Below are 57,671 nucleotides of genomic sequence, written 5' to 3' on the forward strand. Positions count from 1 at the left end.
CCGCAGAGGCGGTGGCGTGGCGGCCCGTGCCGGCCGTGTGCTGATCCTCCGTCACGCTCTCGTCGGCGCTGCCGCCGCGGTGCCGGCCGCCGCCGAGGTCGCCGGTGTCGACGAGGCTCCAGGAGCCGCCGTCCTCCCACGACTCGTCGTCCTCCGCCGCGGGGGCGCTGGAGGGCGAACCGCCGTCCTTGTACCCGTGGTCGGTGGCCGGGGGCGCGGACGCGTCCGAACGGTCGGCGCCGGTGTCCTTCTTGGCGTCGCCTGCGGTGTCCTTCTCGCTCGCGCTCGGGGACGGCTTTCCGGTCTCCTTGGCGGAGTCGGACGACTCGGACGAGTCGGACGAGGGGGAGGAATTACCCAGTCCGGACGAGCCGGAACCATCGGACGAAGCGTCCGCGTCGGGAGCCTCGCTCGACGTGCCGTCACCCTTGTCCGAGCCGCTGTCACCGGTGGAGGGGGACTCGCTCACGCCCGTGTCGACGTCCACCGAGCCGGAGTTGGAGGTGAGTCCGGCGAGCAGGGCGCAGGTGGCCCAGTGGGTGGTGCCCTGGTCGGCCAGGATCTTCTCGGCCACCGAGATCTGCTGCGAACGGCTGGCCTGGTCGGCGCTGGCCGCGTACTGCGTGCCGCCGTACTTGTCCCAGTCGTCCTGGGATATCTGGAGGCCGCCGTAGTAACCGTTGCCGGTGTCGGCGCTCCAGGAGCCTCCGCTCTCGCACTCGGCGACCTTGTCCCAGGTGGTGCCGTCTGCCGCGTGGGCGCTCGCCGCCCCGAGGAGCGGGATGGCGATGGCCGACGTGGTCACGCCGGCCGCGACGAGGAGCGCCGGAGCCTGGCGGGGGCGACGGTGCCTACCGTTCCCGGAGAGCATGCGGTTGCCTTTCGTGCGACAGCGGTACGGCGTGGCGAGTGGTGCTCGGCGCCACACTGATGGGTGAACGTAGCGTCAGACGAACACTTGTCACAAGTTCATGCCGCAGAGATCACGTGAAGATCACATAGTTGAACGTCCGTCATGTGTGCTTTCACGACTGGGGCCGACCGGTGTGAACTCCACCGGCAGTGTGCGCAGTCCACGCATGATCAGGCCGCCGCGCCAGCGGAGTTCGGCCGGGTCGGCCGCGAGGGCGAGGTCCGGGAGCCGGGTGAGCAGGGTGGCCAGCGCGGTCTGTCCCTCCAGCCGGGCGAGCGGGGCGCCCACGCAGTAGTGGATGCCGTGTCCGTACCCCAGGTGCTGGTTGTCGCGGCGGCCGAGGTCCAGCAGGTCCGGGTCGGCGAACCGCTCGGGGTCGCGGTCCGCCGCCGCGAGGACCACCAGCACCGGGTCCCCGGCCGCGATGTCCTGGCCGCCGATGGTGAGCGGCTCGGTGGCATAACGCCAGGTCGCCAGCTCCACCGGCCCGTCGTAGCGCAGCAGTTCCTCCACCCCGGTCTGGAGCAGGCCGGTCTCCCCCGCCGCCAGCGAGAGCTCCAGCCTGCGGCGCTCCCCGGGGTGGGTGAGCAGCGCGTAGGTGCCGTTGCCGATGAGGTTGACGGTGGTCTCGAAGCCCGCGAACAGCAGGATGAAGGCCATGGCGGCGGCCTCGTTCTCGGTGAGGTGCTCGCCGTGGTCGGAGGCCCGGATGAGCGCCGAGATGAGGTCCTCGCCGGGCGCGGGCTCGGCGGGGAGTGCCTGGCGCTTGCGGTGGATGAGGTCCGCGAGATAGCCCCGCATCTTCTTCACCGAACGCGCCACCCCGCCCCTGGGCCCGCCGCCGTGCCGGATCATCATCCCCGCCCAGTCCCGGAAGTCGTCCTGGTCCTCGCGCGGGACGCCGAGCAGGTCGCAGATGGCGTAGATGGGGAGCGGGAAGGCGAACTCGTGGATCAGGTCGGCCGAACCCTTCTCGGCGAACCGGTCGATGAGGTCGTCCGTCAGCTCCTGCACCCGGCCCGCGAACTCGGCGACCCGGCGCGGGGTGAACGCCTTGCTGACCAGCCGCCGCAGCCGGGTGTGGTCCGGCGGGTCGATGTTCAGCAGGTGGGTCATCAGGTCGGCCTTGCGCTCACCGGGGATACCGGTCTTGCCCTTGGCCTGCGCGGTCTCGGCGTGGTGCGCCGGGTTCTTGCTGAGCCGCTGGTCGGCCAGGGCCTGCTTGGCATCGGCGTACCGGGTGACCAGCCACGCGTCCACCCCGCTGGGCAGCTTGGTCCAGCGCACCGGGGCGTGCTCCCGCAGCCAGGCGTAGGCGGGGTAGGGGTCGGCGGCGAACTCCCAGGTGAAGAGGTCCGGGGCGGGGTCCCCGGCCGGGGGCTCGGCGGGGGGTCCGGAGGGTGCTCCGGCGGGGGCGTCGGCAGTTGCTCCGGGGGTTCCGGGGGTGGGGTCGTCGGGGGTGGGCTGGTGCGGCTGGGTCACTCCCCGACGGTATCCGGCGGGGCTACTCGGTGTCGGTGTCGGTACTGGTGTCCGGGGCGGCGACGCCCTCGGCCGTACGTATCGCGTCCCGGTAGGCGCGGGCGGCTGCTCTCAGGGCCGCTTCCGGGTCGACGCCCGCCTGCTCGGCGCGGGCGGCCAGGTCCAGCAGTTCGTATCCGATGCCGTCGCCCTGGGGCAGGGGTACGTCCAGGCCGGCGGTGCGGACGCGGGAGGCGAGCTTGGCGGCGAGGGCGAGGCCGGGCTGGCCGAGGGGGACGCCGTCGGTGACCGAGCTGCGCTGCTTCTCCTCGGCCTTGGTGCGCAGCCAGTGCGCCTTGACGTCCTCGGGGGTCTCGGCCTCCTCCTCGCCGAAGACATGCGGGTGACGGTGGATCAGCTTGGCGACGATGCCCCCGGCGACGTCGTCGATGGAGAAGGGAGCCTCCCCGTCCTCCTCGGCGATGCGGGAGTGGAAGACGACCTGGAGCAGCACGTCTCCCAGCTCCTCCCGCAGCTCCTCGCGGTCGCCCGCCTCGATGGCCTCGACCAGTTCGTACGCCTCCTCGATGCCGTACTTGGCCAGGCCCTCGTGGGTCTGCCGGGATGACCAGGGGCATTCGGCGCGGATGCGGTCCATGACCTGGACGAGGTCGAGGAGGCGGGCGCCGGGCAGGTCGTAGGAGGCGGGGAGCAGTTCGAGCTCGGGCATCCGCACCCGGCCGGACCCGGCGAGCCGGGCGAGGCCGTCGGTGAGGGCGGGCTCCCCCTCACCGGTGGCGACGACGACCACCGTGCGGTCGCCCGCGCAGGCGTCGACCAGTTCCTCGGCGGTCGGGGACGCCTCCGTCACCGCTATCCCGGCCTCCCGCAGATACGGAACCTGCGGATGCGCGCCGTCCGCGCACAGCACGGCGTCGGCGGAGCGCAGCGCCTGCCAGGCCGGCCAGGACAGCAGGCCGGGGGCGACGCGGTGGCTGGTGGTGAGCAGGACGATGCGGCCAGGGGCGGATGCGGAGCTGATTGCGTTCACGATCCGAACGTAACCCAGGACGCGGAATGACGGGCCGGGTTATCCACAGGGGTGGAGGAGTCCTGTGATCGTACGACCGACGCGCCGTGCGGGGCCGGGAACCAGCAGGTCACCCGGCCCGCGCCGGACGTAACGCGCTCAGGCGCTCAGTGCCGCCGAGGCGTCCCGCAGCCAGGGCGTACGGGCGTCGACCCGGCTGCTCTTGGCCACGTCCCAGGCGCCGTAGCGGGGGTTCAGGTCGATGTGGAGTTCCTTGGACGCCTTGGACAGGGCGTCCCAGAACGGGGGCTGGCTGGTGTCGGTGCCGAGCTTGGCGGCGAGCTTCTGCGCCTCGATCTGGAGGCCGAGGTTGTCGTCGAGCCGTTCGGGGGCGATGCCGTACTTCTGGAGCCAGGCGGACTGGAGCTGCTTGGCCCCGCCGGCCTGCTTCTCCAGGTCGGCGTGCATCCGCTGGATCTCCTTGCGGGTGACCGTGACGCCCTGGTCGCGCGCGGCGCGGTGCAGCACCTGGTCCAGGACCATGTTGTGCAGGGTGTCGCGGGTGAGGCTGCCGGTGGAGGCGAGGACCTGCTGGTACTGGGCCTGGTCGGTCACCTCGGCCCGCTGGGCCGCCCGTACCTCGTTCACCCGGCTCTCCAGCTGCGACACGGTGATCCGCTGCCCGCCGACGACGGCCGCGGCGCCGGGATGCGCGTCGTTGCCGCAGGCGGTCAGGAGCGGGGCCGCGGCGGCGATCGCGGCGGTGAGGACCAGCGTGGTGCGACGGCGGCGGAGCAAGGGGAACCTCCTGAGGAGATTGTGCGACGGTGCACAAAGTCTTGCGGTGATCGATGTTAGGCAGCCGCACTGCTCCGGCCAACCCATTGGACCAACGATTCACTGCGAGTTCGGGCACCGCCGCCGGTGATTCCCGCGTCGCACCGGCGTAACCGCCGGGACGCCCCTAGCTCTTCGCGTCGACCGCCCGCTCGATCGCGCTGGCCACGTCGGCCCGCAGCCCGGCGCCGGTGCGGACCACCGAGACGTTGTCCCCGGAGTGCCCGCCGCCGACCAGTACGAAGTCGGTCTTGCCGTACTTCGGCGCCGCCTCCGCCGCGACGGAGACCTCAGGGCCGCCGACCGCCACGACGACCTCGCAGGCACCCTGGAGCATGCCGTTGAGGTACGGCCGCGCGTTGCCCGCGCTCTGCTCCCCCATCACCTGCTGGTAGTTCACCCGCGCGTGCGTCTTGAGGGAGGCGTCCTGCATGCCCTGCCAGACGGCCGCGGCGGGGGTGCCGGCCGTGATGCCGTCCTTGCCGGTGAGCAGGCAGGCGTCGATCTCGGTGTAGTGCCGCGCACGGGTGTCGGGTACGGGCGGCCGCTCGTCACCGCCGAAGAGGAACGCGCACACCACGACGACCGCGGCGACGACGGCCAGGGCACCCGCGGCGAGCATGATCGTGCGCCTGCTGAGGGAGCGCAGCCAGGAGACGAGAGCCCGGCCGAAGCGGGCGATCCCTCCCTCCGGCCGCCGCGCCGCCGCCGGACGCGACTGCGTCACCTGCCGGACCTGCTTGGTCACGAACTACCTGCTCTCCTGCTGCGGGCCGACACGGGTCTACGGCTGCCGACACGTATCCACGATGTCGAAATCGGATGGCACCGTAGCCCACGCCGGTCTGATGGCCATAAAAGATCCCGCCATGAAAATCACAAGACTCGCTTAAGCACCAGGAGAACTGGGCGAATCGGCACCTTCACGTTCGGCCGGTGCGGCGCGCGATCCGTGCGGCGGGCCACACCAGCAGGACGGTGACCCCCCACAGGAACCCCGAGATGGCGAGCCACTCGCCGGTGCTGGTGTCCGGGTCGTCCGCGCCGAAGACGGTGAGCATGAGGGCGAGCAGGGCGAAGCAGCCGCCCAGGACCCCGAGCAGGACCATCGCCACCGTCTGGCCCGCGGTGCGCCGGGGCCGGTCGGCCGTGGCGGTGCCGGCGGTGGGTGGGATCGCCTTGGCGCGTGCGGCTGTGGTGGTGCCGGACGCCGGTGCCCTGTCCAGGCGCGGTGGATTGGACCGGGGTGGCAGCAGCACCACCGCGTCCGGCGGTACCGCGGCGTCGATGACCGCCACGGTGCCCGCCTCGACGCCGTACACCGCGGGCTCCACGTCGACGGTCAGGCCGTCGGTACCGATGAGCCGACGGCCTCCGTCGGGCCAGCTCAGCATGGCGGCACAGGAGCGGTAGCGGACGGTCGCCACCCGCGTCCCGTCGGGTCCGGGGGCCGACCGTTCCGTCAGGCTGACGCCGTCGTCGCCCACGGTCAGCTCGGCGTCGCCCGCGCGTCCCGTGATGAAGCGCCGGCCGGTGACCGCGTCGTCGGAGGAGGTCGGGGCCGCCGTGTACCCGGCCCAGTCCGCCGAGTGCCCGGCGGGCACCTGCATGAGGGCCGTTCCCGCGGCCTCCAGGGCCACCTCGTGCAGCTGTCCGGGCGTCACCGTCCACAGTTCGGCCCGCAGTTCACCGGCATCGCGCGGCGTCCGCCCCGCGAGCAGGTCCTCCGCCATGCCGGGCAGCCGTCGCGCCGCCGCGTCGGGCGCCGTCAGGGCGGCGTCGGCGCGGCCGCGCACCGCGTCCAGGTCGGCCTGGGCGATCCGGCCCGCCCGGAACCCGGCGAGCACGTCCACGAAGCCGCCGAGCACCGCGTCCTGCTTGGCGGGCAGCGCGTCCGCGAACGCCGTCATGACGGCGAAACCGTCCCGCCGGGACGTGAGGTCGCTCGCGGTCGTGTACGAGTGGCCGCCCTCCTGGCGCAGGGCTCGGGTCAGTTCGCGCTCCAGGACCGCCGAGTACAGCCGGGCGGCGGCCGTGTCGGCGACCACGGAATCCAGCAGGACGCCGCCGCTGCCGTTCGAGAAGTACGCCGGGGGGACCGGCAGGGCCGAGGTCACCGTGGGCATCGGTCGCCGGTCGCCCGCGGACAGCTTGAGCAAGAGGCCGGCCGGGATGCGCTCACCGGCGATCCAGAGCACCGCGTTGTCCGACGTGAACCAGCTCTGCGCCCACTGCCACACATCCTGCGCGCTCGCGTCGCGCACACCCCACTCCGGGTAGCTGACCAGGCCGTACCCCTGGGCGCCGTACCGCCACAGCGGGAGCGAACTCGTGTCGCGGCGGGACTCCTCGGTGCGCAGGATCTCCTTCTCCGTCTCCAGCCGGTCCATGGGCAGGTCGGTGAGGGAGGCGCAGACACCGGTGAGGTAGGCGACGACCTCGTGCTCGGTGCCCTCCACGTGGAAGTGGGTGAACGCGGCCTTGGTCGCGCCGTTGTAGTGGTAGTCCGCCACGCCCTGCCGGTACAGCGCGAGATGCTCGGTCAGATGGGTGAGCCCGGCCCGGCCGAGGGTCTCGTCGGCGACCCCGACCCGGAAGACGAGCCCGGCGCGCATCGGCCCGGCGGCGTACGTGAAGAGGGTGGGTATGCCGTCGACCTCGGTGTGGTGGACGGCGGACTGCGGGTTCATCTACGGCCTCGGTTCGGCGCGGTGCGCGGCGGGCGGGAAGGTGGGGGACGCCGGTGCGAGGGCCGCGTCCCGGTGCCGTACGTACGCCTCGGCGGGATCGCCGAGGTAGCTCCACGGGAGCTTCGACGCCAGGTTGCCCAGCGCGCGGAAGTGGGCGGCGGCGCGGGCGGTGTCGCCGATCAGGGAGAACAGGGCGGCGAAACAGCCCGCGACGGTGACCCAGCCGGGATCGCGCCGGAACTCCGGATGGAGCACCGACCGTCCGGCGGCCTCGACCAGTTCCGCGTGGACGTGGGACTGCCGCAGGTACGCGTGCCGTTCCTCGCCCGCGTCCAGGTCCAGCCAGTGCTCGAGGTGCGCCTCCGCCACCAGGCCCGCGCTCAGGGAGCCGTCGGGGGCGCCGAGCATGCGGTCACGGGCGAAGGAGTGGGCGGCCTCCCAGCTTCCGCCCCATTTGGGACACAGTTGCTGGAGCAGCCGGGTCTGGGCCGTGAAGTGGTGCGGGTGGGACTTCGCCAGCCGGTCATAGCGGCGGCGCGCCTCGTTCTGGCCGAGCCCGAGCCCTCGGGCGGTGTTGAGCCGCTCGGCCCAGGCGGGGACGTAGGACGGGTCGAGGGCGGTGGCGCGTATGAGCAGTTGTTCGGCGGTGCGCAGATGCGCGTGGAAGGTGGCGAACTGCTCTCGGGTCACACTCTCGGCGCGGGCCGCCGTACGGATCTCCCAGCCGATCGCGATCTCGCGGGCGCCGAGGAGGGTCAGCGCGAACACGTCGTCGGGGGCGGCCGCCACCAGGTCGCGCAGGGCCCGCTCGACGCCCTCCGTCCCGGCCACCGTTCCGAAGACCTGGGAGGTGTCGCTCCCCTGCGGCAGTCCGGCGAGGTGCTGGCGCACCCCCGCCCAGTCCCACGCGGCCACCGCCTGCCGCAGCCAGGCGACTTCGGGATAGGCGGACGTGATCTCGAAGTCCGGGGGAGGGAGCGGGGAGGCGAGCGACATGCGCGGATCCTGGGCGAGGGGTCGGACAACCGGGTTCACGTCAGCGGGCGGCACGGGCCGGGGGTGCCGGGCGGCCCGCCTTGTCCCACCCGATGAAGGTGTTGGTGCGGGCATGGACGAACGACTTGACCGAGTTGCCGGAGTAGCTCCACGGCACGCCGCCGATGTAGGCGCCGACGGCCCGGAACTGCTCGACGCCCTCCGCGAACCGCTCGGTGCGGAACAGCGCGTTGGCCAGCAGGTGGCGGACGGTCGGGAGACGGTGGTGGTCGGCAGGTACCTGGTCGACCGCGTCCAGGGTGGCGTCGATGGCCGTGGTCATGAACGGCTTCTGGTAGACGGACAGGTCGTTCACCCGGTACTGGTGCTCGAACGCGGCGTACAGGCGCAGTACGGGGAGCAGGCTCCCTCGGGGCGCGGAGGCGACGGCCTCTTCGGCGAAGGTGAACATCAGCTCGTCGGAGCCGCGCCACTTGGCGCACCAGTACTGGAGGGCCGACACATGGGCGCCGAAGTGGTGCGGGTCGCGTGCGGTGATCTCGGCCCACAGCGCCCGGAAGTGGTCGTGCGACCAGCCCAGGCCGAGGGCGATGGTGATCTGGGCGACCCAGGGGCTCGGGTCGTCGGGGGCCATCCGGGCCGCTTCCTCGCACGCGGGGAGCGCCTGCGCGAGCAACTCGTGGAAGTTGTCGAACTGTTCGGCGGTGGTGTGCTTCGCGCCCTTGGCGCCGCGGGCCTCACCGGCGAACGCGATCAGCGCGTCGGCGTGGACGAGAGCGGCGGCGGGGTCGTGCGGGTACTCCCTGCGCCACTCCAGCAGCCAACCGTCGTCCTCCACGGCCGCGTGCACGAGGATGCCGAGCCGGTACCACCGCAGATCCCAGTCCCGCCCGGCCCCCGCCAGATAGCCGGCCGCGACCCGCCAGTCCCCGGCGACAGCCGCCGCGGCAACGGCATCCGCCTCCGGATCGGGCCCGGCATACCGCTCATCGAGCTGATCCCCCGGCACGAGCCCGAACTCGACGGGATCAATGACGACCCGCTTCGCCCTGGCCCCCTGCTCGGCCCGCTGGGCCCGAGCCTTGCGCGCGTTACGGGGGATGGTGACGGCGGCGTAACCGAGGGCGCTTACGCCGGCTATGGCTATGAAAGGGTTCATAGGAGCTTTCCTTGGAGGCGCCAGGAAGGCCCGCGGAAATAACTCCACGAGCCTTCCTGGAATTCAATCCATGCGTCGGACACTGAGCCCGCAACTACCTGGAAGACCGGTAGCTACACCTTCGACACCAGCAGCGAACCACGCGACATCGAAGCGAGGGACGGCTCGGGTCAGTACGGCTCTTCTTGCCACTCAATGCACGTAGGCCTGAGGCCGCCGGAATGTACGAACTCTTTCGTTGCCCGGCGAACAAGATCGATGGGTATCTCTGGCGATTCCAGGAAATCCCTGGGATAGGTGAGCAGCATGTAGGTCACCTCTTCTCTGACAGCCACCCCTTTGGGAACGAAGCTGGCCTCCGCATCCGCGAAGCAGACGATGCCGACTTTGCCGTCCGGATCGACACCGACCAAGAACTCGTGGTCCGGCTCCCCTGACGGGAGGGTCTCTCGATCCAGAGACGTCAATTTGGCCATCTCGCCGTGGGGATGTCCACCCATTAGCGCATCGATCATCCGATCAACCGCTTCCCTCGAGGCAAGCAACAAGGGCGACCCGCTGTGCTCCTTCGCGAAGACCGCTTCAGCACCTTTCAACATCCCCCGCCACCCTTCACGATTCCGTACATTCTGCACTTCATTTCACCTGCGGCGTCACGCCAATGCACCCTCATTGTCTTGCCGCTTCCGTGGAGGACATCATCCAGGACCTTGTTGCAGCCAAGATCCTCAGGGCAGGGCCCACCCGTGTGGTTAATGACAACATCCACTTCATCGAGCGGGTCGGCCTCGTCGAACATCCTGGAAACCAGTTTCTGCTCAACGTGGCTGTAATTTCCCGGGACGCCGCCTCTCAGCATTCCAGACTGCTGCAGCCTATCCTTGAGGAAGTCGCGGGCATTCCTGGCCATAGTACTGCTCTTCTCGCCACTTTTGATGCCTTCCGATGCGCGACCAGGCGCCGCCCACCTGCCCTCGATTTGACCGCTTTCCCACTTGGGCAGCTGCGCATGCTCGGCTGCAGCATTAAAGCAATTGTGAACCAGGACCGGTATGTCGCCAGCGTCCACATAGTACGTGTGGAGCGCGCCGATGGTCAGGTCGTAAGTCGTGGTGTTCGCGCGGTACAGGCGGACACCGGTGACCTGGGCCGTGCCGGTCGGCGTCTGCAGGACGTCGCCGGGCTTGAGGTCCTTGGCATCGACGAAGGCGGACTGCGTCTCGTCGTAGAAGGGGTGGTGGAAGGTCGTTGTCAGGTGCGCTGTCGAGGACGCCTTGGTGGCCGCCGCCACCGGTGCCGTCGCCGAGTGGGTGTCACCGTGGCTGTGGCCGGCAGACAGTGCTCCCAGGACCGCAGCGGACGCTGCCAGGCCGAAGGCCGCCTTGCGGGCCGCCTTCTTGGCCAGGGACTTGGCGCCGGACTTCACCGAACGCTTGCCGCCTGTCTTCTTAATCGCCAGATCCACGAAGTCGTGGTCCGTACGCGTCACGATCACCGCGGTGACCTTGTGCGCCTCTGTGCCCTTCGCTCCGGGCACCGAGTTGGCAATCGTGTCGCCGACCTTGATGTGGTCGATGGCCTTGGTCGTGCCGTCGGCCATCAGGACCTGAGTGGAACCGGTGAAGCTGTGGGTCTCGCAGGTGGTAGGTCCCTCCTCCGCCGGTGCCTCGTCCGAGTGGGACTGGGACCTGGTGCCGGATGCCTCGGACTTCGCCGCTGCCGCGGCCTCGTCCGTCGCGTCGGCGGTGGCTGACTCGCCTGCTTCTGTCGCTCCCTTGCCGAAGAGGCCGCCCGCGACCTCCATGGCCTTGGGGGCCGCCTTGGCGAGGATCTTGCCGCCGAGTGAGCCGAGCGCTCCGCCGAGAGCGCCGGTCACCGCGCCCTCGACCGCCGAGCCCGCGAACGCGCCCATGCTGCAGTCGGAGCCACCGTTGTCGGCGCACTTGAAGCCCTGTTCGACCAGGGCGCCCGCGGCACCGGCGACAGCCGCGCAGCCGATGGAGCCGATGCCGGCCGTGAATGCCTCACAGCCCGCGAAGACCGCGGTGGAGACCACGAGCGACGTGATCGCGGCGGCGTGGTTCTTGACGAACTTCGTCGCCGTCTTCGCCGCCTTGACCGTGGCGTGGTAGGCCGTGCGGGCGGCATGGGCCACCGCGTGCGCGGCCTTCCTCACCGCGTGGGCGACCTTCTTCGCGGCCTTCTTCACCGCGTGGACCACTCGGTGCGCGGCCTTACGTACCGCGTGGTACGCCGAGTGCACCGCATGGACCACTTGGTGATACGCGCGTCTGACGTGCCGGGCCGCGTAGTGGTAGACGCGGCGCACGGCGCGGACCGTGGCGTGGTAGACGTCCCGCACGCGGTGCGCGACCTTGTGTGCCACGTGCCTGACGGCGTGGACCACCTTGCGGGCCACGTGCTTGGCCGCGTGGTAGACCTTGTGCGCCACGTGCCTGACCGTGTGGGCCACATGGTGCGCGGCCTTCTTCGCCCCGCAGACCACGTCGTACCAGGAGCAGTTGCCCGACTCGTCGGTACCGGCCAGCGGGTTGTCGTCGACGTAGGCGAACGGGTTCGCCGCCACCGAGTTCGGCACCGCGTCCAAGGACATGCTGTCCTTGTTGAGGAACTGCCCGGTGTCCGGGTTGTACCAGCGCGAGGCCGTGCCCACGTCACCCGTGCCGGGCTCCGTCCAGCCGGACTGGAAGCCCAGGTGACCGGTGACCGTGTCGGTCGGCGAGACCACCTTGCCCAGCGGGTCGTAGGAGGCCGAGCCGGCCAGCGCGGTCGCGCCGGAGGCGAAGGTGCCGACCACGTCGTCGTGCTGGTCGGTGAGGGCCAGCACTCCGGCGCCGCCGCCGACCGGCTTCACGCCGACCAGACCGCCGCCCGTGTCGTGGGTGTAGGTGAAGTCGCCGTCCGAGGCGATGGTGTTGTCCCCGCCCGAGTAGGCGAAGGTCCGCGTGAGTCCGCCCGCCGAGGTGTCCCGGTCGGTGATGTTGCGGCCCAGCGCGTCCAGGTTGTACGCCTGGTCACCCGCGACGATCTGGTCGCCGAACGCGTCCGTCTTGTACGCCATCGTGCCGGACGACGACGACTCCTGGGTCATCGCGCCGCGCGCCGAGTAGTCGTAGGTGTGGACACCGTCCGACGTCAGCTGGTCGCGCTGGTCGTACGTGTAGACGTCCGAGCCCTTGCGGATGCGGTTGCCCGAGGCGTCGTACGCGTACGTCGTGTTGGTGGAGCCGTTGTTCCACGACGTGAGGCGGTTGGCCCAGTCGTAGCCGTAGGTGTTGCTGGACGCGCCCGACACGCCTGTCGTCGTCTTCGACGTCAGGTTGCCGTTCTTGTCGTAGCCGTAGGCGAAGCTCGCCAGGGTCGACGCGCCCTGCACCAGGGTGTCGGTGGTGAGTTCGTGCGCGGTGTTGTAGCCGAAGGTGCGGGTCTGGCCGGTCGCACCGTACTTGACGGACTTGACCTGGTTGAGCTGGTCGTAGGAGTAGGTGAGCTGGGTGCCGGTCGCCGCGTCGTTGAGCGAGGACAGGCGGCCCGCGGTGTCGTAGCCGTAGGACGTGGTGCCCGCGGCGTCCGTGCGCGAGGTCATCGCGCCGTCGTTGTCGTAGGCGAAGCTGGACGAACCGGCCGAGCCCGACGTGGTGAGGGTGTCACCGCGGTCGTCGTAGGTGAACGCGTCGTGTGTCGCGCTCTGGTGGTCGACCGCTCCGGCCGTGCCCGCTTCCGCCGTGTCCGCCGACAGCACGCGGCCGTCGTTGTCGTAGGAGAAGCTGCGGGTGGCCGTGACCGCGTCCGCGCCGGAGCCGGACATCGTCTTCAGCTGGCCGTTGCCGTCGTACGTCATCGACGTCGTGGTGCCGCCCGGCAGAGTGGCGTTCGTCGCCTGGCCGTCCGCGTCGTAGGCGAAGGTCGTGGTCGAGTCGGCCGCCGAGGTGAACTTCGACGTGGTCGGCTCGATCACCTTCTCCTGCTGGCCCCAAGGGGTGTACGTGTAGCGCCAGGAGTTGCCGCGGCCGTCGGTGAACCGGGTGCGGTTGCCCGCCTGGTCGTAGCCGAAGGTCGTGGTGATCGACGTCGTCGCGTCGACCGGCTGCGTCTCCTGGGTGATCGTCCCGGCCGCGTCATAGGTGAACTGGCTGGTGTGACCGTTGGCATCGGTGGCGGCGGTCAGGTTGCCGACACCGTCGTACTGCTGCGACGTGCTCCAGAGCTGGGTGCCTCCGGCGTCGTAGGAGTGCGTGGCCGTCGGGTCGCCGGACGCGTTGTAGTCGGTCGTCGTGTAGGTGCCGTCCGCCAGGGTCGTCTTCGACGGGTTGCCCTCGAAGTCGTAGGCGTACTTGGTGGCGTTGCCGGCCGCGTCGGTGACCGAGGTGATGTCGCCCGCGCGGTTGTAGGCGTACGTCGACGACACACCGCCGGGGCTGGTGGACGAGGAGACGTGCGCGCCGTAGGGGTTGCCGGTGGTGACCGCGTAGGAGCTGGTCGAGGTCAGCGTCCGGGTCGACGGGTAGCGCTCCAGGGTCGTCTGCGTCAGCGGACGGCCCATGAAGTCGTACGTCGCCTGGAACTGGGCACCGGTCGGGTCGGTCGTCGAGAGCTGGTCACCGGCCGTGTCGTAGACGGCGTGGGTCTTGGTGCCGTCGGGCGCGGTGGTCTGGACGACGTCGCCGAGCTGGTCGAACAGGTTCGACGTGGTCTTGCCGCCCGGCGTGGTGACGGAGGTCTGGTTCCCTTCGCTGTCGTAGGTCCACACGGTCGTGCCCGCGTTGGGCTGCGACGCGCCCGCCGGGGTGTACGACGGCAGGGTCTCGGAGACCTTGTTGCCCTCCGCGTCGTACGCCGTGTCGGTGACCTGGAGGTTGGGGTCCCTCTCCTCGACCGCCTCACCGAAGGTGTTGAACCCGGATGCGGTGACCGGACGGACGCTGCCCAGGTCGGCACCGTCCTTCTCCGCCTGGACCGCCGGGGCGGTGGTGAGCGCGAGGTTGCCGGCCTCGTCGTAGCTGTAGTCGGTGGTGTGGTTCTCCGCGTCCGTCATCGACGACGGGAGGCCACGCTTGTCATAGGCGTACTTGGTGGTCTGTGCGGTGGAGGAGCCGACGGTGCCGCCGGTGCGGCCCTTGCCGTAGAGCGAGGAGATCTCGGTGGCGGACAGGGCGCGCTGGTAGACCTGCACGTTGGAGACACCGCCGGGCAGGGCGTCGCTGTCGGCGCCCGCGTACTTGGCGCGGCCGATGGTCAGCGGCCCGGTCGCGGCCCACGGAGTGGTGTTGGTGCCCGCGGTGCCGGACTGGCTGCCGTTGACGTACAGCTTCATGGAGCCGTTGGAGGCGTCGTAGACACCGACCACATGGGTCCAGGCACCGACGGCGGGAACGGCGGTGGAGTACGCCGCCGGGAACGTCGGCCCGGCCGCGTCCTTGCTCGTGTCGTCCAGGCTCCACAGCGGCGACCCGGCGTGCACGTAGTTGTACTGCAGCATGAACGCGCTGTTGGTGGTGCCGTTCTGCGACACGATGGTCGCGTTGTGAGTCGGCAGCGAGCTCATCTTGACCCACGCCGACACGGTGTACGAGGCGGTCGTGTCCAGCACCGGCCCGCTCGTCGCCACACCCTGCGTGGTGGACGTCCCGGCGAGACCGGCGGACGAGTCGGTCCAGGTGACATTGCTCGCCTGACCGGTGTTGCCGGTACCGGAGGAGTCGGTCACCGAGGTGCCCGAGCCCTGGTCCAGCTTCCACCAGCCCGCCGGATGACCCGAGGCGTCCCCGTAGAGCGTCTCGCTGAGCAGGTTGCCCATGTCGTCGTAGGTGTTGGTGGTGGTGCGGTCGTAGCCGGAGGCGTCACGGTCGGTTTCGCTGGCGACCTGGTCGTCCGGCGTGTAGGAGACGGTGCTCACCCGGTCCACGCCGGTCGGGTCCAGTTCCGTGGCGGTGGTCCGGGACGCGGCGTCGACGGTGTACTTGGTGACCGTCTCGCCGTTCTCCGAGGTGGACTGGAGCAGGTTCCCGGCCGCGTCGTAGGCGTCCGACTCCAGCACGTAGGTGCTCTGGCCGTCTCCGCTCTTCTTCGTCACCGTCGCGGTCAGACCGTCGTCGGTGTACGTGTACGAGGTGACGTTGCCCATCGCGTCGGTGATCGACGCGAGCCGGCCCGAGGGGTCGTACGCCCGCGAGGACTCGGTCAGCAGTGCCGCGGGCTGCGGGTTGGTCGGGTCGCCCGTGTACATCAGGCCCTGCGTGAGCAGGTTGCCCTCCGCGTCGTACGTGTACCGGGTCTCGTTGCCCGCGCTGGTGACCTCCTTGGTCTTGTTGCCCGAGGTGTCGTAGCTGTACGTCGTGGTGTTGCCGTAGCTCGCGCCCGCGGCCACGTTGGCGTCCGCCTCGGTAGCCACGTGGTCGTACGGGTCGTACGTCCACGTCTGGGTGCGCGACTGGTCGCCGCCGCTCGCGTCGGCCACGGTCTGCGAGGTGGTGTTGCCGTCCTCGTCGTAGACCGTGGTGGTCCGGGCCCGGTGCGTGGCACCGCTGACGCGGTCGGTGATCTGCGGGTCGTCCTCCTCGGTCACCTGACCGGCCGTGTCGTACTTGTACGTCGTGGTCAGACCGGCCGGATAGGTGTCGGAGACGACCTTCTGGGTGCTGACCTGGCCGACACCGTCATAGGTGTAGGACGTCGCCAGACCGATGGCGTCCGTGGTGGAGGCCACGTCGCCGTTCTGGTTGTACGAGACCTGGTTGACCGCACCGCCAGGGCTGACGGTCTTCACCGGCAGGCCCGCGGGCACCACACCTCCGTCCGCGGCCGGGTAGGTGGCGGTGCCGTCGCTGTAGACGGTCGAGGTCGTGCGGCCGTTCGGGAAGCCCGGAACGGCGGGACCGGTGATCGCGGTCTGGTTGCCGGCCGAGTCGTAGGTGTACGTCGTCAGGTACGTGTTGTCACCCGCCGACGCGGAACGTCCGTCCCGCTCGGTCAGCAGCTGGTCATTGCGGGGGTCGGCGGTGGTGAGCTGCGCGGTCGTGTCGTCCGGGTAGTACGTGTAGTACTCCGTGTTGCACTTGTTCGCCGCCTGGTCCTGGCAGGACGTGGAGGAGACGATGTTGCCGCGCACGTCATGACCGGTGACGGTCATCGAACCGTTCGGATCGGTCACCGTGTACTCAAAACCGGACGTGTCGTAGCCGAAGCTGGTCGTGTTGCCCAGGGCATCGGTCTCGCTCAGCAGACGGTTGCCGTGCGTGACGTCGTACTTGTAGCTGAGCGTCGCGTTGGTCGGCGTCGTCACCGTCACTGTCTTCACCGGGAGCAGGCCGGTGGAGTTCAGTGCCGCGTCGTACTGTGCGTCGACGTCGTCCGCGGAGAGCTGGGAACGGTAGACCGCGGCCTCGGCGATGGAGCCCTTGAAGTAGCTGGCGTAGCCGGTGTTGTCAGTGGTGCTGTTGTGGGGCTCGTCGGGCCAGTAGCCACCGAGGTAGCCCGCGCCCACGTAGGTGTAGGGCTGGCCGGTCATCGCGGCGGTGCCGGTCTGGGTGCCGACGAGGTTGCCGTCCAGGTAGAGGGACTGGCTGGTCGCCGACGAGGACAGCACCACGTGATGCCACTTGTTGTCGGTCACCGCCGACCCGGACCCCAGGGGCTTGGTCGAGCCGCCGGAGAAGTAGAACTCCCCGTACAGCTTGCCGCTGCCGCCCACGTAAAGAAGGGGCGTGTAGGCGGTCGGGGTGGTGGTGCCCAGCGGGTCCTTGGACGCGCCGACCAGGACACCGCCCGCGGTGGCCGTCTTGAACCACAGGTCCACCGACTCCGGACCCGAACCCGGAATCGTGCCGCTCGGCAGCGTCACCTTCGAGGACGTGCCGTTGAACGCACCCGTGGTGTGGTCACTGAACGGACCGGCCGAACCCAACGTCACCGACGAGTAGGCGCCCGTCCCGCCGCGTACCTCGTCGAGCGCCGTCGTGGCACCCGCCGACTCGCCGAAACGGTAGTACTGGCTGGGGGCGCCGCCGAGGACCGCGCCGCGGTAGGTGTTGCTGGAGCCGGTGATGGTGGCCGGGTTCAGCTTCCACACGCCGCCGTTCTCGTCGGTCAACTGGGTGACGCGAGCGGCGTCGGTGTCGTAGGCGATGCCTGCGAACGCCTTGCCCGAGGGACGGGTGACGGTGGTCAGCAAGGGGGATGCCTTGGTGGCCGCGGTATGGATGCGTGACACCTGGTCGGCGGTCAGCGCGTCCGGGTACAGGGCGACGTCGGCGATGGTGCCGTTGAAGTAGGTCGGGTAGCCCTGGTCGCTCGTGGCCGAGTAGTGGGGCTCGTCCGGCCAGGTACCGCCCAGGAAACCGGCACCGATGTAGGTGTGGTTCTGCAGCGCGCTGTGATAGCCGTTGCTGTAGGAGATCATGCCCGAACGCGTGCCGACCTTGGCACCGTCGAGATACAGCGTCTGCAGCGAACCGGCCCCCGAGAGCACGACCTCGTGCCACGCGCCGTCGTTCACGGCGGAGGAACTCACGATCGGCGAGACACCGCTGCTGTTCCAGAACTCGGCGTTCAGCTTGCCGTCCGAGCCCACATAGATGCCCGGCGTGTACTGCCCCTGCGACATCGCATAGCTCAGCGGCAGCGTCGAGTAGGAGAACAGCACACCCGGCGCCGTCGTGGTCTTGAACCACATCGACATCGTCTGCTGGTTGGAGCTGGAGACCAGGCTCGGCGGCAGCTCCGCGTAGGAGGAGGAGCCGTTGAACTTCGCGGCGGTCGCGGTGGACCCGGCCAGCGGACCGGCCTGGCCGAGCGTGACACCGTTGTACGTGGCGTTGTCCGTGCCCTCGCTGTCACCGGCCGAGCTGGCGGCGGTGGTGCCGCTCGCCTCGTTGAACTGCCACAGCTGCGACGCTCCGGCGTTCTCGACCTCGGTGCGGAACTGCGAGCCGTTGGTGTAGCCGTATGTCGTGCACTTGGTCGTCGACAGCGGCGAACAGACCTTGCTCAGCTGGTCGTTGGTGTAACCGTAGGTCCAGGTCTGGGCACTGCTGGAGTTGCCCGAATCGACCAGGTCGGTGACGACCGTCGCCACATGCGCCGCGGTCGCCCCAGCGGGAGTGGACCAGGTCAGATTCAGCGACCGGCCGGAGACAGCGGACTTCATGTTCGTGACGTGCCCGGAGGCCCAGGTGAAGTCCACCTGACGCTTGTTGGCGTCCGCCACCGCCGCGATGCCGTACACACCCGTGCTCAGCAGCTTGGTGAAGGTATAGACGGTGTCGTCCTTGTCGGTCAGCGTGTAACCGACCGGCGACGCCTGCGAACGCAGCATCGCGAAACGACCCGAGGGCGCCGAGAAGGTGCCGTCCGCGTTCTTGCCGAAACCGACCTCGGAACCGTCCGGGTAGGTGACGGTTACCCCGGTCAGCGTGCCGGACGCGTTCTTCTGCTCGGTGACCTTGGCATCGAAGATGCTCGACCACCCGGCACCGAACGCGCCGGATATCCGGAAGTCGCGGGAGTTGTAGTCACGCTCGACATCGAGACTGGGGCCGACCGTGGAGATCGACGCGTCCGTGTCGGAGGTGGTGTAGTTGCCGATGGTCGCGTCGTAGCCGTGGTCGCTGCTGTTCTGCGACAGCTCCGACGTCAGGAAGGGCTGCGGCACCTCCGTCGTCAGCGCGGACGAGGGTGAGACCGTCGAGTACTTGGTGCCGTCATACGCCTGCGCGGTCCAGGTGTAAGAGGTGTTCCAGGCCAGCTTGCCGCTCGGAACGGTCCAGTTCGGCGTGGTCACCAGACCGGAGTCCACGACCAGGGCGCCCGAAGCGTTGTAGACCTTGAAGTCGTACTTCTGCGCCACCGGATTCTGCTGGAAGTCCGCGAACGCCTGAAGCTCCGGGGTCAGTGTGGACACCGACGAATTGTTCGCCGGGAACGTCGCCTCCACCATCGGCGCCACATCACCGGTGTAGTCGTACACGATGTACGGCTCATCACCCGGGAAAGCCATCGAACCGAACTGCTTCCAGTGCAGCGCGTCCGTCGTCGCCGCGTACACCGCCAGACCGTGGTCCGCGGTGGTGCCGCTGGCCCACTTCTGCATCGCCGCCGTGTCCAGCGGCACGGTCACCCAGTCACCACCCGACTGGTCACCCGTGGTGTTCGCACACGCGTTGGGCACCGACGGCGTCACACTGCCGATCGACGCACCGTGCGCCGGACCGGGGTAGGTCATCGAGTCGGTCGGGTCCCACGCGGCCGACACCTGCGCGACGTTGAACGCCTCCGGCGTACAGGTCGAGGCCCAGATGTCGTACAGGTGCAGGTTGGCCGAGACCAGGGAGACACCCGAGCCGTCGAAGCTGTCCCGCCAGTCCTGCACGAACGAGACCGCCGAATGCGCACCCGAGTCATAGGAGCCGATCTTCAGGGTCTGCTCCTGCGACCGGTCCGCCACCGGATAACCCGACTCCGTGTACGTGCTGTGCACGTAGTCCCAGACCGAGGTGTCCGGGTCCACCGTGACCGGGAACCGCCGCGCCTTCGCGTGCAGCCACGCCGGGTTCAGCGTCATCCGCAACGCCGGCTCACCATGCGAAGTCACCAGCTCGTACGACACCGCGTGCGTCGTCGCCCGCTCACCCGACACCCGGTCGATCTTCGAGTCGAACGCATAAGCCGACGGGATCGAGGCGACACCCCTGCCACTGGCGTCCCGCAGGTCGACCCCGCCGGACTTGTTCAGCTCCGCCGTCAGCCCCTTCAGACGAAGAGGGAAGACCCAGGAGTTCGCCGCGTCCGCTGAGTGCAGCACCAGCGCCTGCCGCAGACCCACCGACGTGGACGTCAACTCCAGGTCCGTGGCCGGAAGAACCCCCGGATACGCGACCGTCGACCCCTTCGCCACACCCGCGACCTTCGCGGCGCCTTCGAGGGCGAACCCGACGCTCTTGCCGTCCTTGCCGAACGACGCCAGATCCTCATCGGCGGCCTTCGGCGCGAAACCGACATCCACCGCGTTGGACTTCTCGACCCACCGGCCGTCAGGACCACGGGCGACAGCGGTGTCGATCTGCTGCCATGTTCCCTTCTCGTCCTTGTAGTTCAGGGGGAAGGGGGACACCTTCCGACTGAACGAGCCGTCCGTGTTGTGGTAATACGTCGACTTCTGCGTCGACCGGTTCGACACCCGCTTGCTGGTGCGGGGGTTGAACCCACGGAACGAGGCACTCATCCCGGCCTTCGCCGAGGACTTGTGCGCCTTGTACGCGCCGAGTTCGCCGCGGCCATGACCCGGCTTGTGGCCCGCACCCCGATGGGCGCGGGTCGCGGCGGCCGACACATGGTGCCGCTTGCCGGCCGCGGTGCCGGACTGCTGGTGGGGCAGCTTGCCCCAGTGGGGGTCGGTGAACCAGGAGGCCCACGAGGACAGGCTCGCGCTCGGCAACTTGACGCGACCGAGTTCAAGGCCCTCGGCAAGGGCCTGATCGGTCGTGAACATCAACGCGAGCGCGGTGAGTACGACAACGGCGACCGAACGCCGCAGACGTTGAGCACGTCGTGCGGGTCTAGGTCGACTGAGTGGCCTTACAGGCACGGGTTCGACTCCAGCGATCAATAAAGGACATATAAGCCCATTGATCTTGCTGTTGTGAACACCCTGTGGACAGCCACGAGAGACGATCTTGCGCAACTCTTGAACGCCGCTTGCTCAACCGGTCATTTTGTCGATAAACACCCCTTTGCAGCTTGTGAACATCTTTGCCGTCCCATGAGCAAGTGCACACCGATGTAGTGCGTGGACGACCGGAAGGTGCCGACGTGCGCGCCGACCGGTCGGGTCAGCGGGCCCGGAAGCGGGACGGGGCGTTGGTGGGGTTGCCGCCGGCGGGGAGTTTCTGGGCGGGACAGGAGGTGAGGATCTTCTTCATCGCGGACTTCTCGGCCGAGGTGACCCAGAGGTCGTACTTCTTCTTCACGGCGACCTGGGCGGCGACGTAGGTGCAGCGGTACTTCGTCGCCGGGGGGACCCAGCTCGCGGTGTCGCCGTCGCCCTTGCCGCGATTGGTGCTCGCGTCGACCGCGATGAGGTTCAGGGGGTCGTTGGCCAGGGCTATGCGCTTGCTGCTGTCCCAGTACTTGGCGCCCTTCTGCCAGGCGTCCGAGAGGGCGACGACATGGTCGATGTCGACCAGGCTGCGGCCGCGCCGGTAGGTGACCGTCTTGCCGGAGTAGGGGTCGGGCTCCAGTACGCCGAAGGTGACCTTGCACTTGCCTCCGCTGAACTTCACCTCCTTCAGGTCGCGCTTGAGGATGTCGTCCCGGGTGTCGCAGGAGTTGGAGTCGGTGTCGGCCCAGGCGCTGCCGAAGCGCTCACGGGAGTAACCGGTCTTCGGCGCACGGCCCTTGACGTCCAGGGAGTCGACGGCGCTCAGGGCTGCACCCTTGGCGCCCGTCGGCTCCGCGCCGGACGAGCCCTTGACCTCCTCGGCCTTGCAGCCCGTCACGGCGGTCATCACGGCCATGGCGGTGACTGCCCCGCCCCACAGACGCTTCACATGCGCCCCCTCGTTCACCCTGGTCCGTCCGCGGACGCGGGCGGAGAGATCCGCCCTCCACCGTAACCGCCGGGCCGCGCCTGGTGGATAGGAACAGAAGGGGCGTAGAGGGGTATTGGGGGCCCTGGACGGCGGCCAGTTCGCGCGTCCCGCTCATGCCTTGCCTATTCCCAGGGTGGATTCGGAGGGCAGCAGACCGGAGGAGAGGACCGCGACCCAGTGGTCGCCGAGGAGGTCGGCCAGGCGGTCGGCGTCCGCCCGGCCGAGGGACTGCCAAGGGGCGGCGGCCAGACGGTCGGTGTGCTCCTCGACGCGGCGGCGCAGGGCGCGGCCCTCCCCGGTGGCCGTACCGTCCGGCTCCACCAGGCCGCGCACCGTCAGGCGTTCACGGGCGGCCGTCCATTCCTCTCGACTCCAGCCTCGGCTTTCGAAGCGTTCCACGGACGCGGCGCCTATCGCCGCGAAGGACACCAGGGACTCCACGGGATCGAGTCCGGCGACGAGCAGGGCGGACAGGTGGCCGTCGCCCCGGTGTTCCCGCAGGATGGTGGCCGCGTGCCACAGCTGGAGGTGCGGGGCGTCGGGCCACGGGAGTTCGGCGTTGGCCGCCGCGAGGGGGCGGCCCTCGGTGCCGGCCGACTCCGCCGCACGGCGGGCGAGGGCGGCGGCCTCGGCCATACCGGGCCCCTCGACACCGTCTCCGAGTATGGCCCGGTAGGCATGGCCGATGCCGCGCAGGCGGGCCGCCAGCACTTCGCGGGGGCCGGCGATGTCCCACACCCCCTTCATGTGCCGGGCGACCATGCGCGGGCTGAAGCTGTAGAAGGCGGAGGTCACCCGCTCGGCGCCGGCCTCTCCCAACGGGGCCGCGCGCAGCGGGAAGTACGCGGGCCAGCGGTCCTCCGTGCCGTACCCGAGCGCGGCCATCTCCTCCTCCACCTCGGGTGCGAAATAGAGCAGAGCGTGGAACGGCTCCAGCAGGTGCCAGAGCTGGCGTACGCGGGCTGTCTCCACCGGTTCCAGCGTCTTCTCGGACATGCCTGTCTCCTCCCCCGGATGCGACCGTCGGCCGGCCGCCTTCGACTTGACACTGACTAGATTGCCGGGGCGGAAAGAACTTGTCAATGACTAGATTCCGCGTATTCTGGTTCCATGAGCCCCTCGAACTCCACGTCCGCGGACCGGCGGACGTACCACCACGGCGATCTGCGCCGGGCCGTGCTGTCCGCCGCGCTCGACGTCATCGCCGCCGACGGCCCCGGCGCGCTGAGTCTGCGTGACCTCGCCCGCCGCGCCGGGGTCTCGCACGCGGCGCCCGCGCACCACTTCAAGGACCGGACCGGACTGCTCACCGCGATAGCCGCCGAGGGGTTCGGCCTGCTCGCGGACGCCCTGCGGGAGGCTCCCGGCCTGCGCGAGGCCGGTGTGCGGTACGTCCGCTTCGCCCGCGAGCACCCCGCGCACTTCCAGGTGATGTTCAGCCCGGAGCTGCTGCGCGCCGAGGACCTGGAGCTGACCACCGCCCGCGCCCTGGCCGGTGACGCCCTGAACCAGGCGGTCGCCGGCGTCGACCCCGGCGACCGGGGCCCCGACGCCCGGCTGGCCGGGATGGCCGCCTGGTCACTGGCCCACGGCTACGCCACGCTGCTCCTCGGCCACAACCTCGACAGCCGGATGGGAGAGGAGGACCCGGAGGACACGTTCCGCGCGCTCACCGCGATGCTGTTCCATTCGGCGGCCGACTGACGGCGGAGCCGGGCAGCAGGACGGGCCGAGAGAACCAACGCACTCCCGGCCCGCTGAATGGCGCTCCTCAGGACCCCAGGATCGACGCCAGGAACTCCCCGACCCAGCCCAGGAGTTCCCGGCCGACCAGCGGCTTGCCGCCGACCTTGGCCGTCTTGGGGCGCGGCACCAGCACCTGGTGCGCGGTCGGCTTGATGACCGAGCCCGGGTACAGCCGCTTCAGCCGCAGCTCCTGCGACTCGCGCAACTCCACCGGTGCGAAGCGGATGTTGGGACCCTGGAGGACGATCTCGCCGACCCCGCAGGCCCGCGCGAGCATGCGCAGACCGGCGACGAGCAGCAGGTTCTCCACCGGCTCGGGCAACTTGCCGTAGCGGTCGGTGAGTTCCTCGCGGACGGCCTTGATGTCCTCCTCCGAGTTGGCGGAGGCGATGGACCGGTACGCCTGGAGGCGCAACCGCTCGCCCGGCGCGTAGTCGTGCGGGACGTGCGCGTCGACCGGCAGCTCGATCTTGACCTCGAGCGGCGCCTCTTCCGCGCCTCCCGCCCCAGGCTCCCCTGTCTCCAACTGGCGCCGGTAGTCGGCCACGGCCTCGCCCACCATGCGCATGTACAGATCGAAGCCGACGCCCGCGATGTGGCCGGACTGCTCGCCACCGAGCAGGTTGCCCGCGCCGCGGATCTCCAGGTCCTTCATGGCGACGTACATGCCGGCGCCCATCTCGGTGTGCTGGGCGATGGTCGCGAGCCGCTCGTGCGCGGTCTCGGTGAGCGGCTTCTCCGGCGGGTACAGGAAGTAGGCGTACCCGCGCTCGCGGCCCCGGCCGACGCGGCCGCGCAGCTGGTGCAGCTGGGAGAGGCCGAAGTTGTCGCCGCGCTCCACGATCAGGGTATTGGCGTTGGAGATGTCGATGCCGGACTCCACGATCGTGGTGGAGACCAGGACGTCGAACTTCTTCTCCCAGAAGTCCACCACGACCTGCTCCAGGGCCTGCTCCGACATCTGGCCGTGGGCCGTGGCGATGCGCGCCTCGGGGACGATCTCGCGGAGCTTGGCGGCCGCGCGGTCGATGGACTCGACCCGGTTGTGGATGTAGAAGACCTGGCCCTCGCGCAGGAGTTCACGGCGGATGGCGGCGCCGATCTGCCGCTCCTCGTAGGGGCCGACGAAGGTGAGGACCGGGTGGCGCTCCTCGGGCGGGGTGGTGATGGTGGACATCTCGCGGATGCCGGTGACCGCCATCTCCAGGGTGCGCGGGATGGGCGTGGCGGACATGGTGAGGACGTCCACGTTGGCGCGCAGCTTCTTGAGCTGTTCCTTGTGCTCGACGCCGAAGCGCTGTTCCTCGTCGACGATGACCAGGCCGAGGTCCTTGAACTTGGTCTCGGAGGAGAACAGGCGGTGGGTGCCGATGACGATGTCCACCGAGCCGTCCTTGAGCCCCTCCAGGACGGCCTTGGCCTCGGTCTCGGTCTGGAAGCGGGACAGGGCGCGCACCGTGACCGGGAACTGCGAGTACCGCTCGGAGAACGTGCCGAAGTGCTGCTGCACCAGCAGGGTGGTGGGCACCAGGACGGCGACCTGCTTGCCGTCCTGGACGGCCTTGAAGGCGGCGCGCACGGCGATCTCGGTCTTGCCGTAGCCGACGTCGCCGCAGATCAGGCGGTCCATGGGGACGGACTTCTCCATGTCCTCCTTGACCTCGGCGATGGTGGTGAGCTGGTCGGGGGTCTCCGCGTACGGGAAGGCGTCCTCCAGCTCGCGCTGCCAGGGGGTGTCGCCGCCGAAGGCGTGGCCGGGGGCGGCCATGCGGGCGCTGTAGAGCCGGATCAGGTCGGCGGCGATCTCCTTGACGGCCTTCTTGGCGCGCGCCTTGGTCTTCGTCCAGTCGGCGCCGCCCAGGCGGTGCAGGGTGGGGGCCTCGCCGCCGACGTACTTGGTGATCTGCTCCAGCTGGTCGGTGGGGATGTACAGCCGGTCGCCGGGCTGGCCTCGCTTGGCGGGGGCGTACTCGACGACGAGGTACTCGCGGGTGGCGCCCTGGACGGTGCGCTGCACCATCTCGATGTAGCGGCCGACGCCGTGCTGCTCGTGGACGATGTAGTCGCCCGATTCGAGGGTGAGCGGGTCGATGGCCTTGCGGCGGCGGGCGGGCATGCGGGCGCCCTCGCGGCCGGCGGCCTTCTGCCCGGTCAGGTCGGTCTCGGTGAGGACGGCGAGCTGGAGCGCCGGGTCCACGAAGCCGTGGTCGATCGAGCCGCAGGAGACGTGGACGACGGACGGGCTCAGCTCGTCCAGGTCGGCGTCGAGGCGGGCCGCGATGCCCTCGCCGCCGAGCACCTCGACGGTGCGGGAGGCGGGGCCGTGGCCCTCGGTGAGGAACACCGTGCGCCAGCCGTCGGAGAGCCAGCCCTTGGTGTCGGCGAGGGCGCGGGCGGTGTCGCCGCGGTAGGTCTCGGGGGCGCGCATGCCCAGCTTGAGGGTGTCGCCGCCCAGCTCCTCGTCGGCGGCGAACGGCGAGACGGACCACCACATCATGTCCAGCTCGCGCGCGCGGTCCCGCACGTCCGCGATGGACCACAGGGAAGCCGCGCCGACGTCGATGGGCGCCTCGCCGCCGCCGGCACTGGCCGCCCAGGACGCCTGGAGGAACTCCTGCGAGGTGGCGACGAGGTCGGAGGCGCGGGTACGGACCCGCTCCGGGTCGCAGACCACGGCCATCGCGTTCTTCGGGAGGACGTCGAGGAGCAGTTCCATGTCGTCGACGAGGACGGGGGCGAGGGACTCCATGCCCTCGACGGCGATGCCCTCGGCGATCTTGCCGAGCAGTTCGCCCAGCTCGGGGTGTTCCTCGGCGAGGACACGCGCGCGCTCGCGCACCTCGTCGGTGAGAAGCAGTTCGCGGCAGGGCGGGGCCCACAGGCCGTGGTCGGCGACCTCCAGGGAGCGCTGGTCGGCGACCTTGAAGTAGCGGATCTCCTCTACGTCGTCGCCCCAGAACTCGATGCGCAGGGGGTGTTCCTCGGTGGGCGGGAACACGTCCAGGATGCCGCCGCGTACGGCGAACTCGCCGCGCTTCTCGACCAGCTCCACGCGCGCGTACGCCGCGGCGGCGAGGGCTTCCACGATCTCGTTCAGGTCGGCGGTCTGGCCGGTGCGCAGGGATACGGGTTCCAGGTCGCCCAGGCCCTTGACCTGCGGCTGGAGTACGGAGCGCACGGGGGCGACGACGACGGATACGGGGCCGGTCTCGGGGTCGTCGGGGCGGGGGTGGGCCAGGCGGCGCAGTACGGCCAGGCGGCGGCCCACGGTGTCGCTGCGCGGGCTGAGGCGTTCGTGCGGGAGGGTCTCCCAGGAGGGGTACTCCACGACGCCCTCGGGGGGCAGCAGGGAGCGGAGCGCTGCCGCCAGGTCCTCGGCCTCCCGCCCGGTCGCGGTCACCGCGAGTACCGGGCGGGTGGTGTCGCGGGCGAGGGCGGCGATCGCGAAGGGGCGGGCCGCCGGGGGGCCTACGAGGTCGATGTGGGGGCGGTTGCCGTCCGTGGCCGCGGTGATCGCTTCCGCGAGGGCGGGGTCCTTGACGACGGCGTCGAGCAGACCGTGCAGGCTCATGGAGGGGCTTTCCGTCCTGGGGGTGGGAACGCGAATCGCCCGACTCGTCGTACGGGCCGGGGGTCTTCCAGCGTACGACGCGGCGGTGCGCCTTGGCGGGGGCTGTGGATAACCCCTGTTTCCCGGGTGCCCTGTGCTGCGGCTCGCGTACCAGGGGGCTCTGCCCCCTGGGCCCCCGGTTTCCCACCCGGGCCACCCGTCTCTGCCGGCTGAAAAGGGCAGCTTGGAAAACACGGGAAAGCAACCGCCCCCACCCCGGACACGCCGGTGCCGGGAGCCCCCGCGCTCCCGGCACCGGCCCCCCGTCAGTCCCCCTACTCCGTAGCGATCGCGCTCAGCACATTCATCCGCCCCGCCCTGAACGCCGGGATCAGCGCCGCGAACAGCCCCACGAAGGCCGAGGCGATGAAGACGGTGATGATCGTCGGCCAGGGGATCTCCAGGACCTTCAGCCCCTGGAGCGCCAGGAGCTTCTGGGCCGTGGCGCCCCAGCCCATGCCCAGGCCGAGGCCGAGGAGGGCGCCGAAGAGGGCGATCACCACCGACTCCAGGCGGATCATGCGGCGGAGCTGGCGGCGGGAGAGGCCGATGGCTCGCATGAGGCCGATCTCGCGGGTGCGTTCCACCACCGAGAGGGCGAGGGTGTTCACCACGCCGAGGACGGCGACGATGATGGCCAGGGCCAGCAGGCCGTAGATCAGGTTGAGGAGCTGGCCGATCTGGTCCTTGAGGGCCTGCTTGTAGTCGGTCTGGTCGCGGACGGTGTACTGCGGGTAGTCGTGCAGGGACGCCTTGAGCGCCTTGTACGCGGCGTCCTGCTGCCCCTCCTTGGCGGTGGCGAAGAACAGCAGGTCGAGCGGCATCTTGTCGGCCGGTACGTACTTCTTCGCGGTGGCGATGGAGACGTACATGGCGCCCTTGTCGACCACGACCTCGTCGCTGGTGATCGCGCGGACCGTCAGCTTCGCGGTGCGGCCGTCCTTGAAGGCGACGCCGACCCGGGAGCCGAGCTTGATGCCGTGGTCCTTGGCGAAGCCGGCGTAGACGGACATGGAGTCGGTGCCGTAGGCGTCGGCGAGGTCGCCCTGGACGGTCTTGGTGCGCAGATCCTCGGCGTAGCTGGGGTCGGCCGCGTTGAGGGACGCGTTCTTGGAGACCTTGCCGTCCGGCGTGGTCAGGGTCACCGGGAGGCTCTTGTACTCGGTGACCCGCTCCAGGCCCGGCGTGCTCTTGAGGGCGTCGACGGCCTGCGGGGTGATGACGGAGCCGTTGTCGCTCTGGACGATGAAGTCCGTGCCGACCGTCTTGTCGAGCTCGTCGGTGGCGGAGGCCACCATGGACGAGCCGACCACGGACAGGCAGGCCACCAGGGCGAGGCCGATCATCAGGGCGGCGCCGGTCGCGCCGGTGCGCCGCGGGTTGCGCAGCGCGTTGCGCTCGGCCATGCGGCCGACGGGCCCGAAGACCCTGAGGACTATCGCGCCGAGGACACGCACCACGCCGGAGGCGAGCAGCGGGCCGATCACCACGAAGCCGATCAGGGAGAGCACGATGCCGAGGCCCAGCCAGGCCGAGCCGGTCGTGGCGTGGTCGCTGCCGGCGGCCATGGCCAGGCTCGCGGCGCCGGCGCCGGTGAGGACCAGGCCGATGACCGCGCGGATCATGCCGGCCCGCGCGTCGGCCGGGGCTCCCGCGTCGCGCAGGGCGGCCATCGGGGAGATCTTGCCCGCGCGGCGGGCCGGCAGATAGGCGGCGAGGACGGTGACGACGACGCCGAGCACCACACCGGCGACCGGGGTGGTCCAGGCGACCGTCAGATCGTCCGTGGACAGGTGCATGCCGATCTGGCCCATGAGCTTCATCAGGCCGACGGCGATCCCGACCCCGGCGCCGACTCCCAGCACGGAGCCGAGGACGCCGAGCAGCAGGGCCTCGATCAGCACCGACCGGTTGACCTGGCGGCGCGAGGAGCCGATGGCCCGCATCAGGCCGATCTCGCGGGTGCGCTGGGCGACCAGCATCGAGAACGTGTTGATGATCAGGAAGATGCCGACCAGGAACGCGATCCCGGCGAAGCCGAGCATCGCGTAGCGCATGACGTCGAGGAAGCTCTTGACGTCCTGCTGGTTGGCGTCGGCGACCTCCTTGGCGGTCTGCACCTTGTAGCCGGTGCCGAGGGCGGCGCTCACGTCCCGCTTGAGGCGGGCGTCGGTGACGCCCTGGGCCGCGGTGACGTTGACGTTGGTGAAGACGCCGGTGCGGCCGACCAGAGCCTGCTGGGCGGTCTTGGTGTCCAGGTAGAAGATCGCCGCGCCGGGGTTGGTGACGGTGAAGGTGGCGATGCCGGACACGCGCGCCCGGTGCGTGCCGACGGCGGTGATGACCCCGATGTCGTCGCCGAGTTCGAGGTGGTGCTTCTTGGCGGTGTCGGCGTCGACCATGATCTGGCCGGACCCCTGGGGCGCGGCACCGGTGGTGATCTTCATGGTGCGGGCGTCGTTGGCGTTCCAGTTGCCGACGATGGTCGGGGCGCCGCTGGTGGGCGACAGCTTCTCCTTGTCGGCGTCGACCACGGTGACCGAGGTGGAGAACACGGTGCCCTCGGCCGACTTCACGCCCGGCGCCCGCTCGATCCTGCCGACCACGGCCGCGGGAAGGACGGGCGGCTTGCCGGTGTCGGAGGTGGTCTCCCCGGTGTCGGAGGCGCCCTTGGCGCTCACCGTGACGTCGGAGGACGTCACCTGGAAGAGCTTGTCGAAGGTGGTGTTCATGGTGTCGGTGAACACCAGGGTGCCGCAGACGAACGCCACCGAGAGCAGGACCGCTATCGCGGAGAGCGCCATCCGGCCCTTGTGCGCCAGGAAGTTGCGCAGGGAGGTCTTCAGGACGGTCATGAGGTGCGCCCCCGCGCGTCGAAGTCCTTCATCCGGTCCAGGACCTGCTCGGCCGTGGGCTTGAGCATCTCGTCCACGATCCTGCCGTCGGCCAGGTAGAGCACGCGGTCCGCGTAGGAGGCGGCGACGGGGTCGTGGGTGACCATGACGATGGTCTGGCCCAGCTCGTCCACCGAGCGGCGCAGGAAGCCGAGGACCTCGGCGCCGGCGCGGGAGTCGAGGTTGCCGGTGGGCTCGTCGCCGAAGATGATCTCCGGCCGGGCGGCGAGCGCGCGGGCCACGGCGACGCGCTGCTGCTGGCCGCCGGAGAGCTGGGTGGGCCGGTGCCGGAGCCGGTCCTTGAGCCCGACGGTCTCCACGACCCGGTCCAGCCACGCCTTGTCGGGCTTGCGGCCGGCGATGTCCATGGGGAGCGTGATGTTCTCCAGCGCGTTCAGCGTCGGCAGCAGGTTGTACGCCTGGAAGATGAAGCCGATCCGGTCGCGGCGCAGCCGGGTGAGCTTCTTGTCCTTCAGGCCGGTGATCTCGGTCTCGTCCAGGTAGATCTGACCGCCGGTCACGGTGTCCAGACCGGCGAGGCAGTGCATCAGGGTGGACTTGCCGGACCCGGAGGGGCCCATGATCGCGGTGAACTGGCCGCGGGCGATGTCCACGTCGACATGGTCGAGGGCGACGACGCGGGTCTCCCCGGCCCCGTAAGCCTTCACGACCTGCCGCGCTCGTGCGGCGACGGCCGTAGGCCCTCCAGTGCCCCCGTGCCTGGGAATGGTCACAGCCGATGTCACGGTATGTCTCCTATGCGGGTCGATCGCGGGCACCCTGGATCGCGGTGCGATGCGGGAGTGGAGTGGTGCGGGCCGGTACGTCCGTGCGCTACGCCTGAAGTCTGGCCGTGGCGGGGGGTGCCGCACGCTGGTGCGGGCCCCCGTTTCCCGGGGGGAAATCCCCACCCCCCGGGCTCTGGCCGGCCGCCCCCCTGGCGGCATAAAGACAGACTAAGGACGGGGCGCGCCCGCCCTCGTCCTCCGCGGGGACGAACCCTCCCCGAGCCCTCGTACGGAGATACCCCTAGGGGTCCTCCACCGACGGGTGGAGCCGTTCTCAGGGTCGTGTCCACCCCCGACCCCGGACAGCCTCCACCCTCACCCCGCGTCAGGGGCGATCCGCCCCCTACGGGCACCCCCACCCGCGCCCCCGGGTCACCGCGCGGCGGCCCGCCCCGTCAGCTCGGTCAGCCGGTCGCGCACACGGCTCGTCTGGTCCTGTACGTCGTCCCAGGTGTCACTGTGCTCACGCAGCACGTGCTCGGTCTCGCGGGCGGTGCGCTCCGCGTGGAGCCGGGCCCCGGCGAGGATCTCTTCGGCACGCGCGCGTGCCTCGTCCTGGCGGTGCCGGGCCCGGACGGCCTCCTCCTCCAGCGCCCGCGTGGCGGCCGCGAGTCCGGCCTCCGCGCGGGCGGTCCGCTCGGTGAGGCGGGCCTCGGCGGCCGACTCCCGCTCCGCGTCCGCGCGTTCGGCCGCCGCCCGGCGCTCCGCCCGCCCGGCCTCCAGTACGGCGGGCAGCGCGGTGGCCTGGGCGCGCGCCTCACGCAGCGCCGCGAGCGCCTGCCCGCGCAGCTCCCGCACCTCGCGCCGGGCGCCCACCCGCACCCGGTCCGCCTCCGTACGCGCCGCCAACAGCAGCCGTACGGCCTCCTTCTCGGCCTCGGCGCACCGCGCCAGCGCGGCCTCCCGCGCGGCCGCCACGACACCGGCCGCGTCCCGCTCGGCCCGTGCCACCTGGTGCCGGGCCTGCTCGTGGGCCGCCTCGCGCACCGCGCGGGCCTCCTCGCGCAGCAGGGCGAATGCGTACCGGGCGCGCTCGCCGAGGGTGCCGTACTCCTGCGGGGCGAGTCCCGCGGCCGTCTCCCGGAGCCGGGCGGACTCGGTCTCCATCCGTCCCGCCAGGACGGTCAGCCGGGCGGCGCGCTCCCAGACGGCGTCCCGGTCGCGGGAGAGTGCCGTCAGGTACGCGTCGACCTGGCCGGGACGGTAGCCGCGCGGTGTCCTCGCTGTGCCGCTCACCCTGGGACCCCTCTCCGCCGGACTTACCCGACAGGACGATTTACCGCATATCATGCCGTTCCGGTCACAGATGGCCATAACGCGACACTCCGTAGACGGCACTTGGTCACAAGCGGGCAGGAAACACCATGGGGCCCTTCACCCGAACCGGTGAAGGGCCCCATGTCTGCGCGGCGATGCCCGCTAAAGCAGGCCGTCCCACATCTGCTCCAGCAGCACCGACCACCAGCTCTCCGGCGACGCCAGCGCGGCCGGGTCCAGCGCGGCCAGCTGGGCCTGGAAGTCGACGGTCCAGCGGGCCGCCTGCTCCTGGTTCAGGCCGTACCGCAGCCGCCACATCCGGCCCAGCAGTGCCAGGCAGCGGGCGAACTCGGGCAGCCCGGAGTTGACGAACTGCGGCGGCACCGGCGCCCCGCCGGGTCCGCTCTCCACCGGCACGGCCACGATGTTCGCGGTGCCGTACTGGACGCAGATCGCCTTGCCGAAGTCCGTGCCCATCACCAGGTAGGACCCCGCGTCCGAGGCCGGGGCCACCCCGCGCTCGGCCGCCAGTTCCGCCAGCGTCGGCACCGGACGGCCCGGCTGGGCCTGCGCCCAGAAGAACGGGCCCATGTCCAGCGGGAGCCCGGCCACCACCAGGGTGTGCGCGACGACCGGCGGCACGCCCTGCCGGGCCACCGCCTGCTGCTCGAACCGGTACACGCCCGGACCGAACACCGCCGCCAGCTCCTGCGCGACCGCCTCCGGCGGGACCGGCGGCACGGGCGGCACCGGCGGCAGCGGCGCCCGCACCGGCGCGGGCCGCGCGGGCCCGTCCGCGACCTGGTGCAGCTCACCCTGATGGGCCAGCAGCTCCTGCATGCCCTCCTGCCGGCTCGCGTGGTCCGTGCCGTACGGCGCGATGGACGCGATCCGCGCCTGCGGCCACTGCTCCCGGATCATCCGCGCGCAGTAGGCGCCCGGCAGTTCGCAGGACTCCAGCTCGGTGTGCAGCTCCAGCACCTGGTCCGGCGGCACGTTCATCGCGCGCAGCTCGTGGAAGATCTGCCACTCCGGGTGCGGGGTGCCCGGCGCGGAACGCCGGATGAGCTGCTGCTCCGAGCCGTCGTGGGCGCGGTAGCGCAGCACCGCCTGGTAGCCGGGACCCACCATGGGCTGCCCCTGCGGGGGATACCCGTACGCGCCCGGCATCGGCGCGGCCGGCGGGGGCATCGCGCCGGGCGGCGGCATGGCACCGGCCGGAGGCGGCATCGCGCCGGGCGGCGGCATGGGCGCGCCCTGCGGCGGCGTACCCGCGTGCGGCATCGGCTGCGGCGCGGGCGGCGGGCCGGGCGGCATACCGGGGACGGGGGGCATTCCGGCCGTGGGCTGGGTGCCGGGCGTGGGAGGGGTGCCGGGGGCGGACGGCGGCGGGGGCACGCCGGGGCCGCCGGGCGGGGGCGGGGACAGCACGGTCTCCGCGTGGTGCACGGCACCGGGCGCTCCGGCGGGCCGGGGCGGCGCGGGGGCGTTCGACGCCTGCGGTGCGCCCTCCGGCCCGGAGGGGCTCTCCAGCGAGGACACCAGCTGCGTCGGTACGTACCCCTCGGCACCGCCGCCGGGCTGCGCGCCCGGCGTGCCGGGGGCGCCCGGCGGGTGCGGCAGGGACCCCGAACCGCCGCGCGGCTTGCGGGGCGGCGGGGCGGCCTTGCTGGTCGCGGCGTCGGCGATGTCACCGGCGTGCGGCGGCAGCGGGCGGGCCGGAGCCGGCGGCGTGGGGGCGCCCGGGGCCGGGGACTTGGCGCCGTCCACGGCGGGCGCGACCGCGGTGGGCGGGAGCTGGCTGCCGCCCGACATCAGCGCCGTCTTGGCGTCCGGCGCGGCGGTGGGCGGGGGCGGGGTGCCGTCGTGCACCGGCGGCGCGAACACCGTCGCGGGCAGCGGCACCGAGCGGTCCTCGCCGTCGGCGTTGGTGTCCGTACCGGCCCACGGGGTGTCCCCGTCGCGGCGTTCCCGCTCCGCCTCGCCCTGGGCGGCGGGCCAGGCGGCCCCGCCGTCCGGGGCGGCGGCGGGGATGCCGGCCTGCGTCCGGGCGAGCCCCGGGGAGGAACCCTGGGCCGGTACCGGGGGCGCACCCTGACCGGCCGCCGTGTCCGTGCCCGGACGCCGGTCGGGGATACCCAGCTTGTCCGCGGCCTCCTGGAGCCACTCCGGCGGACTCAGCAGGAAGGACGTCTGGTTGAGGTCCACCCGCGCGGCGGGCGGCACCGGCCCCGCGTCCTCGACGTCGTCGGGGCGGCCGTACAGCTCCTCGTAGCGGCGGATGACCTCGCCCACCGGCAGCGCGGGCCACAGCGTGGCCTCGCCGCTGTCCCGGGCGATGACCAGGCGCTGGCCGCCCGCGTCCGAACGCGGGCCGTCGGCACGGTCCTCGCCCCACACCACGAACCCGAGGTCGAACTCCCGCACCCGCACCTCCCGGTGCTGGTACGACGGGACGTCCCCGTTGATCCACTCCTCGCCGCGCTCCTGCGCGCGCGCAAACGTCACCATGACCCGGACCTCACTCCCCCGCCGGCGCCGACGCCGCGGACACCGGGACGGCGTGCGCGAAGCCGCCGTCCACCATCAGACTCGCCACCGTGTCCAGCTCCGGCGGATCACCGGCCAGCCGGGACAGGAACGCGTCGAAGTCGTCCCCGCAGGGCAGCAGCAGCCGCTCCACGCGCTCCGCCGCCGACCACGACGGGTCGGTGTCCCGTACGTCGTCGTACGCGCAGAACCACACCGAACCGGCCCGCTCGCCCTTCACCTTCACCGCGACCAGACCGCCCTGGACGAACGCGACACCCAGGTAGTCCTTGGTCAGGTGGTCGCGCAGGCACTTGTTCACATACGCCAGGTCGTTGACCGCCGCCTCGTCCCGGACGGTGAAGAACGGCTGGTCCAGCAGCAGGCCCAGCTCCGCGTCGAGCGCCGCGCCCACCGGGGCGCAGCCGCCGGCCGCCTTCAGGAACGAGCGGTAGGCGCCGGGCAGCCGGTAGCCGAGGTCCTCCTCGACGCCCTGCACCTGCGACTCCGTCACCGCGACACCCGACTTGGGGAGCGCGAAGTGCGCCGGACGCGTCTCGTTCAGCGGGCGGGTGCCGCGCTTGGCGTGGTCCACCACCGCCGTAGCCACCCCGCCGTGGTGGCGCAGCAGCGCCTTCACCTCGACCGGGATCAGCTCCACACGCCGGGAGTTCGCCACGTGGTGCCACGTCCAGCCGTGCGGCGTCGCCACCTCCGGCACCGTGTCCCACAGCTCGTGCCCCGACGCCGCGAGCACCGCGTTCGCCGACACGTAGTCGGTCAGCCGCAGTTCGTCGACGCCGAAGCCCTCCGGGGGCTCCGCGATCTCGGCCGCCGCGCGCGCGTAGGGCGCGAAGTCGGGATGACCGTGCTCGTCTATCCGTACGCCGCGCGGATGGCGGGCCGCCCGCACCGGGTCCGGGAAGTGCACGACCTGCCCGGCATAGGCCGCGTTCGGCGGCGCGGCTTCCTGCCCGAGCCGACCTGTCGTCATGGCGGTTGCCCCCTGCGGCACTCTGTACGAGCCGGGACGCCCCGACCCGTATCCGACTGTCTTCAACGTCACCGACGCCCTTGCCCGCGCCCCGGCGCGGTGCCGACAGCCTATGCGGTACCCGTGTGCCGGTCACCGGCCCACCGGACCCCGGCCCTCCGCACCGCCCCTCGAACACCCCCGCGAGAGCCCGTCACTTGTGTGAGCAACCGTCACCGCACGTGACGACGGAGCCCCGCCCCAGCGTGTCGCACCGCCCCAGCTTCCGCAGCCGCCACGGCATTTGGCACTCTGTGTCCTCCGGGCGCGGGCCCAGGGGAGGGAAGACGACCATGAACACGATGCCGACCGGAGGTACCGACGTGCGGGCCGGCGACCCCCGCATCGGCTGGAGCGACAGCACCGAACCTCCCGCCCCTGCCCTGCTGCACCGCCGCGACGGCATCCTGCCCGCCGTCGCCGCCGCCCTCTCCGTACGCGGCGCCACCCTCACCGGCACCGCCGCCCGCGGCGACCAGCCGGCCCCCCTGCACCACCTCGTGCAGGACTTCCTCGACACCCTCACCAGCGGCCAGCGCGACCGCTTCACCGGACGGTGCGCCGAGACGATCCTCATCTCCCGGCACCTCACCGCCGCCGATGCCACCCGCAGCAGGCGCTCCGCCCGCCGCCCCATGACCAACGGCGAGGCCCGCAAGTCCCTCAAGCACGCCAAGCTCACCGCCCGCCGCATACGCGAGGACGGCGACCCGCTGCACGGCAGCTTCGCCACCCCCTGCCGCGCCTGCGCCGCCCTCACCGCCCACTTCGGCGTCCGCGTCGTCGACCCGGCCACCACCGGCGACTGAACCCGCCGCCGCCGGGCCACGTACTCAGCTCACCAGCACGACGACCGATTTCGATAGGGCAGATGCACCCCGACCGCACCTCCTCCCCCCGGCTCACCGCACCCCACGCGCCGGGCGGCACCGCGCCCCGCTTCCCCGGCGCCGTCGACAACGCGCTGCGCACCGCGGGCTGGCACCCCGGCCGCTGGGACATAAAGCAGGCCGAGATCTGGGCCGACACCCTGCGCGAACACCTCTCCCCGGCCGGCCACCGGCACGCCGTCTTCCCCGCCGCCGTCGAAGCCTGGGCCGAGTTCGGCGGACTCCACGTCACCCCCACCGGAAGCGGCCGCCAGATCGCCCCCGCCAACCTCCACCTCGACCCGCTCCAGGGCCTGCACCTCGCCCGCACCCTCGGCGACCTCGGCCGCGCCCTGGCCACCGAACTCAGCCCGCTGGGCGAGGAGACCGACACCGCCGCCCTCCTCGCCATCGACACCCAGGGCCGCGTCTACACCCTCGACCACACCGGCGACTGGTACCTCGGCCCCGACATCGACCACGCACTGACCGCGCTCATCGCCGGCACCCAGCCCGTCCGCCTCACCACCGGCTGACCCCCGCCGCCCCCTTCACCGCGAACACCCAGCGGTTGGCGGCCAGCGCGTCGTCCGGCTCCGGCCGAGGCCCCCGCCCGTACCGGCGGACATGGTCGTACGGCGTCCCCACCTCGGTCCGCCAGCCCCGGGCCGCCAGCTCCGCCGCCGAGTCCGGACGCGGATCACCGTCGAACAGCGCCAACAGATCCACTCCCAGCCGCTCCCGCGCCTCCGCGTACACCGGGCTGTCCCGCACCGCGCGGGCCTCCTCAAGCAGCTTCACCTCGTAACCGAGCATGCTGCCCGGCGCGCTCAACTCGTCGATGACTCCGATGAGTCGGCGTTCGGCGGCCGCCGGGAGATACAGCAGCAGCCCCTCCGCCAGCCACGCCACCGGCAGACCCGGGTCCAGACCCGCGCCGAGCAGCGCCGCCGCCCAGTCCCCGCGCAGATCCACCGGCACCGGCACCCGCCCGGCCGACGAAACCGCGCCCACCGCCGCCAGCACCCGCTCCTTGAAGCCGAGCACACCGGGGCGGTCCACCTCCCACACCGTGCTGCCCGACGGCCAGTCCAGGCGGAACGCCCGCGTGTCCAGGCCAGCCCCCAGCAGCACGAACTGCCGGGTCCCGGCCCGCGCCGCCGACCGCAGCGCGTCGTCCAGCACCCGCGTCCGCAGCCCGAAGTACCGGGCGAGCCGCCCCCACACCGGATCGGCGTCCCCGCGCGGCACCTCCTCCAGCGACACCGGCCAGAGCGCCGACACCGGCGCCGCCCGCACGAAGCACTCCGCGTACGGATCACGCGCCAGCGCGTCCGCACGGCGCGCCTCGATCGCCCGCCCCGCCGCCACCAGCAGCGCGGTCACCCCGACCCCGGCGTCCACTCCGAAGTCACCGGCACCGGACCGGCCCGCCGAACCGACAGTCGTGATGGCTCCTCCTCGGTCGAGGCCGGCGGACACACGGCCCACAGCTCCGGGTCCGCACGCGTCGTCAGCCGGGCCCCGTACACCCGCGCCATGAACGACAGCACCAGCGGCTCCGGCAGATGCAACGGCGTCGTGCAGTCCGTCAGCACCGACACCTCGAAACCCTTCTGGAACGCCGTCCGCGCCGTCGAATCCACACACACATCGGTGAACACCCCCGCGAACACCAGCCGCACCACCCCCCGCTCCCGCAGATACCGCTCGAACCCCTCCGCCAGGAACGCGTCGAAACACGCGTACTTGGTGAACACCCGCTCCCCCGCGGCCGGCACCACCCCGTGGAACTCCGCGCCCCGGCTCCCCGACACACACTTCGCCCGCTTGCCCAGGACCGCGTCCCGCCGCCGCCAGCTCGGACCCTGATGCCCGACATCCCCCAGGAAGCGGACGAACACCACCTCCACCCCGGCCGCCCGCGCCCGGTCCACCACGTCCGCCGCCGCCCCCGCCGCATCCGCCAGCACCACCGGATCACCGCCGTGCCGGGCGGCGGCCGACGCGTCGCAGAAATCGTTCTGCAGGTCGACCACCACCAGCACAACCCCGCTCACGCCCCCGCCACCAGCGCGCCCGCCCCCGGCCCCGGCACCCCCAGGCCCGCCAGCACCCCCGCCACCACCTCACCCGTCGACGCCGACCCCCCCACATCGGCCGTCGCCACCCCCCGCGCCGCCAGCCCCGCGAGCGCCCCCTCCACCGCGGCCACCGCCCCCGCACACCCCACATGCCGCTCCGCCACGGCCGCCGCCGCCCGGATCGTCGCCACCGGATTCACCAGACCGCGGCCCTCGAGATCGTCCGCCGAGCCGTGCACCGTCTGGAACTCCACCAGCCCCGCCACCTCCGGCAGCAGATGCACGTTCTCCGTGAAGCGGCTCTCCTGCCGCTCACCCCCGAACCGGTCCAGCAGCACCACATGCATGATGTCCGCCCACTCGTTCCCCGCCACCACCACCGTCCCCGGCGGCAGCCCGTGCGCGATCAGATCCCGGTTCACCGTGTCCGGCTGGCACAACCGGATCTCCACCCCGTGCCGCTCCGCCGCCCGCCGCACCCAGTCGTCCAGCGCCCCGTCCAGCAGATGGAACTTGTACGCCATCACCACCCGCGCCGCCCCCACCCCGGGCCACACCAGCCGCGCCCGCGCCAGCGCGCAGTCGATCACCTCGTTCGTGATCCCCTCGGCGAACTCCATCGTCCGCACCACCCGCCCCGGCTCATGCCGGTTCTCCCCCGTGTAGAACCCCTGCGCTTGATCCCGCACCAGCAACAGCTCCGGCGCCACCCCACCCGGCGGACCCCCCAGCCCGTCCACCTTCACCGCACGCAACCGCTGCCGCACCAGATACAACGACTGCGCGTTGACCGCCGTACGGAACACCGCCGAGACCCCCCGGGCCGCCAGCCCCCGGCAGAACCCCTCGTAATGCGCCGCGTCCTCCTCCGTCAGCGCCGCCACCCGCTCCGGCGCCTCACCCCGCAGCGACACATACGAGTGATAGACCCGCTCCGCGCGCTCCACCCGCACCGGCACCTCGGACGCCCCCGCCAGCCGCCCGAGCACCCGCTCGAAGACCCCGGCCACCTCCGCGCCCGTACCCCGCCCCACCGCGAGCCCCACGACCGTCACCCCGGACCGCCCCTCTCCCCGAACCGACCCGACGTCCCTCAGACCACCGCGCTTACCAGGTGATCCCCCGGAATCCCCGCCTTGTCCGGCGCGTAGAAGTCCTCGATCCCCGCCACCCACGTCGCCACCGCGATCCGGTCCTCCGCGTCCGGACCGAACGCGTCGAACAGCGCGTCGATGTTCGGGCCCGCGAAACCGATCGCCCGCATCAACGCCGTGAACAACGGCCGCTCGATCGCCCCGTCCCCGTCCGGATCACCCAGCGCCGCCAGCGCCTCCGCGAACTCCCGCACCGTCCCCGCGAACCGCTCCGGCGCCAGCACACACGCCCGGTACTCCTCCAGCGTGATCCGCCCGTCCCCGTCCGCGTCCAGCTCCGCCTCCAGCGTCTCCCAGTACCGCTGGAACGCCGCCGCCATCCGCGCCCGCGCACCCTCCCCCGAACCCTCCGCAGCCGCCGTCACCCGCGACGCCATCAGCTCGAAGTCCTCCGGGTCCAGATGACCGTTGCCGTTCGCGTCGAACAGCGTGAACACCAGCGTCACCCGGTCGATGGCCTCAGTACGCATGACCGCCAGAACCTTCCGTCGACTCGCCCCGAACCCCTCGGCGCGCACCGACACACTGCGTCCGCGAAGCCCTCCGCATGCCGGACGGCGCACACGTTCATCCGATGGGTGGATTCAGCACCTACCGAGGGTTGAGCGGCGCACATGGCAAGAGCGCGCACCACAGGACACGGCCCTCACACGGCCGGGATCACCGCCGACACCCGGAAACCCCCGGCGTCCGTCGGCCCCGACACGAACACGCCCCCCAGCGCCACGACCCGCTCCCGCATCCCCAGCAGACCGTTGCCCCCCGACGGCAGACCCGCCGACGCCGACCCCGGCTCCGGCGGCGAATCGTTCTCCACCTGCATCGCGATCTCCGCCGACCGATGGGCCAGCCGCACATACGTCTTCGCACCACCCGCGTGCTTGTGCACGTTCGTCAACGCCTCCTGCACCACCCGGTACGCGGTCTGCTCCACCTCCGCCGGATACGAACGCAGCTCACCCTCCACCGACAGCGCCACCACCATCCCGGCCGCCGCCGACTGCCCCACCAGCTCCTCCAGCTCCGACAGCCACGGCCCGTCCACCACGACCACCTCGGCCGCCGCCTTCGACGCCGCCTCCGCGGCGGCAACCCCCACCGCCGCCAACGGCACCGCGGCCGGCTCCGGCTCCACCCGCCGCCGCACCGCACCGCCCGAGTCCCCCGACCGCAGCACCCCGAGCATCTCCCGCAGCTCGGTCAGCGCCTGCCGGCCCATGTCCCCCACCAGCGCCGCGTTCCGCACCGCCTTCTCCGGGTCCTTACGGGCCACCGCCTGCAACGCCGCCGCGTGCACCACCATCAGACTCACCCGGTGCGCCACCACGTCGTGCATCTCCCGCGCGATCCGCGTGCGCTCCTCGTTCCGCGCCCACTCCGCGCGCTCCTCCGCCCGCTCCGCGAGCAGCTGCAGCTCCCGCTCCAGACTGTCCGCCCGCTCCCGCAGGCTCTCCATCAGCCGGCGCCGGGCACCCACGTACATCCCCAGCAGCAGCGGAGGCGCCGTCACACCCAGCGAGGTGGCCACCGCGGCGAACGGCACGAACCAGTCGCCCAGCGTCAGATCGCCGCGCGCCATGTCCTGGCTCACCCGCACGAACGTCACGATCATCGTGCCCACCAGCGACATGCCCGCCAGCGCCACGATCACCCGGCGCGGCAGCTCGCACGCCGCCAGCGTGTACAGGCCGACGACGCCCATCAGCAGGCCCATCTCGGCGGGCGTCACCGCGACCGCCACCAGCACCACCGCGACCGGCCACTTCCGGCGCACCAGCAGCACCGAACCCGCCAGCAGCCCGAACACCACACCGAGCCACAGCGGCACGCCCGCGTCCCGCGCGAACGGCACGCCCTCCGCGCCGCACTCCGCCGCCGACGCCAGCGCCAGACCGACGTCCAGCACCGCACCGCGCCGTCTCTCCCACCACCACGGGCCGGTCGGCGCCCTGGTGTGGTCTTCCCCCGTCGTGGTCATGCCCTCCAGCCTACGGGCGCCCCGGGGGCCGTTTCCGGTGACTTTCCCCTACCCGTCCGGACCACGGCACCCTCCGTCACTCGAACTACTGAACTCCGCCGCACGCGTGCCCGGAGGCCCGCATTCCGCCCGGACGATATGCAAATGGCACATTCACCAGGCAAAACCTCCAAGTACACCGACTTCGAGAACCTCCGCGCCCAGGCCGTCGCCCTCCGCCGTCAGGGCATGAGCCTCCGCCAGATCCGCGACCACCTGAAAATCCACAACAACGACCTCCTCAACCGCCTCGTCCACGGCGAACCGGCCCCGGAATGGACCAAACGCCCGAACGCCAAGGACGACCTCCGGGAAGAGGCGAGGGAACTCCGCCGCCGGGGCCACACCTACGACCAGATCCAGATGAAGCTGGGCTGCTCGAAGAGTTCGATCTCGCTCTGGGTACGGGACCTGCCGAAGCCTGAGCGCCGGGACCCCGCGGAGCAGGCGAAGCTGGCGTCCCGCAAGCGCTGGGAGCACGAACTGGCCGTACGCGACGAGAGTCGCCGCCGGACCAAGGCGGACGCGCGGGCTGAGATCGGCACACTGTCCGACCGCGAGCTCTTCATCGCGGGTGCCGCTCTCTACTGGGCCGAGGGAAGCAAGGACAAGCCACACGCCCGCCGCGAGCGCGTCGTCTTCATCAACAGCGACCCCGGCGTGATCCGCGTCTTCCTGGCCTGGCTCGACCTGCTCCAGGTGCGGCGCGAGGACCTCAGCTTCCGCGTGATGATCCACGAGTCGGCCGACGTGGCGGCCGCCGAAACGTGCTGGGCCGACCTCGTCGGGGCGGACGGCGGCGCGTTCACGAAGACGACCCTGAAGCGGCACAACCCGAAGACGGTCAGGAAGAACACCGGCGAGGCGTACCGGGGGTGCCTGGTCGTCAGCGTGCGCCGAAGCGCGGAGTTGTACCGTCGCATCGAGGGCTGGTGGTGCGGCATAGTAGGGGCTGCCACCACGACCGATCTTCCGAATCGGACATAACGGCAATCCCAGGTCGTCTAAGGGCAAGACGTCAGATTTTGGTTCTGATCATGGGGGTTCGAGTCCTCCCCTGGGAGCAATTGCTCAGTTCGGGTCCCGACCGGTACAAACCCCCGGCGGGACCCGCTCTCATGTCCGCCGAAACACCCCCCGGTATTCTGCCGCCAGTCACCACCTCTTCCCAGAGCCGAAAGGCAACTCCGTGAGCGCCATTCGCCCGGCAGCCGTCGTCGTTCTCGCAGCGGGTGAGGGCACCCGTATGAAGTCGGCCACACCGAAGGTCCTGCACCGGATCTGCGGCCGCTCCCTGGTCGGCCACGTGCTGGCCGCCTCCCGTGAACTGGACCCCGCCGAGCTTGTGGTCGTCGTCGGTCACGCCCGTGAGCAGGTCGCCGCGCACCTCGCCGAGATCGACCCCGGCGTCCGCACGGCCGTGCAGGAGCAGCAGAACGGCACCGGGCACGCGGTGCGGATGGCGCTGGAGGAGCTGGGCGGCCCGGTGGACGGCACCGTCGTGGTGGTCTGCGGCGACACCCCCCTGCTGACCTCGGCCACCCTCGCGGCCCTCACCGGCACGCACCAGGCGGACGGCAACGCCGTGACCGTGCTGACCGCCGAGGTCCCGGACGCGACCGGTTACGGCCGGATCGTGCGGGACGGCGCGAGCGGCGCGGTGACCGCGATCGTGGAGCACAAGGACGCGACCGCCGAGCAGCGGGCGATCGCCGAGATCAACAGCGGTGTGTTCGCGTTCGACGGCCGGCTGCTGGCGGACGCGCTGAAGCAGGTGCGTACCGACAACAGCCAGGGCGAGGAGTACCTGACCGATGTGCTGGGCATCCTGCGGGCGGCCGGGCACCGGGTGGGCGCGTCGGTGGCGGGTGACCACCGGGAGATCGCCGGGATCAACAACCGGGTGCAGCTCTCCGAGGCCCGCCGGACGCTGAACGACCGTCTGCTGACGGCCGCGATGCTGGACGGTGTGACCGTGGTGGACCCGGCGACGACGTGGGTGGACGTGACGGTCGGCTTCGGCCGGGACGCGGTGGTGCACCCGGGTACGCAGCTCACCGGTGCCACGCGGATCGACGAGGGCGCGGAGGTGGGCCCGAACAGCCGCCTGAACGACACGGTGGTGGGCGCGGGCGCCCGCGTGGACAACACGGTGGCGGACGGCGCTGAGGTCGGCGAGGGCGCGACGGTGGGTCCGTACGCGTATCTGCGGCCCGGGACGCGGCTGGGGGTGAAGGCGAAGATCGGTACGTACGTGGAGACGAAGAACGCGTCGATCGGTGAGGGGACGAAGGTTCCGCATCTGTCGTACGTGGGGGACGCGACGATCGGTGACTTCACGAACATCGGCGCGGCGAGTGTGTTCGTGAACTACGACGGTGAGAGCAAGCACCACACCACGGTGGGGTCGCACTGCAAGACCGGTTCGGACAACATGTTTGTGGCTCCTGTCACGGTCGGGGACGGCGCGTACACCGGCGCGGGGTCCGTGATCACCAAGGATGTGCCGCCCGGTGCGCTGGCCGTGGCCCGTGGTCAGCAGCGGAATATCGAGGGCTGGGTGGCTCGTAAGCGCTCCGGGAGCGCGGCCGCGAAGGCGGCGGAGGCGGCGTCCCGGCCGGGCGTGGACGAGGGCTGAGGGAAGGCTCGTCGGAAACGGCTGCGTCAAACACGGCGTACCGTGATAAGTGCACAACCGCACCCCTACCAGCCGATTCGGCCCTCTCGTGCCCCGTCGAGAGGACGCTTGGCCGGCGGCTGGCTGAGAACCTCTGAGGAGACAGTGCTGTGACCGGGATCAAGACGACCGGCGAGAAGAAGATGATGTTCTTCTCCGGCCGCGCCCACCCCGAACTTGCCGAGGAGGTCGCTCACAAGCTCGGTGTGGGGGTCGTCCCGACGAAGGCGTTCGACTTCGCCAACGGTGAGATCTATGTGCGTTATCAGGAGTCGGCGCGAGGCGCGGACTGTTTCCTGATCCAGAGCCACACGGCGCCGATCAACAAGTGGATCATGGAGCAGTTGATCATGATCGACGCGCTGAAGCGGGCGTCGGCGCGCTCCATCACGGTGATCGTGCCGTTCTACGGGTACGCCCGGCAGGACAAGAAGCACCGTGGCCGTGAGCCGATCTCGGCGCGGCTGATCGCGGACCTGATGAAGACGGCGGGTGCGGACCGCATCCTGACCGTGGATCTGCACACCGACCAGATCCAGGGCTTCTTCGACGGTCCGGTGGACCACCTGTTCGCGCTGCCGCTGCTGGCGGACTACGTGGGCACGAAGGTGGACCGCTCCAAGCTGACCGTGGTCTCCCCGGACGCGGGCCGGGTGCGGGTCGCCGACCGCTGGTGCGACCGCCTCGGCGCGCCGCTGGCGATCGTGCACAAGCGCCGGGACAAGGACGTGGCGAACCAGGTCACGGTGCACGAGGTCGTGGGTGACGTCGAGGGCCGGATCTGTGTGCTGGTCGACGACATGATCGACACCGGTGGCACGATCTGCGCGGCCGCGGACGCGCTGTTCGCGCACGGCGCCGAGGACGTCATCGTGACGGCGACGCACGGTGTGCTGTCGGGTCCGGCGGCGGACCGGCTGAAGAACTCGCGGGTGAGCGAGTTCGTGTTCACCGACACGCTGCCGACGCCGGGTGAGCTGGCGGCGGACCTGGACAAGATCACGGTGCTGTCGATCGCCGGGACGATCGCCAGCGCGGTGCGTGAGGTGTTCGAGGACGGCTCGGTGACGAGCCTCTTCGACGAGCAGTGAGGTTTCTTCGGGCCCGCTGAGGCGGCCCTGGAGATCCTTTTGGGCGCGGCCCCCTTGCCGAGTAGACTGCGACAGTTGCTCGGCGAGGGAGGCCGCGCTCGTGTGTTCCACGGGTGCCGGTTGTCCGTTATCGACGCGCTCTTCGTAGCAGGCCGTTCGTGGCCGGGTGACCACGTCCGTCTCTACCTGTACGAGGAGTGATCCGTATGTCCGAGGTCAAGCTCGCCGCCGAGTCCCGCACCGAGTTCGGCAAGGGTGCCGCCCGTCGCATCCGCCGTGACAACAAGGTCCCCGGTGTCCTTTACGGCCACGGTTCCGAGCCGCTGCACCTGACCCTCCCGGGCCACGAGCTGCTGCTGGCGCTGCGTACGCCGAACGTCCTGATCGCCCTGGACATCGACGGCAAGACCAACGAGCTGGCGATCCCGAAGTCCGTGGTGCGCGACCCGCTGAAGGGCTTCCTGGAGCACGTCGACCTGCTGCTGGTCAAGCGTGGCGAGAAGGTCACCGTCGAGATCCCGGTCGTCGCCGAGGGCGAGCTGGCCCCGGGCGGCAACCTGCTCGAGCACGTGCTGAACGCGCTGCCGGTCGAGGCCGAGGCCACCCACATCCCCGAGTCCGTGACGGTCTCCGTCGAGGGCCTGGAGGCCGGTGCCTCCGTCCACGCCAAGGACATCGAGCTTCCCAAGGGTGTCTCCCTGGCCGTCGAGGACGACGCCGTCGTCCTCCAGGTCCTGGCCGCCCAGGTCGAGGAGCCGGCCGAGGACGAGGCCGCCGCCGAGGGCGAAGAGTCCGCCGAGGCCTGAGCCGCACCGGCTTGAATCATCCGTCAGCCGTCGTCCCCGTCCCCGGGGGCGGCGGCTGGCGCATATCGAGGAGAGTGGCTCGTTGAGTACCCCCGCAAACGCCCCTTGGCTGGTGGTCGGGCTCGGTAATCCGGGGCCGGAGTACGCGATGAACCGGCACAACGTCGGTTTCATGGCGGTGGATCTGCTCGCGGAGCGGATCGGCGGGAAGTTCAAGCGGTCGGGCAAGGCGCAGGCGCAGGTGCTGGAGGGCCGGATCGGTCCGGTGGGTCCGGCCAACCGGCGGGTGATCCTGGCCAAGCCGATGTCGTACATGAACCTGTCGGGCGGTCCGGTGAACGCGCTGCGCGACTTCTACAAGGTGCCGCTCTCCCAGGTGGTGGCGGTCCATGACGAGCTGGACGTCGACTACGGCGCGCTGCGGCTGAAGCTGGGCGGCGGCGACAACGGGCACAACGGCCTGAAGTCGATGACGAAGGCGATGGGCCCCGACTACCACCGTGTCCGCTTCGGCATCGGCCGTCCGCCGGGCCGGATGCAGGTCGCGGACTTCGTCCTGAAGGACTTCGCCTCCGCCGAGCGCAAGGAACTGGACTACCTCGTGGACCGTACGGCGGACGCGGTGGAGTGCCTGGTCACGGAGGGCCTGGAGCGGGCGCAGTCGGCGTACAACTCGTAGCGTCCGGGACATTGCGGCGGCCCCGAGTTGACCCGCCGTAGAGGTATGGCCAATGATCCCGGCCATGCCTGCTGCCTCCGCCAGTTCCGCGCGTTCGGGGTCCGTCGTCCGGATGGGCCGGGTCGTGGTCGCGGGGGCGTTCGCCGCGCTGATCGTGTTCGCCGGGGCCTGGGGGTCCTGGGGGACCGCGCAGCACGCGATGCTGCCCAAGGGGCGCGAGCGCGGCACGCTGACCGTGACGGAGTGTCTGCCCCAGCGCTGCGAGGGCACGTTCGAGCCGCTGTCCCCGGGCGCCACCGCGCGGTCCGCCGTCCGCATCGAGCGGTCGGTGGTGGTGCGCGAGGGGCACGGCTACGACGTCGTCCTGGAGCCCGGCACGGATGTCGCGGTGCGCGCGGGCGTCTCCGGTGTGCTGCTGGCCTGGCTGCCGCTCGGGGGCGCGCTGCTGCTGGCCTCGGTGGTGGTCGCGGGCGGCATGCGGATGCCGAAGCTCGCCTGGCCGCTGGGCCTGGCGGGCGCGGGCCTGCTGACGGCGGCCTTCGTGCTGTCCTGAGACACCTGCCCTGAGACACCTGTCCTGATACGACGGTGCCCCCGGAGCGAGTCAGCTCCGGGGGCACCGTCGTACGCGCTTCGGGTCAGCCGGTGTTGCGCAGGCCCGCCGCGACGCCGTTGACGGTGAGCAGGAGGGCGCGGCCCAGGGTCGGGTCGGGCTCCTCGCCGGCGGCGGCCGCGTCGCGCTGGCGCTTGAGCAGGGCGACCTGGAGGTAGGAGATCGGGTCCAGGTAGGCGTCGCGGATGCTCAGGGTCTGCCGCAACTCGGGCTGTGCGTCGAGGAGTTCGGTCCCGCCGGTGATGCGCAGCACCTCGGCGACGGTCAGCTCGTGCTCGGCCTTGATGGTGTCGAAGACGTGCTTCAGCTCGTCGGGGACGAGGGTGTCGACGTAGTGCTGGGCGATGCGCAGGTCGGTCTTGGCGAGGGTCATCTCGACGTTGGAGATGAAGTTCCGGAAGAAGTGCCACTGTTCGTGCATCTCGCCGAGCACGGTGTCCCCTTCCTGCCGCACGCCCGCCTCGCGCAGCGCCTTGAGGCCGGAGCCGACGCCGAACCAGCCGGGGACGATCTGCCGGGACTGGGTCCAGCCGAACACCCACGGGATGGCGCGCAGTCCGTCCAGCGAGACGCCGGAGCCGGGGCGGCGGGAGGGCCGCGAGCCCAGGTGCAGCTCGGCGAGCTGGTCGACGGGGGTGGAGGCGAGGAAGTACGTCGGCAGGTCGGGGTCCTCGACGAGCCGGCGGTAGGCGGCGTGGGCGGCGTCGGAGACGACGTCCATGGCCGCGTCCCAGCGGGCGAGCGCCTCGTCGGACTGGCGGGGCGCGGTGTGCAGGGCGGACGCCTGGAGGGTGGCGGCGACCGTCAGCTCCAGGTTCTCCCGGGCGAGGGAGGGGATCAGGTACTTGTCGGAGATGACCTCGCCCTGCTCGGTCACCTTGATCTCGCCCTCCAGGGTGCCCCAGGGCTGGGCGAGGATCGCGTCGTGCGAGGGGCCGCCGCCGCGGCCGACGGTGCCGCCGCGGCCGTGGAAGAGACGCAGCCGGACGCCGTAGCGGTGGGCGACGTCGCGCAGCCGGCGCTGGGCACGGTGGATCTCCCACTGGCTGGTGGTGATGCCTCCGAACTTGGAGGAGTCGGAGTAGCCGAGCATGACCTCCTGGACGTCCCCGCGCAGCGCGACCAGGCGCCGGTAGGAGGGGTCGGAGAGCATGTCCTCCAGGATGGTGTCGGCGGCCTTCAGCTCGTCGGTGGTCTCCAGCAGCGGCACGATGCCGATCTTGGCCCAGCCGGCGTGCAGGTCGAGCAGTCCGGCCTCGCGGGCCAGCACGGTCGCGGCGAACACGTCGTCGGCGCCCCGGCACATCGAGATGATGTACGACTCGATGACCTCGGGCCCGAAGACCTCCAGGGCCCGCCGGATCGTCTGGAACACGCCGAGGGTCTTCTCGGCGGCCGCGTCGACCGGGGCCGGGGTCGGGGCGAGCGGGCGGCGCGAGCGCAGCTCCTTGGCGAGCAGCTTGGCGCGGTACTCGCGCGGCATGTCGGCGTAGCGCCAGGACTCCTCGCCGAGCCGGTCGAACAGCTGGCCGAGGGCGTGGTGGTGGGCGTCGGCGTGTTCGCGGACGTCCATGGTGGCGAGCTGGAGGCCGAAGGCGGCCAGGGTGCGGATGACGCGGTCGATGCGGCCGTCGGCGAAGAGGGCGCCGCGGTGCTCGCGCAGCGAGGTCTGGATGATGCGCAGGTCGCTGAGGAGTTCGGCGGTGCCGAGGTAGTCGCGGCCGTCCTCGTGCGGGGTGTTGCGGGCCAGGCGCTGCTTGGTGTTCTCCAGCTTCTGCCGGATCGCGGTGGCCTTGAGCCGGTAGGGCTCCTCGGCGTTGAGCCGCTTGTAGCGGGGGCTGATCTCCGGCAGGCGCTCCAGGTCGGCCTCCAGGGACTCGAGGAGTTCCCGGGTGGCGCCGGCGTAGCGGATGGAGTTGGAGAGCAGGCCGCGCAGCTGGTCGATCATCTCCAGCGCGTCGTTGATGCCGTGCTCGTGCTGGAGGATCAGCACGTCCCAGGTGACCTGGGGGGTGACGTTGGGGTTGCCGTCGCGGTCGCCGCCGATCCAGGTGCCGAAGGTCAGCGGACGGGTGTCGGGCGGCAGGGTGACGCCGACCCGCTCCAGTTCGGCGGTGAGGTCCTCCAGGACGTCGCCGACGGCGTCGGCGTGCAGTTCGTCCAGGTAGTAGATGGCGTTGCGGGCCTCGTCGGTGGGCTCGGGGCGGACCACGCGCAGTTCGTCGGTCTGCCAGACGAGGTCGATGTTCTCGGCGAGCCGTACGTCGTGGCGGCGGCGGTCGGAGTCGAGGACGGGGGTGTCCAGGAGTTCCGCGACCCGGCGCAGCTTGTTGAGGACCGAGCGGCGGGCGGCCTCGGTGGGGTGGGCGGTGAAGACCGGGCGCACGTTGAGGTTGCGGACGGTGTCCCGCAGGTGCTCGGGGTCGGCGTCCTTCAGCCGGTCGGCGGTACGGGAGAGCAGGCCGCCCTCGGCGGCGCGGCGGGCGCGCAGTTCGCGGCCGCGGTGCACCTGCTCGGTGACGTTGGCGAGGTGGAAGTAGGTGGAGAAGGCGCGCACCAGCTTGGCGGCGGTCTCCAGCTCGGTGCCGCGCAGCAGCTCGGCCGCGGCCTCGCCGTCCTCACGGGTGAGGCTGCGGACCTTCTCGACCAGTTCCAGCAGCTCGGGGCCCTCCTGGCGGACGAGGGTCTCGCCCAGGAGATCGCCCAGGCGCCGGATGTCGGCGCGCAGCGCCTGGCCGTTCGTGGTGGTCTGGTCGTCGACACTGCTCACAGGTGCGGCTCCTTGCGGTGTTGAAGCTCATCCGGCGGGAACCCGGACACCCATCCATCACACGGCAAATCGCCGCATACCGGCCGGAACGTCCGGGAAGTAAACAGAGCGGACCGCGCTGTCCGACCGCCTCCAAGGATAGGTGTCCCGGCGGACGCGCAGGATCTCGGGCTCTTGCCGCGGACCGAACCGCTGACATACTTACGACGCCGTAGGTTACGGAACCGTAGGGACGTACCGTCCGTTCCACAGGTGTCCGGCACCCTTTCGACCCCCGCCCTCGACCCCACAGGGGACGCGCATGACCTCGAGTAGTTCCGATGTGATCGACAAAGCCCCGAGCGATGGCGCCACCGCCACGCTGGGCGGCGAACAGAAGCGCTCGATCGAGCAGATCGCGCTCCTGGTGTTCATCGTCGTACCCTTCCTGGCCCTGCTGGCCACCGTGCCGCTGGTGTGGGGCTGGGGGGTGAGCTGGCTCGATCTGGGCCTGCTGGTGTTCTTCTACTTCCTGGGGTGCCACGGCATCACGATCGGTTTCCACCGGTACTTCACCCATGGCTCCTTCAAGGCGAAGCGGCCGCTCAGGATCGCGCTGGCGATCATGGGGTCGATGGCGGTGGAGGGGCCGCTGGTGCGCTGGGTGGCGGACCACCGCAGGCACCACAAGTTCTCCGACGCCGAGGGCGACCCCCACTCGCCGTGGCGGTTCGGGGAGACGCTGCCCGCGCTGATGAAGGGCCTGTGGTGGGCCCACATCGCCTGGATGTTCGACGAGGAGCAGACCCCGCAGGAGAAGTACGCGCCGGACCTGGTCCGGGACCCGGCCATGCGGGCGATCTCCCGGCAGTTCGCGCTGTGGACGGCCGTCTCGCTGCTGCTGCCGCCGCTGATCGGCGGGCTGGCGACGATGTCCTGGTGGGGCGCCTTCACCGGGTTCTTCTGGGGTTCGCTCGTCCGGGTGGCCCTGCTGCATCACGTGACGTGGTCGATCAACTCGATCTGCCACGCGGTGGGCAAGCGCCCGTTCAAGTCCCGCGACCGCTCGGGCAACGTGTGGTGGCTGGCCGTGCTGTCCTGCGGCGAGTCCTGGCACAACCTGCACCACGCCGACCCGACCTCGGCGCGGCACGGGGTGGAGCGCGGGCAGATCGACTCCTCGGCGCGGTTCATCCGCTGGTTCGAGAGGCTCGGCTGGGCCTATGACGTGCGCTGGCCGTCGCGCTCGCGCATCGACGCGCGCCGCGCGGACGGTGACGGCTCCTCCCGGCGCGGGAAGGCCGCCGCGAAGGCGGCATGATTGACGGCGTGGCCACCGACTCCAGCAGCACCTCGAGCAACGACAAGACGCGGCGGACCCGCCGGACCCGGATGACCGGTGCGGAGCGCCGCCAGCAGTTGCTGGAGATCGGCCGGACCCTCTTCGCGGCGAAGGGCTTCGAGGGCACCTCGGTGGAGGAGATCGCGGCCAAGGCCGGGGTCTCCAAGCCGGTGGTGTACGAGCACTTCGGCGGCAAGGAGGGCCTGTACGCGGTCGTGGTGGACCGGGAGATGCGGTGCCTGCTGGACATGGTCACCGGCTCGCTGACCGCCGGCCACCCGCGTGAGCTGTGCGAGCAGGCCGCGTTCGCGCTGCTGGACTACATCGAGGAGTACACGGACGGTTTCCGCATCCTCGTCCGCGACTCCCCCATCCCGCAGTCCACGGGGTCCTTCGCCTCGCTGATCTCCGACATCGCCACCCAGGTGGAGGACATCCTGGGCCGCGAGTTCAAGAGCCGGGGCTTCGACTCCAAGCTGGCCCCGCTCTACGCCCAGGCCCTGGTAGGCATGGTCGCCCTCACCGGCCAGTGGTGGCTGGACGTCCGCCGCCCCAAGAAGGCCGAGGTGGCCGCCCACCTGGTCAACCTCGCCTGGCACGGCCTGGACGGCCTGGAGCAGAAACCCCGCCTGATAGGCCACCGCAAGAGCTAGCCCGTCGGCCGCAGGAACTCCAGGCGGTTGCCCACCGGGTCGGTGGAGTGGAAGCGGCGGTGGCCGGGCAGTCCGGCGTCCCACTCCACCGGCGCTCCGTGGGCGGCCAGCCGGGCGGCGCAGGCGTCGAGGTCCGCGACCAGCAGGCCGGGGTGCGCCTTGCGGGCGGGGCGGAAGTCGTCGTCGACACCCAGATGGAGCTGGACCCCGCCCGCCCGGAACCAGCAGCCGCCGCGCGCCGCCAGTGCCGGGGGCTTGGGCACCTCCGTCATGCCGAGCACCCCGCCGTAGAAGTCGCGCAGCGCGTCCTCCGTACCGGGTGGCATCGCGAGCTGCACGTGGTCGATCGCACGCAGCACGGCTCAGGCCCCCTTCACCGCCACCGCGAACAGGCGGCGGAAGGGGAGGATCGTGCCGTAGGGGGCCGGTGGGTACGCCTCGCGCAGGAGGTCGCGGTACTCGCCGACGAAGGCGTCCCGCGCCTCGGGATCGTCGGCCAGCGCGGTCAGGGCGGGGCGGAGGCCGGTGCCCTTGACCCAGTCCAGGACCGGGTCGTCGCCGGTAAGGACGTGCTGGTACGTGGTCTGCCAGACGTCGGTGGCGCAGCCCAGACGGGCGAGGCGGTCCAGGTAGACGCCTGGGGCGTGGACGGAGTCGGGGGCGCGCAGGACGCCGGCCAGCCGGGGTGCCCAGCGGGGCGTGGCGGCGAGTTCGCGCATGAGGGCGTGTAGGGGGGCGTCGGTGTTGTCCGGCACCTGGAAGGCGAGGACCCCGCCCGGCTTCAGTGCCTCGGTCCAGTCCGCGAACCGGTCGAGGTGGCCCGGCACCCACTGGAGGGTGGCGTTGGAGAACACCAGGTCGTGCGGGCCCTCGGGGGTCCAGGTGCGGGCGTCGGCGGGGGCGAGATCCAGCGCGGGCTGCTCGGCGCGGGCGCGCTGGAGCATCTCGGGCGAGTTGTCGTAGCCGGTGACGTGGGCGCCGGGCCAGCGTTCGGCGAGCAGCGCGGTGGCGTTGCCGGGGCCGCAGCCGAGGTCGGCGATCCGGGGCCGCTCGGCGGGCAGGGCCGGGACGCGGGCCAGGAGGTCCACGAAGGGGCGCAGCCGGTGGCCGGAGTGACGGAGGTACTGGGCGGGGTCCCAGGAAGGCGTCGCGGGCGTCGGGGGCGTCGTCATGGCAGCCACCTTCCCGGAGACTTTCTCTTGATGTCAAGATACTCAGCTTCAAGAGACTTCACGTCGACACAACCACTACACTGATCTCCATGGAGGACGAGGTCGATCGGCTGGTCGCAGCGTGGCGCCGGGAGCGCCCTGACCTCGACGTGGAACCACTGGAAGTGCTGAGCCGGGTGAGCAGGCTGGCCCGGCACCTGGACCGCGCCCGGCGGCTCGCCTTCTCCGAGCACCAGCTGGAGCCCTGGGAGTTCGACGTGCTGACCGCGCTGCGCCGCGCCGGCACCCCGTACCAGCTCTCCCCCGGCCAGCTGCTCACCCAGACGCTGGTCACCTCGGGGACGATGACCAACCGCATCGACCGGCTGGCCAAGAAGGGCCTCGTGGAGCGGCTGCCCGACCCCAGCGACCGGCGCGGGGTGCTGGTGCGGCTGACCGACACCGGCCGGGACCGCGCCGACGAGGCGCTGGCGGGCCTGCTGGCCCAGGAGCGGGCCATCCTCGGTGAGCTGTCCCGCGCCCAGCGCGGCGAACTCGCCGGGCTGCTACGCCAGTTGACCGCCCCGTTCGACAACGTCCCCGGATAGGTCGGCCGGCCCCACCCCGGCTCGCCGGGCCAGTGCCACGGCGGCCAGCGTGGAGTGCACGCCCAGCTTGCCCAGCACGTTCTGCATATGGGTGCGGACGGTGTGCGGGGAGAGGAACAGCCGCTCCGCGACCGCCTTGCGGCCGAGCCCGGCGACCATGCAGCGCAGCACCTCCCGCTCGCGCGGGGTCAGCGACTGCACCAGCCGCTCGCTCTCGCTGCGGTGCTTGCGCGCCGCCGTCAGCTCCTTGAGCACGCCGGTGAGCAGCGCGGCCGGCAGATGCGTCTCGTCCCGCAGCACGCCCCGTATCACGGTGAGCAGCCGGGACAGCGAGCAGTCCTTGGCGACCCAGCCCGAGGCGCCCGCCTGGAGCGCGAGCGCGGCCCGGTGCGGGTCGTCCTTCTCGGCGAGCACCACCGTGCGCACCCCGGACTGCGCCGAGCGCACCCCGGCGACCAGCGAGATCCCGTCCACCAGGCCGTCCGCGTCGCCCGCCTGCACCGGCACCGCCGTCCGGCCGCCGGGCAGCACCCGGCCGAGGTCGGCGTCGACCAGCAGCACGTCGTAGCGGCGGCCCTCGGAGGCGGCGCGCTCCAGGCAGCGCAGCGCGGCCGGGCCGCTGCCCGCGGCGGACACGTCCACGTCGGGCTCGGCGGCCAGCGCCGCCGCGAGGGACTCGGCGAAGATGCGATGGTCGTCCACGACCAGCACTCGGATGCGAACCACGAAACCCCCTTCCCCAGGCTCCACTTGGAGCAGGGGTCACCCACGGCCCGGCGACGGCGCGGCGGCCGCCGTCGCGGAGACTGCTACCCCCGGCGCGGTCGCCGTACCCGCCCGTCCCGCCCCCTGATCCGGCCGCCCGCCCCCACGGGGACCGCTCATGAGGGCCCTCAGCGTACGGTCGGCCCCGGGCCGTGGGGAGCCGATTGACGGAACTGACCGGCCGTCGCGTTTATGGTGTGCCGCATGTTTCGGATCGAGACGGAAGTGGACAAGGACCGACGGGATCTGCTGCACGCGCGGCTGCGGGACACCAACACGGCGGCCTCCCCGGTGCTGGCCGCGCTGCGCGGCTCGCCGGGCGACCGGCACACCCCGCTGCACGTGTGGGTGCTGGACGAGGCGGGCGGTCTCGCCGGGGGGCTGGTCGGGCACACCTGGGCGGGCTGGCTGCACGTCACGTACCTGTGGGTGGACGCCCGGTACCGGGGCGCGGGACTCGGCTCCCGGCTGCTCGACGAGGCCGAGCGCGTCGCGCACACCGGCCGGGGCTGCGCGCGCTCCCGGGTGGAGACCTGGGACTTCCAGGCCCCGGCGTTCTACCAGGGCCGCGGCTACGACGTGGTGTCCGTGATCCCCGACTACCCGCCGGGGATCACGGAGTACACGCTGACCAAGCGGCTCGGCCGGGCGGTGTAGCTCAGCCGAGGCGGCGGGCACCCGGCGAGGGCACCGCCTCGAAGACGCGCGGGGCGGTGTACCCGGCCGCCGCGAACGCCTCCTCGACCGCCTTGGTGAGGGTGTCCACCGCGGACGCCTCGGCCAGCGCGATCGCGGAGCCGCCGAAGCCGCCGCCGGTCATCCGGGCGCCCAGCGCGCCGGATGCCAGCGCGGTGTCGACCGCGAGGTCCAGCTCCGGGCAGGAGATGCGGAAGTCGTCGCGCAGCGAGGCGTGGCCCTCGGTGAGGACCGGCCCGATGGCCCGGACGTCGCCCGAGGTCAGCAGCTCCACCACCCGCTCGACGCGCCGGTTCTCGGTGACGATGTGCCGCACCAGCCGGCGCACCTCACTCTCGTCCCCGAGCTGCTCCAGCGCGGCCTCCAGCCCGTCGTACGCCACGTCGCGCAGCGCGTCGACGCCGAGCAGGGCGGCGCCCTTCTCGCAGCCGGCCCGGCGCTTGCCGTACTCGCCGCCGCTGTGGGCGTGCTTGACCTGGGTGTCGATCACCAGCAGGCGCAGGTCCTCGGCGGCCAGGTCGAACGGGATCTGCCGCTGGGACAGGTCGCGGGTGTCCAGGAAGAGCGCGTGGCCCTCCTCGCAGCAGGCCGACGCGGTCTGGTCCATGATGCCGGTGGGCGCGCCGACGTAGACGTTCTCCGCGCGCTGGCACAGCCGGGCCAGCTTCCAGCGCGGCAGCTCAAGGCCGAACAGGTCGTCCAGCGCGAGCGCGACGACGACCTCCAGCGCGGCCGAGGACGACAGCCCGGCGCCGGTCGGCACGGTGGAGGCGAGGTGCACGTCGGCGCCGGTGACCGGGTGCCCGGCCTCGCGCAGCGCCCACACCACGCCCGCCGGGTACGCGGTCCAGTCGTCGTCGGTGCCCGGCGCGAGGCCGTCCAGGGCGAGTTCGACGACCTCGCCCCCGATGTCGGCCGAGTGCAGCCGCAGCAGGCCGTCGGTGCGGCGGGAGACGGCCGCGGTGACCTGGTGCGGCAGGGCGAACGGCATGACGAAGCCGTCGTTGTAGTCGGTGTGTTCGCCGATCAGGTTGACCCGGCCCGGCGCCGCCCACACCCCTTCCGGTGCCGCCCCGTACAGCTCGGTGAAGCGTTCCCGGACCTGCTGTGCCCCCACTAGTGCTCCCTCTGCGTGTCGCGCGCGAACTCCCAGGCGTCCGCGATGATCCCGGCGAGGTCCGCGCGGGACGGGTTCCACCCCAGTGTGGCGCGTGCGGTCTGAGCCGACGCCACCAGGACCGCCGGGTCGCCGGCCCGGCGCGGGGCGGTGACCTCGGGGATGGGGTGGCCGGTGACCTCGCGGGCGGTCTCGACGACCTCGCGGACGGAGAAGCCGTTGCCGTTGCCGAGGTTGCAGATCAGGTGCTCGCCGGAGCGGGCGGCGCCGAGGGCGAGGAGGTGGGCGTCGGCGAGGTCGGCAACGTGGATGTAGTCGCGGACGCAGGTGCCGTCGGGGGTCGGGTAGTCGTCGCCGTAGACCGAGATGGCCTCGCGGCGGCCCTGGGCGACCTGGAGGACGAGGGGGATGAGGTGCGACTCGGGGTCGTGGCGCTCGCCGTAGGGGCCGTAGGCGCCGGCCACGTTGAAGTAGCGCAGGGAGACGGCGGCCAGGCCGTGGGCGTGCGCCTCGCTGGTGATCATGTGGTCGACGGCCAGCTTGGAGGCGCCGTAGGGGTTGGTGGGCCGGGTCGGGGCGGACTCCGGGATCGGCACCTCCTCGGGCTCGCCGTAGGTGGCGGCGGTGGAGGAGAAGACCAGCCGGTTCACGCCCGCCTCGCGCATGGCGGCGAGCAGGGCCATGGTCCCGCCGACGTTGTTCTCCCAGTACTTCTCCGGCTTCACCACCGACTCGCCGACCTGGGAGAAGGCGGCGAAGTGCAGCACCCCGTCGTAGGACGGGTCGAGCCACTTGGCGGCGTCGCGGATGTCGCCCTCGACGAAGGCGGCACCGGCGGGCACGCCCGCGCGGAAGCCGGTGGAGAGATTGTCGAGGACGGTGACCTCGTGCCCCGCCTCCAGCAGATGCTGGGCGACGACACTGCCCACATAGCCCGCGCCACCCGTCACCAGGTACTTCATGAACTCGCTACCTCTCGCAGTCGCTCGGCCGCGCGCTCCGGCGGCACGTCGTTGATGAAGACGTTCATGCCGGACTCGGAACCCGCGAGG

General features: G+C 71.4%; 43 protein-coding genes and 1 tRNA gene (2 of these 44 running past the window's edge). 14 read left to right on the forward strand and 30 right to left on the reverse strand.

The features are described 5' to 3' along the window. The 12 genes from D0Z67_RS11565 to D0Z67_RS11620 all read right to left on the reverse strand — a co-directional run. A protein-coding gene (locus D0Z67_RS11565; protein ID WP_031184290.1) for a LysM peptidoglycan-binding domain-containing protein crosses the window boundary here: on the reverse strand, positions 1-871 show its 5' portion. 164 nt of this gene lie to the left of the window's left edge; the window shows 871 of its 1,035 coding nt (coding positions 1-871); it begins with the start codon at positions 869-871; its stop codon lies beyond the left edge, outside the window. A 123-nt stretch (positions 872-994) separates the two neighbouring features. Further along, on the reverse strand, positions 995-2,395 hold the full coding sequence (locus D0Z67_RS11570) for a cytochrome P450 family protein (RefSeq protein WP_051888241.1): 1,401 nt from the start codon (positions 2,393-2,395) through the stop codon (positions 995-997). Between the two features lie 22 nt (positions 2,396-2,417). After that, positions 2,418-3,425, reverse strand: coding sequence for a nucleoside triphosphate pyrophosphohydrolase (locus D0Z67_RS11575; RefSeq protein ID WP_037776339.1), 1,008 nt, complete (start codon positions 3,423-3,425; stop codon positions 2,418-2,420). Positions 3,426-3,563: 138 nt separating this feature from the next. After that, positions 3,564-4,202 (reverse strand): SurA N-terminal domain-containing protein, encoded by a 639-nt coding sequence (locus D0Z67_RS11580; RefSeq protein WP_031184287.1) that lies wholly within the window; start codon positions 4,200-4,202, stop codon positions 3,564-3,566. A gap of 166 nt (positions 4,203-4,368) precedes the next feature. After that, the gene (locus D0Z67_RS11585; RefSeq protein WP_031184286.1) at positions 4,369-4,989 is read right to left on the reverse strand and encodes a type 1 periplasmic-binding domain-containing protein; all 621 of its coding nucleotides are present in this window, start codon (positions 4,987-4,989) and stop codon (positions 4,369-4,371) included. A 175-nt stretch (positions 4,990-5,164) separates the two neighbouring features. Further along, the gene (locus D0Z67_RS11590; RefSeq protein ID WP_031184285.1) at positions 5,165-6,931 is read right to left on the reverse strand and encodes an insulinase family protein; all 1,767 of its coding nucleotides are present in this window, start codon (positions 6,929-6,931) and stop codon (positions 5,165-5,167) included. After that, positions 6,932-7,927, reverse strand: coding sequence for a hypothetical protein (locus D0Z67_RS11595; protein ID WP_051888239.1), 996 nt, complete (start codon positions 7,925-7,927; stop codon positions 6,932-6,934). Between the two features lie 40 nt (positions 7,928-7,967). Beyond that, positions 7,968-9,086 carry a hypothetical protein gene (locus D0Z67_RS11600; RefSeq protein WP_051888237.1) on the reverse strand — a complete coding sequence of 373 codons (1,119 nt, stop codon included), beginning with the start codon at positions 9,084-9,086 and terminating at the stop codon, positions 7,968-7,970. Between the two features lie 170 nt (positions 9,087-9,256). Further along, the gene (locus tag D0Z67_RS11605; RefSeq protein ID WP_031184282.1) at positions 9,257-9,685 is read right to left on the reverse strand and encodes an Imm1 family immunity protein; all 429 of its coding nucleotides are present in this window, start codon (positions 9,683-9,685) and stop codon (positions 9,257-9,259) included. Continuing rightward, entirely contained in the window at positions 9,679-20,592 is a 10,914-nt protein-coding gene (locus D0Z67_RS11610) for a LamG-like jellyroll fold domain-containing protein (RefSeq protein WP_078873771.1), read from the reverse strand. Before D0Z67_RS11610 ends, D0Z67_RS11605 begins: the two co-directional genes overlap by 7 nt. Before the next feature lie 340 nt (positions 20,593-20,932). Continuing rightward, positions 20,933-21,649 carry an HNH endonuclease family protein gene (locus tag D0Z67_RS11615; protein ID WP_031184280.1) on the reverse strand — a complete coding sequence of 239 codons (717 nt, stop codon included), beginning with the start codon at positions 21,647-21,649 and terminating at the stop codon, positions 20,933-20,935. 153 nt (positions 21,650-21,802) lie between these two features. Further along, a complete protein-coding gene (locus tag D0Z67_RS11620) occupies positions 21,803-22,687 on the reverse strand; it encodes an SCO6745 family protein (RefSeq protein ID WP_031184279.1) in 885 nt (294 codons plus the stop codon). A 114-nt stretch (positions 22,688-22,801) separates the two neighbouring features. Between D0Z67_RS11620 and D0Z67_RS11625 the strand changes: the two genes are divergently transcribed. Further along, a complete protein-coding gene (locus D0Z67_RS11625) occupies positions 22,802-23,395 on the forward strand; it encodes a TetR/AcrR family transcriptional regulator (protein ID WP_031184278.1) in 594 nt (197 codons plus the stop codon). Between the two features lie 67 nt (positions 23,396-23,462). Here the strand turns inward: D0Z67_RS11625 and mfd are convergent, their stop codons facing one another. The 6 genes from mfd to D0Z67_RS11655 all read right to left on the reverse strand — a co-directional run bounded on the left by mfd (position 23,463) and on the right by D0Z67_RS11655 (position 35,509). Next, positions 23,463-27,008: a transcription-repair coupling factor gene (mfd, locus tag D0Z67_RS11630; protein ID WP_031184277.1), complete on the reverse strand. Its 3,546-nt coding sequence runs from the start codon at positions 27,006-27,008 to the stop codon at positions 23,463-23,465. 314 nt (positions 27,009-27,322) lie between these two features. Beyond that, positions 27,323-29,902 (reverse strand): ABC transporter permease, encoded by a 2,580-nt coding sequence (locus D0Z67_RS11635; RefSeq protein WP_031184276.1) that lies wholly within the window; start codon positions 29,900-29,902, stop codon positions 27,323-27,325. Beyond that, positions 29,899-30,687 carry an ABC transporter ATP-binding protein gene (locus D0Z67_RS11640; protein ID WP_031184275.1) on the reverse strand — a complete coding sequence of 263 codons (789 nt, stop codon included), beginning with the start codon at positions 30,685-30,687 and terminating at the stop codon, positions 29,899-29,901. Before D0Z67_RS11640 ends, D0Z67_RS11635 begins: the two co-directional genes overlap by 4 nt. 414 nt (positions 30,688-31,101) lie before the next feature. After that, entirely contained in the window at positions 31,102-31,965 is an 864-nt protein-coding gene (locus D0Z67_RS11645) for a hypothetical protein (protein WP_031184274.1), read from the reverse strand. Positions 31,966-32,148: 183 nt separating this feature from the next. Continuing rightward, positions 32,149-34,497, reverse strand: a complete 2,349-nt coding sequence (locus D0Z67_RS11650; protein WP_031184273.1) for an SUKH-4 family immunity protein — start codon at positions 34,495-34,497, stop codon at positions 32,149-32,151. Positions 34,498-34,507: 10 nt separating this feature from the next. After that, on the reverse strand, positions 34,508-35,509 hold the full coding sequence (locus D0Z67_RS11655; protein WP_031184272.1) for an SMI1/KNR4 family protein: 1,002 nt from the start codon (positions 35,507-35,509) through the stop codon (positions 34,508-34,510). Positions 35,510-35,841: 332 nt separating this feature from the next. Between D0Z67_RS11655 and D0Z67_RS11660 the strand changes: the two genes are divergently transcribed. Continuing rightward, positions 35,842-36,357 (forward strand): YwqJ-related putative deaminase, encoded by a 516-nt coding sequence (locus D0Z67_RS11660; protein ID WP_031184271.1) that lies wholly within the window; start codon positions 35,842-35,844, stop codon positions 36,355-36,357. A 62-nt stretch (positions 36,358-36,419) separates the two neighbouring features. After that, a complete protein-coding gene (locus D0Z67_RS11665) occupies positions 36,420-36,953 on the forward strand; it encodes an SUKH-3 domain-containing protein (protein ID WP_031184270.1) in 534 nt (177 codons plus the stop codon). On the opposite strand, the gene D0Z67_RS11670 is transcribed toward D0Z67_RS11665, so the two are convergent. From D0Z67_RS11670 to D0Z67_RS11690, 5 genes are all read right to left on the reverse strand, one after another. After that, positions 36,940-37,821, reverse strand: coding sequence for an SAM-dependent methyltransferase (locus D0Z67_RS11670; protein ID WP_037776336.1), 882 nt, complete (start codon positions 37,819-37,821; stop codon positions 36,940-36,942). The two genes, D0Z67_RS11665 and D0Z67_RS11670, sit on opposite strands and share 14 nt — an antisense overlap. Continuing rightward, a complete protein-coding gene (locus D0Z67_RS11675) occupies positions 37,800-38,477 on the reverse strand; it encodes a cysteine hydrolase family protein (protein ID WP_078873765.1) in 678 nt (225 codons plus the stop codon). Before D0Z67_RS11675 ends, D0Z67_RS11670 begins: the two co-directional genes overlap by 22 nt. Next, positions 38,474-39,556 carry an isocitrate/isopropylmalate family dehydrogenase gene (locus D0Z67_RS11680; RefSeq protein WP_031184268.1) on the reverse strand — a complete coding sequence of 361 codons (1,083 nt, stop codon included), beginning with the start codon at positions 39,554-39,556 and terminating at the stop codon, positions 38,474-38,476. The genes D0Z67_RS11675 and D0Z67_RS11680 overlap by 4 nt, the downstream gene beginning before the upstream one ends. A 38-nt stretch (positions 39,557-39,594) precedes the next feature. Next, positions 39,595-40,125 carry an EF-hand domain-containing protein gene (locus tag D0Z67_RS11685; protein WP_031184267.1) on the reverse strand — a complete coding sequence of 177 codons (531 nt, stop codon included), beginning with the start codon at positions 40,123-40,125 and terminating at the stop codon, positions 39,595-39,597. Between the two features lie 176 nt (positions 40,126-40,301). Then, positions 40,302-41,633: a sensor histidine kinase gene (locus tag D0Z67_RS11690; RefSeq protein ID WP_031184266.1), complete on the reverse strand. Its 1,332-nt coding sequence runs from the start codon at positions 41,631-41,633 to the stop codon at positions 40,302-40,304. A gap of 144 nt (positions 41,634-41,777) precedes the next feature. Here D0Z67_RS11690 and D0Z67_RS11695 point away from each other — a divergent pair, with 144 nt between their 5' ends. From D0Z67_RS11695 to D0Z67_RS11725, 7 genes are all read left to right on the forward strand, one after another. Beyond that, complete coding sequence (locus D0Z67_RS11695) at positions 41,778-42,659, forward strand: hypothetical protein (protein ID WP_031184265.1); 882 nt, start codon at positions 41,778-41,780, stop codon at positions 42,657-42,659. Positions 42,660-42,665: 6 nt separating this feature from the next. Then, positions 42,666-42,736, forward strand: a tRNA-Gln gene (locus D0Z67_RS11700). Positions 42,737-42,861: 125 nt separating this feature from the next. After that, positions 42,862-44,310: a bifunctional UDP-N-acetylglucosamine diphosphorylase/glucosamine-1-phosphate N-acetyltransferase GlmU gene (gene glmU / locus D0Z67_RS11705; protein WP_078873763.1), complete on the forward strand. Its 1,449-nt coding sequence runs from the start codon at positions 42,862-42,864 to the stop codon at positions 44,308-44,310. Positions 44,311-44,459: 149 nt separating this feature from the next. Beyond that, a complete protein-coding gene (locus tag D0Z67_RS11710; RefSeq protein WP_031184263.1) occupies positions 44,460-45,440 on the forward strand; it encodes a ribose-phosphate diphosphokinase in 981 nt (326 codons plus the stop codon). Positions 45,441-45,646: 206 nt separating this feature from the next. Then, positions 45,647-46,246 (forward strand): 50S ribosomal protein L25/general stress protein Ctc, encoded by a 600-nt coding sequence (locus tag D0Z67_RS11715; protein ID WP_031184262.1) that lies wholly within the window; start codon positions 45,647-45,649, stop codon positions 46,244-46,246. A gap of 82 nt (positions 46,247-46,328) precedes the next feature. Then, positions 46,329-46,925, forward strand: coding sequence for an aminoacyl-tRNA hydrolase (gene pth, locus D0Z67_RS11720; RefSeq protein ID WP_031184261.1), 597 nt, complete (start codon positions 46,329-46,331; stop codon positions 46,923-46,925). Between the two features lie 64 nt (positions 46,926-46,989). Continuing rightward, positions 46,990-47,478 (forward strand): hypothetical protein, encoded by a 489-nt coding sequence (locus D0Z67_RS11725; protein WP_234312943.1) that lies wholly within the window; start codon positions 46,990-46,992, stop codon positions 47,476-47,478. A gap of 85 nt (positions 47,479-47,563) precedes the next feature. Here D0Z67_RS11725 and ppc read toward each other — a convergent pair whose 3' ends face one another. Next, on the reverse strand, positions 47,564-50,308 hold the full coding sequence (gene ppc / locus D0Z67_RS11730; RefSeq protein WP_031184259.1) for a phosphoenolpyruvate carboxylase: 2,745 nt from the start codon (positions 50,306-50,308) through the stop codon (positions 47,564-47,566). 301 nt (positions 50,309-50,609) lie between these two features. Between ppc and D0Z67_RS11735 the strand changes: the two genes are divergently transcribed. Continuing rightward, positions 50,610-51,608: an acyl-CoA desaturase gene (locus D0Z67_RS11735; protein ID WP_031184258.1), complete on the forward strand. Its 999-nt coding sequence runs from the start codon at positions 50,610-50,612 to the stop codon at positions 51,606-51,608. Further along, entirely contained in the window at positions 51,605-52,282 is a 678-nt protein-coding gene (locus D0Z67_RS11740) for a TetR/AcrR family transcriptional regulator (RefSeq protein ID WP_031184257.1), read from the forward strand. Before D0Z67_RS11735 ends, D0Z67_RS11740 begins: the two co-directional genes overlap by 4 nt. On the opposite strand, the gene D0Z67_RS11745 is transcribed toward D0Z67_RS11740, so the two are convergent. Then, complete coding sequence (locus D0Z67_RS11745) at positions 52,279-52,641, reverse strand: VOC family protein (protein WP_031184256.1); 363 nt, start codon at positions 52,639-52,641, stop codon at positions 52,279-52,281. The genes D0Z67_RS11740 and D0Z67_RS11745 overlap by 4 nt on opposite strands. 3 nt (positions 52,642-52,644) lie before the next feature. Further along, positions 52,645-53,454: a trans-aconitate 2-methyltransferase gene (locus D0Z67_RS11750; protein WP_031184255.1), complete on the reverse strand. Its 810-nt coding sequence runs from the start codon at positions 53,452-53,454 to the stop codon at positions 52,645-52,647. Between the two features lie 89 nt (positions 53,455-53,543). Between D0Z67_RS11750 and tamR the strand changes: the two genes are divergently transcribed. After that, a complete protein-coding gene (gene tamR, locus D0Z67_RS11755) occupies positions 53,544-54,041 on the forward strand; it encodes a MarR family transcriptional regulator TamR (protein WP_030814668.1) in 498 nt (165 codons plus the stop codon). Here tamR and D0Z67_RS11760 read toward each other — a convergent pair. Then, positions 54,000-54,767, reverse strand: a complete 768-nt coding sequence (locus D0Z67_RS11760; RefSeq protein ID WP_031184254.1) for a LuxR C-terminal-related transcriptional regulator — start codon at positions 54,765-54,767, stop codon at positions 54,000-54,002. The genes tamR and D0Z67_RS11760 overlap by 42 nt on opposite strands. Positions 54,768-54,998: 231 nt before the next feature. Between D0Z67_RS11760 and D0Z67_RS11765 the strand changes: the two genes are divergently transcribed. After that, positions 54,999-55,463 carry a GNAT family N-acetyltransferase gene (locus D0Z67_RS11765; protein WP_031184253.1) on the forward strand — a complete coding sequence of 155 codons (465 nt, stop codon included), beginning with the start codon at positions 54,999-55,001 and terminating at the stop codon, positions 55,461-55,463. A 1-nt stretch (position 55,464) separates the two neighbouring features. Here D0Z67_RS11765 and galK read toward each other — a convergent pair whose 3' ends face one another. The 3 genes in view from galK to galT are tightly spaced (each overlapping or abutting the next) and all read right to left on the reverse strand, a layout consistent with a single transcriptional unit that may run on beyond the window. Next, entirely contained in the window at positions 55,465-56,619 is a 1,155-nt protein-coding gene (gene galK / locus D0Z67_RS11770) for a galactokinase (protein ID WP_031184252.1), read from the reverse strand. Next, positions 56,619-57,581, reverse strand: a complete 963-nt coding sequence (gene galE / locus D0Z67_RS11775; protein ID WP_031184251.1) for a UDP-glucose 4-epimerase GalE — start codon at positions 57,579-57,581, stop codon at positions 56,619-56,621. The genes galK and galE overlap by 1 nt, the downstream gene beginning before the upstream one ends. Then, positions 57,578-57,671, reverse strand: partial view of a galactose-1-phosphate uridylyltransferase gene (gene galT, locus D0Z67_RS11780; RefSeq protein ID WP_031184250.1) — the end only. 992 nt of this gene lie beyond the right edge of the window; only the last 94 of its 1,086 coding nucleotides appear in the window; its start codon lies beyond the right edge, outside the window; it ends in the stop codon at positions 57,578-57,580. The genes galE and galT overlap by 4 nt, the downstream gene beginning before the upstream one ends.

Origin of the sequence: Streptomyces seoulensis (genome assembly GCF_004328625.1) — a bacterium.
GTDB classification, from domain to species: Bacteria; Actinomycetota; Actinomycetes; order Streptomycetales; family Streptomycetaceae; genus Streptomyces; species Streptomyces seoulensis.

Bases quoted from the DNA above. Each gene is read 5' to 3' on its own strand.
- D0Z67_RS11590 (WP_031184285.1), bottom strand. From the start codon at position 6,931: ATGAACCCGCAGTCCGCCGTCCACCACACCGAGGTCGACGGCATACCC.
- D0Z67_RS11595 (WP_051888239.1), bottom strand. From the start codon at position 7,927: ATGTCGCTCGCCTCCCCGCTCCCTCCCCCGGACTTCGAGATCACGTCC.
- D0Z67_RS11600 (WP_051888237.1), bottom strand. From the start codon at position 9,086: ATGAACCCTTTCATAGCCATAGCCGGCGTAAGCGCCCTCGGTTACGCC.
- D0Z67_RS11605 (WP_031184282.1), bottom strand. From the start codon at position 9,685: ATGTTGAAAGGTGCTGAAGCGGTCTTCGCGAAGGAGCACAGCGGGTCG.
- D0Z67_RS11610 (WP_078873771.1), bottom strand. From the start codon at position 20,592: ATGTTCACGACCGATCAGGCCCTTGCCGAGGGCCTTGAACTCGGTCGC.
- D0Z67_RS11620 (WP_031184279.1), bottom strand. From the start codon at position 22,687: ATGTCCGAGAAGACGCTGGAACCGGTGGAGACAGCCCGCGTACGCCAG.
- D0Z67_RS11625 (WP_031184278.1), top strand. From the start codon at position 22,802: ATGAGCCCCTCGAACTCCACGTCCGCGGACCGGCGGACGTACCACCAC.
- mfd (WP_031184277.1), bottom strand. From the start codon at position 27,008: ATGAGCCTGCACGGTCTGCTCGACGCCGTCGTCAAGGACCCCGCCCTC.
- D0Z67_RS11635 (WP_031184276.1), bottom strand. From the start codon at position 29,902: ATGACCGTCCTGAAGACCTCCCTGCGCAACTTCCTGGCGCACAAGGGC.
- D0Z67_RS11650 (WP_031184273.1), bottom strand. From the start codon at position 34,497: ATGGTGACGTTTGCGCGCGCGCAGGAGCGCGGCGAGGAGTGGATCAAC.
- D0Z67_RS11655 (WP_031184272.1), bottom strand. From the start codon at position 35,509: ATGACGACAGGTCGGCTCGGGCAGGAAGCCGCGCCGCCGAACGCGGCC.
- D0Z67_RS11660 (WP_031184271.1), top strand. From the start codon at position 35,842: ATGAACACGATGCCGACCGGAGGTACCGACGTGCGGGCCGGCGACCCC.
- D0Z67_RS11665 (WP_031184270.1), top strand. From the start codon at position 36,420: ATGCACCCCGACCGCACCTCCTCCCCCCGGCTCACCGCACCCCACGCG.
- D0Z67_RS11685 (WP_031184267.1), bottom strand. From the start codon at position 40,125: ATGCGTACTGAGGCCATCGACCGGGTGACGCTGGTGTTCACGCTGTTC.
- D0Z67_RS11690 (WP_031184266.1), bottom strand. From the start codon at position 41,633: ATGACCACGACGGGGGAAGACCACACCAGGGCGCCGACCGGCCCGTGG.
- D0Z67_RS11695 (WP_031184265.1), top strand. From the start codon at position 41,778: ATGGCACATTCACCAGGCAAAACCTCCAAGTACACCGACTTCGAGAAC.
- D0Z67_RS11715 (WP_031184262.1), top strand. From the start codon at position 45,647: ATGTCCGAGGTCAAGCTCGCCGCCGAGTCCCGCACCGAGTTCGGCAAG.
- D0Z67_RS11725 (WP_234312943.1), top strand. From the start codon at position 46,990: ATGCCTGCTGCCTCCGCCAGTTCCGCGCGTTCGGGGTCCGTCGTCCGG.
- D0Z67_RS11735 (WP_031184258.1), top strand. From the start codon at position 50,610: ATGACCTCGAGTAGTTCCGATGTGATCGACAAAGCCCCGAGCGATGGC.
- D0Z67_RS11740 (WP_031184257.1), top strand. From the start codon at position 51,605: ATGATTGACGGCGTGGCCACCGACTCCAGCAGCACCTCGAGCAACGAC.
- D0Z67_RS11750 (WP_031184255.1), bottom strand. From the start codon at position 53,454: ATGACGACGCCCCCGACGCCCGCGACGCCTTCCTGGGACCCCGCCCAG.
- tamR (WP_030814668.1), top strand. From the start codon at position 53,544: ATGGAGGACGAGGTCGATCGGCTGGTCGCAGCGTGGCGCCGGGAGCGC.
- D0Z67_RS11765 (WP_031184253.1), top strand. From the start codon at position 54,999: ATGGTGTGCCGCATGTTTCGGATCGAGACGGAAGTGGACAAGGACCGA.
- galE (WP_031184251.1), bottom strand. From the start codon at position 57,581: ATGAAGTACCTGGTGACGGGTGGCGCGGGCTATGTGGGCAGTGTCGTC.